The sequence below is a fragment of the Oikeobacillus pervagus genome (genome assembly GCF_030813365.1).
Taxonomy (GTDB): Bacteria; Bacillota; Bacilli; order Bacillales; family DSM-23947; genus Oikeobacillus; species Oikeobacillus pervagus.
Genome location: NZ_JAUSUC010000003.1, coordinates 1 through 57,671, shown reverse-complemented (window position 1 = coordinate 57,671; position 57,671 = coordinate 1). Strand labels below are relative to the sequence as shown.

63 protein-coding genes, 1 other RNA gene, 2 pseudogenes and 1 riboswitch (1 of these 67 running past the window's edge) are annotated in these 57,671 nt (G+C 36.2%); of the genes and pseudogenes, 22 read left to right on the top strand and 44 right to left on the bottom strand.

Features of this window, described 5'->3' with window-relative positions:
• Positions 1-841, top strand: the 3' portion of a protein-coding gene (locus J2S13_RS02030) for a TIGR03943 family putative permease subunit (RefSeq protein ID WP_307256019.1). 65 nt of this gene lie to the left of the window's left edge; only the last 841 of its 906 coding nucleotides appear in the window; its start codon lies off the left edge, out of view; its stop codon occupies positions 839-841.
• 250 nt (positions 842-1,091) lie between these two features.
• Here the strand turns inward: J2S13_RS02030 and J2S13_RS02025 are convergent, their stop codons facing one another.
• Positions 1,092-1,847, bottom strand: coding sequence for a class I SAM-dependent methyltransferase (locus J2S13_RS02025; RefSeq protein ID WP_307256018.1), 756 nt, complete (start codon positions 1,845-1,847; stop codon positions 1,092-1,094).
• A gap of 341 nt (positions 1,848-2,188) precedes the next feature.
• Between J2S13_RS02025 and J2S13_RS02020 the strand changes: the two genes are divergently transcribed.
• Positions 2,189-3,025: an MBL fold metallo-hydrolase gene (locus J2S13_RS02020; protein ID WP_307256017.1), complete on the top strand. Its 837-nt coding sequence runs from the start codon at positions 2,189-2,191 to the stop codon at positions 3,023-3,025.
• 165 nt (positions 3,026-3,190) lie between these two features.
• On the opposite strand, the gene J2S13_RS02015 is transcribed toward J2S13_RS02020, so the two are convergent.
• The 4 genes from J2S13_RS02015 to J2S13_RS02000 form a co-directional block, all read right to left on the bottom strand.
• The gene (locus tag J2S13_RS02015) at positions 3,191-4,171 is read right to left on the bottom strand and encodes an SPFH domain-containing protein (RefSeq protein WP_307256016.1); all 981 of its coding nucleotides are present in this window, start codon (positions 4,169-4,171) and stop codon (positions 3,191-3,193) included.
• A 33-nt stretch (positions 4,172-4,204) separates the two neighbouring features.
• Positions 4,205-4,960 carry a TPM domain-containing protein gene (locus tag J2S13_RS02010; RefSeq protein WP_370873933.1) on the bottom strand — a complete coding sequence of 252 codons (756 nt, stop codon included), beginning with the start codon at positions 4,958-4,960 and terminating at the stop codon, positions 4,205-4,207.
• Between the two features lie 26 nt (positions 4,961-4,986).
• On the bottom strand, positions 4,987-6,015 hold the full coding sequence (locus J2S13_RS02005; protein WP_307256014.1) for a TFIIB-type zinc ribbon-containing protein: 1,029 nt from the start codon (positions 6,013-6,015) through the stop codon (positions 4,987-4,989).
• 70 nt (positions 6,016-6,085) lie between these two features.
• Entirely contained in the window at positions 6,086-6,763 is a 678-nt protein-coding gene (locus tag J2S13_RS02000; RefSeq protein ID WP_307256013.1) for a PspA/IM30 family protein, read from the bottom strand.
• 682 nt (positions 6,764-7,445) lie between these two features.
• On the opposite strand from J2S13_RS02000, the gene crcB (J2S13_RS01995) reads away from it, so the two are divergent.
• Complete coding sequence (gene crcB / locus J2S13_RS01995; protein ID WP_307256012.1) at positions 7,446-7,811, top strand: fluoride efflux transporter CrcB; 366 nt, start codon at positions 7,446-7,448, stop codon at positions 7,809-7,811.
• Positions 7,812-7,816: 5 nt separating this feature from the next.
• A complete protein-coding gene (gene crcB, locus J2S13_RS01990) occupies positions 7,817-8,188 on the top strand; it encodes a fluoride efflux transporter CrcB (RefSeq protein ID WP_307256011.1) in 372 nt (123 codons plus the stop codon).
• A 74-nt stretch (positions 8,189-8,262) separates the two neighbouring features.
• Here the strand turns inward: crcB (J2S13_RS01990) and J2S13_RS01985 are convergent, their stop codons facing one another.
• From J2S13_RS01985 to J2S13_RS01975, 3 genes are all read right to left on the bottom strand, one after another.
• Entirely contained in the window at positions 8,263-8,904 is a 642-nt protein-coding gene (locus tag J2S13_RS01985) for a class I SAM-dependent methyltransferase (protein WP_307256010.1), read from the bottom strand.
• Between the two features lie 185 nt (positions 8,905-9,089).
• Positions 9,090-9,518 (bottom strand): DoxX family protein, encoded by a 429-nt coding sequence (locus J2S13_RS01980; RefSeq protein ID WP_307256008.1) that lies wholly within the window; start codon positions 9,516-9,518, stop codon positions 9,090-9,092.
• A gap of 50 nt (positions 9,519-9,568) precedes the next feature.
• Positions 9,569-10,354, bottom strand: a complete 786-nt coding sequence (locus tag J2S13_RS01975; RefSeq protein ID WP_307256007.1) for a dioxygenase family protein — start codon at positions 10,352-10,354, stop codon at positions 9,569-9,571.
• Between the two features lie 204 nt (positions 10,355-10,558).
• Between J2S13_RS01975 and J2S13_RS01970 the strand changes: the two genes are divergently transcribed.
• The 3 genes and pseudogenes from J2S13_RS01970 (at position 10,559) to J2S13_RS01960 (ending at position 12,702) form a co-directional block, all read left to right on the top strand.
• On the top strand, positions 10,559-11,101 hold the full coding sequence (locus tag J2S13_RS01970) for a helix-turn-helix domain-containing protein (protein WP_307256081.1): 543 nt from the start codon (positions 10,559-10,561) through the stop codon (positions 11,099-11,101).
• A 720-nt stretch (positions 11,102-11,821) separates the two neighbouring features.
• A pseudogene (locus J2S13_RS01965) lies at positions 11,822-11,964 on the top strand (IS4 family transposase); the annotation flags it as partial.
• A gap of 204 nt (positions 11,965-12,168) precedes the next feature.
• Positions 12,169-12,702, top strand: a complete 534-nt coding sequence (locus J2S13_RS01960) for a GNAT family N-acetyltransferase (RefSeq protein WP_307256006.1) — start codon at positions 12,169-12,171, stop codon at positions 12,700-12,702.
• Between the two features lie 218 nt (positions 12,703-12,920).
• Here the strand turns inward: J2S13_RS01960 and J2S13_RS01955 are convergent, their stop codons facing one another.
• Positions 12,921-13,433 (bottom strand): DUF3231 family protein, encoded by a 513-nt coding sequence (locus J2S13_RS01955; protein ID WP_307256005.1) that lies wholly within the window; start codon positions 13,431-13,433, stop codon positions 12,921-12,923.
• A gap of 551 nt (positions 13,434-13,984) precedes the next feature.
• Between J2S13_RS01955 and J2S13_RS01950 the strand changes: the two genes are divergently transcribed.
• Positions 13,985-15,103 carry a tyrosine-type recombinase/integrase gene (locus tag J2S13_RS01950; protein WP_307256004.1) on the top strand — a complete coding sequence of 373 codons (1,119 nt, stop codon included), beginning with the start codon at positions 13,985-13,987 and terminating at the stop codon, positions 15,101-15,103.
• Positions 15,104-15,228: 125 nt separating this feature from the next.
• Here J2S13_RS01950 and J2S13_RS01945 read toward each other — a convergent pair whose 3' ends face one another.
• Positions 15,229-15,507, bottom strand: coding sequence for a hypothetical protein (locus J2S13_RS01945; protein WP_307256003.1), 279 nt, complete (start codon positions 15,505-15,507; stop codon positions 15,229-15,231).
• 67 nt (positions 15,508-15,574) lie between these two features.
• On the opposite strand from J2S13_RS01945, the gene yxiS reads away from it, so the two are divergent.
• Entirely contained in the window at positions 15,575-15,871 is a 297-nt protein-coding gene (gene yxiS / locus J2S13_RS01940) for a protein YxiS (RefSeq protein WP_307256002.1), read from the top strand.
• Positions 15,872-16,118: 247 nt separating this feature from the next.
• Here the strand turns inward: yxiS and mnmH are convergent, their stop codons facing one another.
• The 4 genes from mnmH to J2S13_RS01920 form a co-directional block, all read right to left on the bottom strand.
• Positions 16,119-17,159, bottom strand: a complete 1,041-nt coding sequence (gene mnmH, locus J2S13_RS01935; RefSeq protein ID WP_307256001.1) for a tRNA 2-selenouridine(34) synthase MnmH — start codon at positions 17,157-17,159, stop codon at positions 16,119-16,121.
• 185 nt (positions 17,160-17,344) lie between these two features.
• Positions 17,345-17,644, bottom strand: coding sequence for a hypothetical protein (locus J2S13_RS01930; protein WP_307256000.1), 300 nt, complete (start codon positions 17,642-17,644; stop codon positions 17,345-17,347).
• A gap of 127 nt (positions 17,645-17,771) precedes the next feature.
• The gene (locus J2S13_RS01925; RefSeq protein WP_307255999.1) at positions 17,772-18,008 is read right to left on the bottom strand and encodes a hypothetical protein; all 237 of its coding nucleotides are present in this window, start codon (positions 18,006-18,008) and stop codon (positions 17,772-17,774) included.
• Between the two features lie 72 nt (positions 18,009-18,080).
• Positions 18,081-18,455, bottom strand: a complete 375-nt coding sequence (locus tag J2S13_RS01920) for a hypothetical protein (protein WP_307255998.1) — start codon at positions 18,453-18,455, stop codon at positions 18,081-18,083.
• Positions 18,456-18,605: 150 nt separating this feature from the next.
• Between J2S13_RS01920 and J2S13_RS01915 the strand changes: the two genes are divergently transcribed.
• Positions 18,606-19,331, top strand: coding sequence for a DUF421 domain-containing protein (locus J2S13_RS01915; protein ID WP_307255997.1), 726 nt, complete (start codon positions 18,606-18,608; stop codon positions 19,329-19,331).
• Positions 19,332-19,416: 85 nt separating this feature from the next.
• Here the strand turns inward: J2S13_RS01915 and J2S13_RS01910 are convergent, their stop codons facing one another.
• From J2S13_RS01910 to htpG, 6 genes are all read right to left on the bottom strand, one after another.
• Entirely contained in the window at positions 19,417-20,226 is an 810-nt protein-coding gene (locus J2S13_RS01910; RefSeq protein ID WP_307255996.1) for a CsxC family protein, read from the bottom strand.
• Positions 20,227-20,505: 279 nt separating this feature from the next.
• Positions 20,506-21,252, bottom strand: a complete 747-nt coding sequence (locus J2S13_RS01905) for a CsxC family protein (RefSeq protein WP_307255995.1) — start codon at positions 21,250-21,252, stop codon at positions 20,506-20,508.
• Positions 21,253-21,358: 106 nt separating this feature from the next.
• Positions 21,359-23,341, bottom strand: a complete 1,983-nt coding sequence (locus J2S13_RS01900) for a BC_2427 family protein (protein ID WP_307255994.1) — start codon at positions 23,339-23,341, stop codon at positions 21,359-21,361.
• Between the two features lie 138 nt (positions 23,342-23,479).
• Positions 23,480-24,703, bottom strand: a complete 1,224-nt coding sequence (locus J2S13_RS01895; RefSeq protein WP_307255993.1) for an MFS transporter — start codon at positions 24,701-24,703, stop codon at positions 23,480-23,482.
• A 391-nt stretch (positions 24,704-25,094) separates the two neighbouring features.
• Positions 25,095-25,973, bottom strand: a complete 879-nt coding sequence (locus J2S13_RS01890) for a cytochrome c oxidase assembly protein (RefSeq protein WP_307255992.1) — start codon at positions 25,971-25,973, stop codon at positions 25,095-25,097.
• Positions 25,974-26,112: 139 nt separating this feature from the next.
• Positions 26,113-27,990 (bottom strand): molecular chaperone HtpG, encoded by a 1,878-nt coding sequence (gene htpG, locus J2S13_RS01885; RefSeq protein ID WP_307255991.1) that lies wholly within the window; start codon positions 27,988-27,990, stop codon positions 26,113-26,115.
• Positions 27,991-28,163: 173 nt separating this feature from the next.
• On the opposite strand from htpG, the gene ssrS reads away from it, so the two are divergent.
• Positions 28,164-28,359: non-coding RNA, 6S RNA (gene ssrS / locus J2S13_RS01880), on the top strand.
• Between the two features lie 101 nt (positions 28,360-28,460).
• On the opposite strand, the gene J2S13_RS01875 is transcribed toward ssrS, so the two are convergent.
• The 4 genes from J2S13_RS01875 to phaQ all read right to left on the bottom strand — a co-directional run bounded on the left by J2S13_RS01875 (position 28,461) and on the right by phaQ (position 31,632).
• Positions 28,461-29,825: an alanine/glycine:cation symporter family protein gene (locus J2S13_RS01875; protein ID WP_307255990.1), complete on the bottom strand. Its 1,365-nt coding sequence runs from the start codon at positions 29,823-29,825 to the stop codon at positions 28,461-28,463.
• Between the two features lie 266 nt (positions 29,826-30,091).
• Positions 30,092-30,508: a MaoC family dehydratase gene (locus J2S13_RS01870; protein WP_307255989.1), complete on the bottom strand. Its 417-nt coding sequence runs from the start codon at positions 30,506-30,508 to the stop codon at positions 30,092-30,094.
• A gap of 33 nt (positions 30,509-30,541) precedes the next feature.
• A complete protein-coding gene (gene phaP, locus J2S13_RS01865) occupies positions 30,542-31,069 on the bottom strand; it encodes a polyhydroxyalkanoic acid inclusion protein PhaP (RefSeq protein WP_307255987.1) in 528 nt (175 codons plus the stop codon).
• A gap of 143 nt (positions 31,070-31,212) precedes the next feature.
• Positions 31,213-31,632: a poly-beta-hydroxybutyrate-responsive repressor gene (gene phaQ, locus J2S13_RS01860; RefSeq protein ID WP_307255986.1), complete on the bottom strand. Its 420-nt coding sequence runs from the start codon at positions 31,630-31,632 to the stop codon at positions 31,213-31,215.
• 267 nt (positions 31,633-31,899) lie between these two features.
• On the opposite strand from phaQ, the gene J2S13_RS01855 reads away from it, so the two are divergent.
• The 3 genes from J2S13_RS01855 (at position 31,900) to phaC (ending at position 34,389) form a co-directional block, all read left to right on the top strand.
• A complete protein-coding gene (locus J2S13_RS01855; protein WP_307255984.1) occupies positions 31,900-32,379 on the top strand; it encodes a poly(R)-hydroxyalkanoic acid synthase subunit PhaE in 480 nt (159 codons plus the stop codon).
• A 53-nt stretch (positions 32,380-32,432) separates the two neighbouring features.
• A complete protein-coding gene (gene fabG, locus J2S13_RS01850; RefSeq protein ID WP_307255983.1) occupies positions 32,433-33,215 on the top strand; it encodes a 3-oxoacyl-[acyl-carrier-protein] reductase in 783 nt (260 codons plus the stop codon).
• 127 nt (positions 33,216-33,342) lie between these two features.
• Positions 33,343-34,389, top strand: a complete 1,047-nt coding sequence (gene phaC, locus J2S13_RS01845) for a class III poly(R)-hydroxyalkanoic acid synthase subunit PhaC (RefSeq protein WP_370873932.1) — start codon at positions 33,343-33,345, stop codon at positions 34,387-34,389.
• A 65-nt stretch (positions 34,390-34,454) separates the two neighbouring features.
• On the opposite strand, the gene J2S13_RS01840 is transcribed toward phaC, so the two are convergent.
• From J2S13_RS01840 to J2S13_RS01825, 4 genes are all read right to left on the bottom strand, one after another.
• Positions 34,455-35,426 carry an ABC transporter substrate-binding protein gene (locus tag J2S13_RS01840; protein WP_307255981.1) on the bottom strand — a complete coding sequence of 324 codons (972 nt, stop codon included), beginning with the start codon at positions 35,424-35,426 and terminating at the stop codon, positions 34,455-34,457.
• Positions 35,427-35,491: 65 nt separating this feature from the next.
• Entirely contained in the window at positions 35,492-36,265 is a 774-nt protein-coding gene (locus tag J2S13_RS01835) for a heme ABC transporter ATP-binding protein (protein WP_307255980.1), read from the bottom strand.
• Positions 36,266-36,279: 14 nt separating this feature from the next.
• Entirely contained in the window at positions 36,280-37,284 is a 1,005-nt protein-coding gene (locus tag J2S13_RS01830) for a FecCD family ABC transporter permease (RefSeq protein WP_307255979.1), read from the bottom strand.
• 169 nt (positions 37,285-37,453) lie between these two features.
• Positions 37,454-37,639: riboswitch (cobalamin riboswitch) on the bottom strand.
• 79 nt (positions 37,640-37,718) lie between these two features.
• A complete protein-coding gene (locus J2S13_RS01825; protein WP_307255978.1) occupies positions 37,719-39,071 on the bottom strand; it encodes a vWA domain-containing protein in 1,353 nt (450 codons plus the stop codon).
• A gap of 462 nt (positions 39,072-39,533) precedes the next feature.
• On the opposite strand from J2S13_RS01825, the gene J2S13_RS01820 reads away from it, so the two are divergent.
• Positions 39,534-39,731 (top strand): hypothetical protein, encoded by a 198-nt coding sequence (locus tag J2S13_RS01820; protein WP_307255977.1) that lies wholly within the window; start codon positions 39,534-39,536, stop codon positions 39,729-39,731.
• Positions 39,732-39,899: 168 nt separating this feature from the next.
• Here the strand turns inward: J2S13_RS01820 and J2S13_RS01815 are convergent, their stop codons facing one another.
• The 3 genes from J2S13_RS01815 to J2S13_RS01805 form a co-directional block, all read right to left on the bottom strand.
• A complete protein-coding gene (locus J2S13_RS01815; protein ID WP_307255976.1) occupies positions 39,900-40,193 on the bottom strand; it encodes a homocysteine S-methyltransferase family protein in 294 nt (97 codons plus the stop codon).
• A 75-nt stretch (positions 40,194-40,268) separates the two neighbouring features.
• Positions 40,269-40,562, bottom strand: a complete 294-nt coding sequence (locus J2S13_RS01810) for a DUF2325 domain-containing protein (protein ID WP_307256080.1) — start codon at positions 40,560-40,562, stop codon at positions 40,269-40,271.
• Between the two features lie 148 nt (positions 40,563-40,710).
• The gene (locus tag J2S13_RS01805) at positions 40,711-41,466 is read right to left on the bottom strand and encodes an exodeoxyribonuclease III (protein ID WP_307255975.1); all 756 of its coding nucleotides are present in this window, start codon (positions 41,464-41,466) and stop codon (positions 40,711-40,713) included.
• 161 nt (positions 41,467-41,627) lie between these two features.
• Here J2S13_RS01805 and J2S13_RS01800 point away from each other — a divergent pair, with 161 nt between their 5' ends.
• Positions 41,628-42,572 (top strand): endonuclease I family protein, encoded by a 945-nt coding sequence (locus J2S13_RS01800; RefSeq protein ID WP_307255974.1) that lies wholly within the window; start codon positions 41,628-41,630, stop codon positions 42,570-42,572.
• A gap of 173 nt (positions 42,573-42,745) precedes the next feature.
• A complete protein-coding gene (locus J2S13_RS01795; RefSeq protein WP_307255973.1) occupies positions 42,746-43,012 on the top strand; it encodes a YpbS family protein in 267 nt (88 codons plus the stop codon).
• Positions 43,013-43,534: 522 nt separating this feature from the next.
• Here J2S13_RS01795 and J2S13_RS01790 read toward each other — a convergent pair.
• From J2S13_RS01790 to J2S13_RS01780, 3 genes and pseudogenes are all read right to left on the bottom strand, one after another.
• Positions 43,535-43,729 (bottom strand): annotated as a pseudogene (locus tag J2S13_RS01790) (collagen-like protein); the annotation flags it as partial.
• 110 nt (positions 43,730-43,839) lie between these two features.
• Positions 43,840-45,660 carry an acyltransferase family protein gene (locus J2S13_RS01785; protein WP_307255972.1) on the bottom strand — a complete coding sequence of 607 codons (1,821 nt, stop codon included), beginning with the start codon at positions 45,658-45,660 and terminating at the stop codon, positions 43,840-43,842.
• A 386-nt stretch (positions 45,661-46,046) separates the two neighbouring features.
• A complete protein-coding gene (locus J2S13_RS01780) occupies positions 46,047-47,120 on the bottom strand; it encodes a branched-chain amino acid aminotransferase (protein ID WP_307255971.1) in 1,074 nt (357 codons plus the stop codon).
• Positions 47,121-47,421: 301 nt separating this feature from the next.
• On the opposite strand from J2S13_RS01780, the gene J2S13_RS01775 reads away from it, so the two are divergent.
• The gene (locus J2S13_RS01775; RefSeq protein WP_307255970.1) at positions 47,422-47,751 is read left to right on the top strand and encodes a hypothetical protein; all 330 of its coding nucleotides are present in this window, start codon (positions 47,422-47,424) and stop codon (positions 47,749-47,751) included.
• Positions 47,752-48,052: 301 nt separating this feature from the next.
• On the opposite strand, the gene J2S13_RS01770 is transcribed toward J2S13_RS01775, so the two are convergent.
• The 5 genes from J2S13_RS01770 to J2S13_RS01750 form a co-directional block, all read right to left on the bottom strand.
• Positions 48,053-48,382 (bottom strand): DUF4176 domain-containing protein, encoded by a 330-nt coding sequence (locus J2S13_RS01770; protein WP_307255969.1) that lies wholly within the window; start codon positions 48,380-48,382, stop codon positions 48,053-48,055.
• 299 nt (positions 48,383-48,681) lie between these two features.
• Positions 48,682-49,818: a hypothetical protein gene (locus tag J2S13_RS01765; protein ID WP_307255968.1), complete on the bottom strand. Its 1,137-nt coding sequence runs from the start codon at positions 49,816-49,818 to the stop codon at positions 48,682-48,684.
• A gap of 21 nt (positions 49,819-49,839) precedes the next feature.
• The gene (locus tag J2S13_RS01760; RefSeq protein WP_307255967.1) at positions 49,840-50,121 is read right to left on the bottom strand and encodes a hypothetical protein; all 282 of its coding nucleotides are present in this window, start codon (positions 50,119-50,121) and stop codon (positions 49,840-49,842) included.
• Between the two features lie 254 nt (positions 50,122-50,375).
• Positions 50,376-51,644, bottom strand: a complete 1,269-nt coding sequence (locus J2S13_RS01755) for a LysM peptidoglycan-binding domain-containing protein (protein ID WP_307255966.1) — start codon at positions 51,642-51,644, stop codon at positions 50,376-50,378.
• Positions 51,645-51,792: 148 nt separating this feature from the next.
• The gene (locus J2S13_RS01750) at positions 51,793-52,068 is read right to left on the bottom strand and encodes a GNAT family N-acetyltransferase (RefSeq protein WP_307255965.1); all 276 of its coding nucleotides are present in this window, start codon (positions 52,066-52,068) and stop codon (positions 51,793-51,795) included.
• Between the two features lie 192 nt (positions 52,069-52,260).
• Here J2S13_RS01750 and J2S13_RS01745 point away from each other — a divergent pair, with 192 nt between their 5' ends.
• Positions 52,261-52,818, top strand: coding sequence for a YhcN/YlaJ family sporulation lipoprotein (locus tag J2S13_RS01745; protein WP_307255964.1), 558 nt, complete (start codon positions 52,261-52,263; stop codon positions 52,816-52,818).
• A gap of 155 nt (positions 52,819-52,973) precedes the next feature.
• Here the strand turns inward: J2S13_RS01745 and J2S13_RS01740 are convergent, their stop codons facing one another.
• Together J2S13_RS01740 and dsdA are read right to left on the bottom strand one after the other, a co-directional pair.
• Entirely contained in the window at positions 52,974-53,588 is a 615-nt protein-coding gene (locus J2S13_RS01740) for an NUDIX hydrolase (RefSeq protein WP_307255963.1), read from the bottom strand.
• Positions 53,589-53,614: 26 nt separating this feature from the next.
• Positions 53,615-54,952: a D-serine ammonia-lyase gene (gene dsdA / locus J2S13_RS01735; protein WP_307256079.1), complete on the bottom strand. Its 1,338-nt coding sequence runs from the start codon at positions 54,950-54,952 to the stop codon at positions 53,615-53,617.
• Positions 54,953-55,311: 359 nt separating this feature from the next.
• Between dsdA and J2S13_RS01730 the strand changes: the two genes are divergently transcribed.
• Positions 55,312-56,115, top strand: coding sequence for a metallophosphoesterase (locus tag J2S13_RS01730; RefSeq protein WP_307255961.1), 804 nt, complete (start codon positions 55,312-55,314; stop codon positions 56,113-56,115).
• Between the two features lie 157 nt (positions 56,116-56,272).
• Here J2S13_RS01730 and J2S13_RS01725 read toward each other — a convergent pair whose 3' ends face one another.
• The 3 genes from J2S13_RS01725 to J2S13_RS01715 all read right to left on the bottom strand — a co-directional run bounded on the left by J2S13_RS01725 (position 56,273) and on the right by J2S13_RS01715 (position 56,979).
• Entirely contained in the window at positions 56,273-56,464 is a 192-nt protein-coding gene (locus tag J2S13_RS01725; RefSeq protein WP_307255959.1) for a YbxH family protein, read from the bottom strand.
• 133 nt (positions 56,465-56,597) lie between these two features.
• Positions 56,598-56,732: a hypothetical protein gene (locus J2S13_RS01720; protein ID WP_307255958.1), complete on the bottom strand. Its 135-nt coding sequence runs from the start codon at positions 56,730-56,732 to the stop codon at positions 56,598-56,600.
• Between the two features lie 97 nt (positions 56,733-56,829).
• Positions 56,830-56,979 (bottom strand): hypothetical protein, encoded by a 150-nt coding sequence (locus J2S13_RS01715; protein ID WP_307255957.1) that lies wholly within the window; start codon positions 56,977-56,979, stop codon positions 56,830-56,832.
• Between the two features lie 121 nt (positions 56,980-57,100).
• Here J2S13_RS01715 and J2S13_RS01710 point away from each other — a divergent pair, with 121 nt between their 5' ends.
• Both J2S13_RS01710 and J2S13_RS01705 read left to right on the top strand, forming a co-directional pair.
• Entirely contained in the window at positions 57,101-57,292 is a 192-nt protein-coding gene (locus J2S13_RS01710) for a hypothetical protein (RefSeq protein WP_307255956.1), read from the top strand.
• A 9-nt stretch (positions 57,293-57,301) separates the two neighbouring features.
• A complete protein-coding gene (locus tag J2S13_RS01705) occupies positions 57,302-57,556 on the top strand; it encodes a sigma-G-dependent sporulation-specific acid-soluble spore protein CsgA (RefSeq protein WP_307255954.1) in 255 nt (84 codons plus the stop codon).
• The last annotated feature ends 115 nt before the right edge of the window (positions 57,557-57,671 follow it).

The window sequence follows — 57,671 nt, the reverse complement described above, 5'->3', positions numbered from 1 at the left end:
TAAATTGTATTTCACTGGTGACATGACGAAATTTATCAATCCTAAATATGTATGGTTAAGTCAGTCCGCGGCTGTATTATTTTTAATCTTGTTTATCATACAAGTCACACGAACATGGACGATTGAGAGTCGCCATGAACACCATTGTCAGCACCATGACCACGACCATAGCTGTTGCCATGATCATGGCAGTTCTCCTTTTAATCATAAAAAATTAATGGCTTATACGGTCATTATTTTCCCGCTACTCACCGGGTTTCTACTCCCTCCAAAGGTACTTGATGCCTCTATTGTTGATAAAAAAGGAGGGATGGCAGTTTTAACAAAACAAAAGCAAATAAAGAAAGAAAACGAGGAAATGAATCGGAATCAAGAGGAACCTATCATAGAGCATTCCAAAGTCATAGAGCCGAAGGAAATTACAGAAAAAGAATATGAACAAATAAAGCAAAACTTAAAAGAAACGGCCGCTATTAAAATGGATGATCATGTATACTCTTACTACTATGAAGAAATAAATTTGGATCCTAATAAGTTTAAAGGCAGAGAGATCGAATTAAAGGGGTTTGTTTATAAAGAAGATGAATTTAAACCGAATCAGTTGGTAATCTCTAGATTTTTGATTACCCATTGTGTAGCGGATGCCAGTATCATTGGATTTTTATCAGAGCTTCCAGAGGCCTCTAAACTTGAGGAAAATACTTGGATGGAAGTTAAAGGCGTTTTAGATATTAGCACTTTCAATGGGGAAGAGATCCCAATGATTAAAATCAATAAATGGACAGTCATTAAAGAACCAGGAGATCCTTATCTATATCCGATTACTGTGAGAATTTTATAATTGAATGATGACTACGGGGATGAATCGGGCTAGCATAGGCATAAACTCCCATAGAAAGACGACCAAGAAAGGACACCCTCTTGTAAAAGAGTATAACTCAATATGTACAAGAAGAGGTGTCCTTTGTAAAACAGAATACGATGCTCGATTTGAACTTACAGGTGATGAAGATCCCGCTAGAAAGATACTTATGATAGACTCGTTCTAAGGACTGAATGATCTTTCAAAAAAGTCACTCACTATAACGTAACTATTTTTTTACAGCTTCATATGTGATTATTTGATTTTTATTCGTTGGAAATGTATTAAATTGATAATTCGAAGATACCACGACATCTCTAAACCCTATGTTCTTTAAAATAGATCGAAACTCTTCAACCCCATACCATCTCAATGGGAAGTATTCCAGTTCCGTATCGACTAATTTAGAATGGCGCCATTTTTGATATTTGTTATGAGTCACCGTAAATTGATTTATTTGATCTACATCGACCAATATCTCTTCTAAAGTAATGGAATCCCCCTCTTGATTTTTTATCATTCTAGTAGAAACATATCCTGTCTGAAAAGACTCGGGAAGGAAGAGATCTAAAATTAAACGTCCCCCCATCTCCAAGTGTTCATAAAAACACCTTAATGCATTGAGAGAATCTTCTCTTTGATGTAATAAAAGGAATGATCCCGTGGGAACGATAATCGCTTCATACCTTTGCTCCAATGAAAAATCACTCATATTTAATTGGGACAAACGGGGAGATAAACCTCGCTCTGCACAATGTTTTTTACATAAATTAAGCATGTCCAGAGAGAGATCAAACCCTTCAATATTCAGACCTTTTTCCAGTAAAGGGATTAAGATACGTCCATTACCAACTGCCGGTTCTAAGATTCTCCCTTTAATATCTTTTAATCTTTCCGAATAATACTCTACATCACCAAATGATTTTCCAATAAATTTATCGAGATCATATACTTCTGCAGACAGTTTACCGTAAAAACTAACCAATTATTTCAGCACCACCTATATAACCGTTTCTATTGGTTATCTCAGATTTTCACAATAAAATCAAGTAAATATTCAGGATTATTGAGGTGAACGAATGAAGACCTTTTACTTGTTTTCACCTTAATTCAATGGTAAAACAATGATGGCGGAACGTTTGTTCTTCTATAGCACTTTTGATCAATTGAAAACCATGAATCATTCTGTATCTTTTTTATTTACAACTGTTGGACTACACACTTTTGCACTACCTATAAAATTGGTATTCTCTTTAGTTAATGAATGAATAAAGATTCATTTTATGCTAAAATTTAGCAAAAGGAAGATCCTGGAGGAGGTTTTTTATGTTATTAAAGAAGAAATTTAAACAAGAGTCGATCCATGGGGTGCAAATAGGAAACGGTACCATTAGATTTCAAGGAGTAAAATTAAATGTTCATTGTTTTGTTGTAGATGGTGTATTAATTGATACAGGAGCAAAATCATTAGAAAAAGAATTTAAACGATTTTTTTCACAACAGGATATCGATCAAGTGGTGATTACGCATTTTCATGAGGATCATACCGGCAATGCAGCTTTTTTACAAAAAGAACTTCAGCTACCCGTTTATATGAATGATAAAATGCTTGATTATTGTAAAAATGAGCCGGACTATCCACTGTATCGGAAATTGTTTTGGGGGAAGCGCCCCCCCTTTCATGCTAAGACAATTGGGAAAAATTTTTCTTCCCAAAACGCTACATGGGATGTAATTGAAACACCTGGTCATGCTATTGATCACTTGGCATTTTTAAATCGTGAAACAGGGCAACTTTTTACTGGGGATTTATATTGCCAAGAAAGGACAAAGGTCGTTTTACGTGAAGAAAGCATTCCAACCATTATTCAATCCTTAAAGAAAGTACTAACTTATGATTTTGGGGATGTGTTTTGCTGCCATGCAGGCTATTTAGAAGATGGTCGTGCTTCCTTACAAAAAAAGCTAGATTATTTGTTAGAGCTTCAAGGGGAAATTATTAAGCTTTATGAAGATGGAGTATCACCCAGTCAAATGAAAAAATCCCTCTTTCCTAAAAAATATCCCATCATCTTTTTTTCATCCGGAGAATGGGATTCTTTACACATTATAAACTCGATTATACAAGAACATATCAACCATAAAAAACAAATCATCATGTAATAGAAAAATCTAAAAACCTCATGTCAGTTGAATCTCCCTATATAAGTATAAATGAATAAAATAGATGTTAGGGAAGATGAAGATTTACTTGAATTCATAGCTTCTTCCATTAAAATGTGAAGCCCCCATGTGAACATTGTATGGATGAGGGCTTTTCTTTCCTATTTATCCTAAGCGTTGACCACAATTGGAACAAAAGTTGCCTCCGCTCGTTTTTGTTCCACAATTAGGGCAGAAATTTGGCCTTTTCTTCCCTTCCATTGAGGGTTCATTGGAAGAGCTAGGAGGTGTTTGTGATTGAGTTTCATTCATATTCTTCATCATTTCCTTGGCCATTCCCATGCCCATCATAATGCCGGCCATATCAGAAGCCGCTCCTCCCCCTTTTATCTTTCCGGAAGAGATGCCATCTGTCATGGAAACTTGTTGATAGCGACTCATATCTCCAATCATCCCGTGGGAGGCCGTTTTCGTAATCATCTCCCGAATTTCTTTTGGATAATTGAAACTCATAATATTGAATCCTGTGATAGTCAATCCACTATCCATAATCTCCATATCTAAGTCTTCCCCTATCCCTTTGGCAATGTCGAAAGCATTGGCCTGAAGGTTGAACATATCTTTACCCTCTTTTGTAATCCACTTCATTAATAGCTGGTCAAGGATGGCTGTGATTCGGATTTTTACATCTTCAACTAGATAACTATTTTTCACACCAGCTATCTTATCCATTAACGTAATATAGTCATTGACTTTAAATTGAAAAGTACCGTTCGCGCGGATCGGCAAGCCACCAGGTAATTGGGGTGTTGGAATATGAATCGCGTTTTTCGTTCCCCATTTTACCGTGAACTCCTTCGTGTTCACGAACATGATTTCTACCCGCATACCACTATTAAATCCGAACTTAAAGCCCTTTAATGTGGATAAGAAGGGAATGATCTCTGACTCAATATTGTAATCTCCTTCATCTGTAAAGATTCCTTCAATTTTCCCGTTATGAAAAAATACTGCATCCTGACCAGGTCGAATGATAAGTCTGCTCCCTTTTTTTATTTCAGTATTATTCCATTTCCAAAATATCATATCATCACGAAACTCATTCCATTCAATTACATTGGATAATTGATTTCTAAAGAAACCCATTGATCTCCTTCCTTTCTAATTCATCGTATTCTATCAAAAACTTCCTCGACTTCCACTATGCGAGTGACCACCACCTGTAATACCACCTGATCCCCCTTTACTATTATTCTTAGGTTTTTTCCATTTCGTTGTGGACGTCCGGATGTATTGGTCTCTTCTTTCGAGAACTTTGGAGGTTTTAGGGTCCTCATATGTTTTTTCATGAATGGTCACTTTTCCCCCTGAATTATAGGTCATCAACCAAACGACCCCACCTCCCATTCCAATGGAGACGGCCAGTTGAAACCAAAGCTTGAATAAAATATTTTCTGGATCTACTCCAGGTTTTATCCCCATATAACGATCAGCTGTTGTGATAAACGTTTGAAAGGCGTCAAAATAATTTTTTGCTGATAAATCCGATGTAATTTTATCGCGAATTAAATCAAGACGGTGACGATCTAAATAGGTCTTGGCTTTGTAAAAACCAGCTAAATAGATTTCCCTATGAGACATATCAACCGTTAAAATAGCTGTGTTACCATGTTTTTGATCATAGCCTAACCCCTGTTCATCATAGAAATCTTGCATATATTTCTCGACATCTTTTTTCTCCTGATTCTTTGTCGTTAAAATGATAAAATCCGTTTCCCTTTTGACACTATATTTTTCAGCCATCTCCTCTAATTGAGTCCTCTCTTTTTGATTCAATAGATTGGCCTCATCATAGACTCTTTGTTTTGTCGTAGTGGCAGCTGTTGCGTTATTTGTGAAAAATGGAAGCAATAAGAACAGTGTGAAAACGGCCATTATTCGCTTCCTTCCATTCTTGCTTTTCACCAAAGACCGCCTCCCATCAGAAATGCTAGGATCTTCAGAGTGATGAAAGTAGTAGCGGCAATTCCGGTGAACCAACCCGCTACTTTTGCATAACTTATGGGGGGTTTTCCAACAATCTTTCCGGTCTGACCATTCATCGCAAAAGTATGTTCCGATTGATCATAATCATAATAAAACATCCAAACTGGAAATAGGACATATTCGCTGTGTTGATTCTTTGTTTGAATCTTATTGGATTGATATTCAATGGTGGTATATCCCTTCATCGTGGAGCGAACATAAGAATCAATGAAATTTTTCACTCTTGATTTGACTCGTGGGAACAGCTGTTGATCATTATAATTATATTTTTCAGCAATATAACCTGCTAAATAAGGGGTTTTAAAATCCTTTAAATCTTCATAATGAAACGGCTCTAATTTATCCATGATGTCATCATTCATTTTTTCGGAAGCGTCTACAGGAACTTTTTTATAATCTAGATTAATTTTACGATATACATCGTAATACTTTATTTCTTTATAAATATAGTCCCCTCTTGTATACTCCCTTTTTTTAGTGCAGGTCGCTTTGACCTCCACTTGACTGTTTAGATCATATAGCCAAAATGGTACGTACATTCCAGTAATTCCTTTAATTCGATTGGCTTCCATGAATTTATTAGGGGTCAATTTCCCATTTTTACACCAATTTCGAAAGGCTTTCTTCGCCTTTTCTTTGCTAATCGTAAAGGGAATGACTTTGGCAGGGGCTAATGTTCCAGATATACGATCTGAAAGAACAACTCCTGCACCACAAAAGTTGCAATGAGTCGCCACTGTATCAACATCAGCTAGAATGACGGCACCACAATTATTGCAATGATATTGTTTAGCCTCATCCTCCGAAAACGTAGTTGTAATATGTTGATCAGGGAAAGAATCGATATGATCTTGTCTCCCACAGCTTTGACAAGAAAGTGTCCCTGTTTCACTATCAAACCCCATGTCGTCCCCACAATTAGGGCATTTATAATGAATGACCATAATGATTCACCTCTTCGTCCTTTACACTTCATTAGGAAAGCTGTAGCCAAAAGCTACAGCTTTCCAACTACTATTCGTCTGTTTTTATCTGCATTTTAAGAGCTGCTAATTCATCATCAATGCTATGATGGCTTTCATATTTAGTCATTAAGTCTTCAAGATCATCTTTGGGATTAGAATTTAATTCAGCCATGGCATTCGCTTCATCTAAGGCTTTATTCACTTTTTCCTCCATTTGGGCAAATGCAGACATGGAATCATTTGTCCCAGTTATGGAAGATGAAATTTTATTCAGTCTTTCTTGTGTTTTGGCCACTCTCATCTTTCCTTTAATCATGGATCTTCGTGCTTCCAATTCCCTAATATCTGAAACAAGTTTATTGTGCATCTCTTTCATACGTTCTGCATTGGCATCAGCTAAACTATAGGCCTCCTGTAATTCCATTTGTTTTGCTGTTAAGGAAGCCTTTCGTTCTAAGAACTTTTTAGCATCCTCATCATTTCCAGCCTCCACGGCTTTAATGGCATAAATCTGCAACTTTTCAATATCCGCTTTGCATTCATTTAACGCTCTCTTCGCCCTTTGTCTTTCCGCCATGACAGAAGCGGTTTCGGCTTTCACTTTTCCTAAGTCACTATTTAGATTGCGCATGTATTGATCAATCATTTTTTCAGGATTTTCAGCCTTATCTAGCAAAGCGTTAATATTGCTGGCCATAATATCTTTAAATCTTTTTAAAATACTCATTGAGGACCCTCCTATATTACTGTAATAATATATATACCGATTTAATCGAAAAAAGGATTCATTTTTCAAAAAGAAAATTGTGAATTATCTGCAAATAGTCACTGCATGTCTTGTTGCAACGGAAATTGCCCATTCAGATTGATGTACTTTTATTTTCAATCGCTATTTATTTGAAAACAAAAAATCCCGCTTGGAAATTTCAAAGCGATATCCTAATTCGTTCTAAACATACATTTTCGGGGATATAAAATTTTTTACCGATCAAACGAACGACAGGAACAAGCTACACTGAATGTTCAAAAATCTAGTTACTAGTACTTGTACTTTTTGATATGATAAGACAGTAATAATCTCATGACAACAGGATATTCAGAAAGACTTTACATTTAGACCAAACGCCAAAATAAATCGAACATAATTTTCAGTTTTCATAGCAAGGGGCTCAATGATTTTCTCCTCCCAATCTCCAATTATGTGCCAATCAAATATCTCATTTATGAGTGCAAATTGGGGATCGATGGGAAAGCAGATAGAAACTACTCAATGTATTTTGATTATGAATACCCACGTGGTAAGGACTATTCAGTTTGGAAAGATGATCAAGGACGTTTAGGTTTTTATCCAAAAAAGAAGGACTTTTGATTGGGGTACCCGTTGTGATTTGGCGAAAGGAAGTGAAATCATGACTTATATATTAGTAGGGGTTGCTGGTGCGATCGGAGCTATCTCTCGGTATATGATTGGACTATGGTTAGTTTCAAATAATCCATTCCCACTTGCGACATTGATCACGAATCTATTTGGTTGTTTTTTATTAGCTTTTCTATCCGCTTATTTTTTAAAAAAAGTATCTTTGCCAACTTCTTTTATAACGGCCATCCAAACAGGGCTTATTGGTTCTTTTACGACATTTTCAACTTTCAGTGTGGAAACAATCCAATTATTCCAAAATGGGGAATTTCTATTAAGCACTCTTTATGTTTTGACTAGCCTTTTCGGGGGATTATTTATGACTAAATTAGGATTATATGTAGGGAAGGAGGCATAATGTGTATGACATTTCTACAAATTTTATTGGTAGGGATAGGTGGATTTTTGGGCGCGGTTGCTCGTTATTCTATCAGTTTACAACTAAGCAGTCGCTCCTCCTTCAAAATTCCAATGGGGACTTTAACCGTCAATTTAGTCGGAGCTTTCCTATTAGGGATCATCACTGGTGTTCATGTGAATAGGATAACGTTTCTTATATTTGGTATAGGATTTCTAGGCGCATTTACGACCTTTTCCACTTTAAAATTAGAAATGACAAGATTACATAAGAACGAAAAGAAAAAGACATTTTTTCTTTATACCATGATCACCTATGGATGTGGTCTACTTCTCGCTTATATTGGATACTGGGTTGGGCATCTTCTTTCCTATTGAATGGATCATTTGACACCATACGAACAATTGTGCTTAGGTGAAAGGTCGTTTAGGGAGGATAGGCTCATTTCTATCTATCGTTTTATTGAATCCATTATCCAAACAAATTTATTCCAACGCTTGAAAGTAACAGAAAACCCGTTTTTTTCAAGGATCATCTGTAAAAATGGAATCGTGGAATAATATTCAGATTGTAGATCCTTTGCAAGTGCAAGGCAACCGCTAGACTTTGCCTCTTTTATCGCCTGTTCATATGCCTCTTTTGATGGATACATGGTATCACCAAATACTACTTTTCCACCTGGCTTTAATAATTTGGCGTATTTGGCAATAGCTATTTCTTTCTCCTGATCGGTTAAATGGTGAAATGCATAGGTGCTGACAATTGTATGAATGGAATCAACAGCAGGAAAATGTAAAAAATCTCCATCTAAAATAGGAACTTTCCCTGCTAATTTTTTACGAGCAATTTCTCTCATAGCTTCGGATGGTTCAATGGCCGTAATGTTATGTCCTTTTTTCATCAGGATTTCAGTTAAGTTTCCAGTGCCTGATCCGAATTCTAGAACATGACCATTTGACAGCTCAGCTACTCGGTTTAATATTGAGCGGTACCCTTTAAACACTTCACTATATTCATTTTCTGAATCCTCCGCCACTGTATCATCATAAGAGTCTGCCCATTCTTCAAATATCTCCAGAAATTCTCTTCCCATAGTAATCCCTCGCTTTAATTATATTAATTCATATACGTATAGTATGAAATAGACGAACAAAAGTACCATGATATTGAAAAATTCCTCTGCTCGTAAATATCAGACAATATGTCCGAATGGGTTTTCTCTATTTACACAAAAAAACATTCCTTTAAATGGAATGTTTTTTTGTGAATTTTTCCTATTTAAGCGGTTTTCTCTTTTGAAACTTCTGAGGACTTTGATTTAAATAATATTTGATCTAATGCGAATAACCTACTATCACTAATCATAATGGAAATGGCCATAACTAAAAAAGCTAAATCTAGTTCATATCCAGACATTTGTCCATTCCCTAAAAATCCGGCTGCTAATTTTACTTTTAAGATAGCACCTATCATAACAAGTGCAAATAATGCGGAAACGAATCTGCTGCCTAAACCTAGAACTAAAGCGATTCCCCCAACAAGTTCTAATAAGGCTATTCCATAGGCTATGCCCCCAGGTAACCCAATACTTTCAAACCAACCTACAATATTTTCGATCCCCCCTTGGAATTTTACAAATCCATGGATAAAAAATGAGATCCCTAAAAAAACACGTAATATGAATGTTCCTATTTCATATTTTTTCATTTATTTTCCCTCCGTATTTGAACTACTTCATTTCTAAATGCATATGTCATTCAATCGAATTGCCAGACACTATGGCTAAGGTTCCCATAACGATAACTGCGGTGTAATAATTTCGCGGTTTTTTGTTGATCTGCTGCTCCCATCGCATAAAAAATAGGGATAAAGTGTTCGTTTCCATATGGTGGCACAGCTAAACTTGCATTCGGGGCCAAAGAAGCATACTTAAACAATGATTCAACATTCCAATTTTTTAATTGGAGTTCTAACCATTCGTCAAATTCAATGGCCCATGAATCAATAGAGTGATGGTCATCTTCCATCATTTTTATGGCTCTTAAATTATGAACCGTTCCCCCACTTCCGATAATTAAAACATCCTTTTCTCTTAACTTGAACAAAGCTTTCCCAATTTTATATTGCTCATCAGGCGGAATCATTGGATTCACGGACATTGAAATAACTGGTATATCTGCATCTGGATATAGTAATCGTAAGATAATCCAAGCTCCATGGTCTAAACCACGTGTGGTCTCCTCTTCAAACGGAATCTCTTCCTTCGTGAATAATTCTTTCATTTCTTGAGTGATTTTTTTATCACCTTTAGCGGGGTATTGAATGCGATACAAACTTTCTGGAAATCCCCCAAAATCATAGATCGTTTCATATTGATCAACATTACTCACTTTTTGGATAGGAGATATCCAATGAGCAGAAAATAGAACAATGGCTTTTGGTTTAGGTAATTTGCGACCTAGCGAATGTAGAAATTGTGTATACACATTGTTCTCAATCGCAATTAGAGGGGCACCATGTGAAATGAAAAAAGACGGTAACATTGTATTTCCTCCCTTCCCTTTCTCTTCAATAACATCTTGTGAAACCACTGCAATGAAGTTCCATAAATGAGACAAACCCATCAATTGTTTCGCTAAATGAATATTTGTTTTTTACAGAATAACAACAAAATAAGTCGGTTGTCAATAAGTAAATTTCTAATATATAATAAAGTTATCTATTAAGAAACATATGAGGTGGTCAGACTGGATATTGGTGGAAAAATTCGTGAGGTACGTAAAAAGAAAGGATTTACCATTGCTCAAATGTGTGAAGCGACAGGACTGTCAAAGGGATTCATTAGCAACGTTGAGAACAATAACACTTCTCCTTCCATTAGTACGTTGCAAACGATTAGTGGATTTTTAGGGGTTCCTTTGCCTTATTTATTGTTAGAAAAGAAGGAACATATGCATGTTGTGAGGAGGAATGCAAGAACCTACTCATCTTATAACAACTTAAAAGTAGAGATTCTTACGAATATAAGTGGATTAAGAATGATGATTGTCGAATTTCCACCTGGTGCCTCCATGGGGGAGCCCAATGTACATGAAGGAGTCGAATGTCATCTCGTTTTGGAAGGGAAAATTCTTGCTGAACAGGGAGAGGATTCAATCATTTTAGAAGAAGGCGATTCTTTTAGTTGGAATGCATGTGTCCCTCACTTTGTGAAAAATATCAGTGAAGAAAGTGCTCGTGTATTGATCGCGGTTTATTCAGATTCCGATCTTCAGGATGTTTTATCGTAGAGCCTAACGTAATCAGGTTAGAGAATTGAGTCAAAAAGATAGTTTGGGTGTTTTTACCCATCCCCCCGAAAAGGTGGAATAAGGAGAACTTCACTTAAAGATTAGGGAAATTCTCCTTAAACATTGCTTACTCTGTTTCTGATATTAGGTTTAATAGTGCTAATTCTTGAATGATTGCATCCATGTCAACAGACGCTTGTTGATAATTAAACTCGTATCTTCCATACAAGTTAATATGTTGCCATGTAACTGGGGATTAAATTGTTTTTTGTTCATAGATATAACGCTTCACACCATCGGATATGAAACCATTCGGCAAATCATCTGAGTGATATTGTCCTAACGCTTTAATCTTATTAAAAGCAGTGTTCATAAAATTCACTGCTTTAATTTATGGGTCATTTGGTGAAGGAGCTACGAAATCAACCTGCAAAAATATTGGTCTTAAATAACGTTTAAATCGTCGTGCCTTCTGATCGATCTGTTCCCATTGGAAGGCAGTTTCATCATATTTTATATTTGTAGTAATCTGTTTCGCTATGGATTACAGTTTCTAACTTCCAGAATAGTAAATGCACGGTCTTGAATATCCTAAAAGGGAGTATTGGCAGGAATATGATCATCAGTGAATATTTTAAGCAGTTCCCCTGCTTTTTCTATGTCTCGATTACTCTCTGTATAGCACTCGTAAACTCGTTCTTTTGCTGCTAATTTAGACCCCTTAAGCTATATCTGTGTCTTGTGTTTATGGAAAAAGAAACTTCCTACCCCGAAAAAGCAGTAATAACAACTGCTAAAGAACATGACCGTGGTTACCTAGATTACGAACGTTTTGCCGTATGACCGATGATGGCTACTTTTTTAAACGCTAGTATTCGGGAATTTTACAACTTGGAAGGTGTGGTACATTTCAGTGGCCGTAATCATCATCACCCTTTTCAGAATTGAATACCTCTTAAACTGTCCACTCCCCTTCTTTATTTCCTTTAAAAATGCATTTAATAATTCACATCTTTTATCACTTATCCTTATAATTTGTTATAATATTCCATACGAGGAGGATTTGTATGATAAAACTACAACCTTTTACTAGAGATGACTATAATGAATTAATCGCCAATATAGACTCAAAAAAAATGTTGCTTCAATGGGGAGGACGTGCCTTCAAACATCCATTAAATACCCAGCAGCTCGATAATTACTTGAGTAGCAATACTAGAATTATATTTAAAGCAGTAAATGATTTAAATTATTCTATTGGGCACATCGCACTGCAAGATATCGATTTTCAAAACAGGACTGCTCGAATTGGTAAAGTACTAGTATTTAATAATACCGAAAGAGGGAAAGGATACGGATTAAGGATGATCCAATGTGTTCTAGAGTTAGCTTTTAAAAAATATGATCTTAATCGAGTAAGCCTAGGGGTTTTTGACTTTAATGAGCCTGCTATTCGTTGTTATGAGAAGGCGGGGTTTGTAAAGGAAGGGTTATTAAGGGAAGTATGTAGATATGAAAATGAATTTTGGAACCTATACGAAATGGGTATCTTGAAAAGGGAATGGATAATTCTTAAAGAAAAGTGCAGTGAACAAAAATAGATTCACTCCAATGTCTTTATAATTAGTGATTTTTTACGGATATTCCAGCAGACACATAGAATTTCGGAAATATTAAGACTGGAAAATAAACATTATAAAAAAGCTGTAGACTCGTCTAACAACAAATTTAGTTTCGGATTTCTTTTTAAAACAAAGTGGGAGGCTGTCTCATAGTGGAAGAGACAGCCGTTGTTCATGTTTAAAATTTGTTCTCAGGTTTAACAATCCTTTGCTTTGCTATAATGCAGAGGTGGCGGTATTAACCAGCCTTTTTCTTTATTAAGTCGAAGTACTTTTGCACCAAGAGTTGCCTTTTGAACATGGAATTGTCCAAACATCATTGCAATATCTTCGCGGATAGATTGCCCCATAATTTGGCTACAGGCAACTAATCCCGCTGCAATATTCATGGAAAGGGACTCAGCTATTTCAGGATCTTGAAAACGAGCCCCAGTTGGAATATCTTCTAGACATGCTTCAGGTCGATCAGGAGGAGTTGGAGGTAAACCGACACCATTCTCCTTTAGAAGTGTCTCAATTTGTTTAATTTCTTGTTGTCCACCTTGGATGGCTTCTTCAAGTAATTTACGTAAATCTTCATCCCCCGTATGATTTAGGTGGGTTTGACAACCCGCAATTAAACCTTTTGCTGTCATCAAGAAAGACCAAGTACTAAATACTTCACCATAATGCATAGGTTCATCTTTCGGATTTCCACTTAAAATTCCCATTGCAATCCTCCTAATGATCTTCATCTGTAGTGCCACCCCATTTCGTGCACAATGTTAGGGTTGCCGAAATATCTCATTTCATAGTTCATTTATTTAGCTGAGTCCAAGTTCCTTTTTCTTCATATGTTTAATAAAGAAGGAACATATGTATGTTGTTAAAAAATGCAAGAACCTATTCATCCCAACACAAATTAAAAGCGGGAATTTGTGTTTTGATAAAACAAATAATGAACTAAAGACGATTAGGGAATATTGGAGAATATGAACAATAAAAATGCCTGACCATTCCTCATAATGGTTAGGAATGAGGAAAAGATGCCATTTTTTATTTGCTTCTGTGGCGAATTTAGATGTAGAACCCTATTAGAAGTTAAAACTAATTTCGTCTGAGAGCGAATCTCAGACAATAGAAAAATGGACATTATTTTTGCAAGAATCCTCTATATCGAGCAAATGTTCTATGATAAACTAGAAGTAAAGATAAGTAGGCCTTATCTTTACTATACATAATATTATTATGATTAACTAATATATCTATAGGAGACGATGGTATGAATGAATTGATTCCTTTTCATCAAATGACGAGTGAGCAATTTTTAACGAAACTGCAAACTCAATTAGAACATAGACATCTGCTCGATGAACATCGAAACCTTTCACTTTCTGATTGCTCTGAGCAAGAATTTTTGGAATTCTTTTTTATAGAAAAAATATTTTCACATGAAAAGAAACTTTCCCCTCACACCATTAAAGCCTATCGATCAGATGCAAAAACATTGCTAGTCTTTTTATCAGAACATAAGCTGTCATTCCGGGACATCGGTTATCCAGAAGTTAAAGCCTATAATAAATATATTCGAGAAAAATATGCCCCTAAATCGGCTATTAGAAAATTAGAGTTCTTTCGAAGATTATTAGACTTTGGATATGAAACACAATTTTATCAAGTTCACCTCTCTACTTGGATTTCCAAACCATCAGCAAAAAAAGGACATTATATAATAGAAGAAACTCGTTCAGAAGCGGCGCAAACTCGTATTCAAGTAAGGGAGCTGAATCAGAGAGATGCGGAATATTTGATCTCCTTCTTTCCGAAGATTGTGAAAGCCCATCAAAATCGTGAACAATTAGAAAAGCGGAATATTTTGATTGGTTATCTTCTCTACACGACAGGACTCCGTGCAAGTGAGCTACTAAGCTTAAACTGGGGAAGTTTTCGTTATAATTATCAAGGATATCTATATGCAGATGTAATTGGTAAAGGCAATAAGCCACGTACAATTCCGATTAGAGATGAAACAAAAGACCGCCTATTTGATTATCGAAAAAGTCTTGGAGAATCCACTGAAATTAATCCGGAAGATGTGAGTCCTCTTTTCTTCGCTTTATACAATAAGAAAAAGCCATATGAAGATAAAAAAAGATTAACCTATCCTAGTCTTTATAAAATAGTGAAACAAGCGGTTCATTTGGCCGGAAAGCAATCGAAAATTTCCCCACACTGGTTTCGGCATACGTTTGTTACGATGTTACTCGAACAGGATGTTCCCTTAGCCGTTGTTAAAGACTGGGCAGGGCATTCAGATATTTCCACTACTAATATTTATTTAGAACGGGTAAACCAGGATCATTCGCATCGTCATTTAAATAAGGTGAATTTGTTTAGATAAAATCCATTAGCCTAAAAGATTATTCTGGCGGATAAGGGGCTACCCTAATTAAAATCCCGATTGGTCTTCAATCATGTCGATCAATCGGGATGATTTTTCTTTTAAAATGGTTTGTTTTTTCATTATTACTTTAATACTCGAAATGCTTCGATAAAATCTTGCGGATTGGATTGAATTTGAAAAGGGAATACTCCTTGATTCGTATGTAAATATAAAATACCAGTTCCTGTTGAAAAAGGTTTATAAGATAAGTCGAATACGTCTTTTAAGAAAAAGGATTGAGAACTAGTAACAATTTTATCTTCGAATAAGTCTAGGGAATGCTGTACTTCAACGCTATATTGTTTATTCCACTCGATCCTTCTTTTTACTGTAAAATACGATTGTGAGGAAATTCTTTTCATAAGATCACTCCCATCCATAAAGAAAATTGTATAATAGTCGATATCAACAAACAGAGGAGGATTCGACATGAATTCAAAACAGTTAGAGGAAAAAATCATTGAAAATTATCAAAAGGACGAGAAAATGATGATTCTTGTCTTTGCACAATGGTGTATGAATCATCATTTAGACCCACTACAATTATACAAAAAAGCCTACCCAAACCAAATGGAAAACCCTGCTTTGAAAGAGGCTTTGGCTTTAACCGTTACGAAAGAAGAATCTGGACCCATTTCAAATGAAACAGTATTAGGTGTCCTATCTTTATTCGGAAACGATGAATTGGCCTTTATCATAACAGAAGAAATCGCCAAAATGGAATAAGGAATCGGGGATCATGCCTGATTCCTGTCAAAAGTTCCCCATTATATACGGATAAGAGGATAAATGATGGTTCTGCATTATTTAGTCCGAGAATGATTATTTATAAAACGTGAAATTTGCACATAGTGATTCCTTTTTTTTTTTTCTCTCTCTCTTTGCTATTTTCCCAGTTATATCTACTCAGTATTCCTATCCGATATCTATGTCTAGTAAATAAAAAAAGACCATCCACATTTGGGATGGTTATCTAGTGTGTTTTCATTTTGACCCATTTGCAAATTTGGTTCAGAGCGTCATCTGTATCGTTTGCTTTGATATAGATTTTTTGTGTTTCTGGGTACTGCTTTTCTGTATGCTTATATAAAGGATCATAATAATACTCAAGTAATTGAGCTACTGCATGTGAGTAATTTTCAGATTTTAAATCTTTTTCAATTTGATTGGCTACGGGTGTATGGATCCGTCTTTTAATTCTAGAAAAAGCTTCGATACACTCTTTTTGATAATTCCATGGTTTGTAATCATCTAAAATATGGACAACCCTTTCTTCCATTGGTATTTCAATAAATAGTTGAATTGCCTGATCTTTCTTTTTAATTATAAAATCTGGAAGTGTCACCCTGCCAATTCTTTTACTCTCCCCTTCAAATAACACGAACGGTGAGGTTTGGATTTTTTCAATTTCTTCAATGAGTAATGCATCGAACTTTTTCTGATTATGAGGTTCTAATCCAATTTGTCCAAAAATAGACCCCCGATGATTGGCCAATTTTTCTAAATCTAAAATCGAGTAGTCCTTTTCTTTTTTTAGACGGCGAAGAATGGTCGTTTTCCCAGTCCCTGTGCAGCCATTTAAAACATATGCTTCAGGTTTTAATTGTAATGTATCAAGCTTTTTGACGCCCCAATTTCGATAAGATCGATATCCCCCCTCCAAACGGAAAACGTTGATTCCCATTAAATCGAGGACAGTAGCGGTCGTCTTACTTCGCATTCCCCCACGCCAGCAAAAAACCGCCTTTTGACCACTTAATCCTGCAAATTGTTGAACAAACTGTGGTAATTTTGCTGAAGCAATTTCAAGACCTCGTTCTTTCGCAGCCTGAACACTCACTTGCTTATAGATCGTTCCAACTTCAGCCCTTTCAGCATCATTAAATAATGGGATATTCATACTGCCCGGAATCGTGGCGTTTTCGAATTCAGATTCTGAGCGCACATCAATTAATTTTATTTTCTGTTGCTGTTTTAAAATAAGTAAATTTTCAATGGAAATATCTTGGAACACAATGGTCTCACCTTTCTAAATATGTAAGAAGCTTCCTGTTTCAACTCAATATGAACCCAACATAGGTATCCCTCTATATTGTACATCAGTTTATATCCTTAACGAAAGTCTGTTATCCTTCCCAAACGGTTGTAAACGAAAAAAATGCCCAAAAGAATCGGGCATTTATTATGCGTTTCATTATTTTACTTATTTGTCGTTTGACCGGATAATATTTCTTGAGAAGCTTCCATTAACGTAGACATATTCGATGTTGGACTGCCATTTTGCTTTTTAAAATTATTCAGGATGTTTTGAATAGACTGAGACTGTGTTGTATTTGGATTCCGATTCTTCCCTAATCCAAATGCAGCAGCACTCATCCCAAGACCTAACAATGAAGTCCAAAAAATTCCTCGATTCTTTCTTTTTCTACCAAATATATTCAACATATTTTGTTTCCTAGCCATATTGAAAAATGTCTTTATCCAATTATTCACTGCCACACACTTCCTCTTTAAAAGTTTGAAAAGCATTTGCCTCTCATCTTCTAATATGTGCTGGATTGGGAAGAATGATAATGGCAATGTTTTCGTATAATCCTAAGTTTGGATGGCATACGAATGATTATGTCTAAAACATTTCATTTTTTTCCCATGATTCCACCATTTTATGGGCTGTATGTGGGTCATATCCTTTACCAAGTAAAAAAGAGATGGCGGCTACTTCGGTTAATGCGTGTGAAAATGAAGTATAGGTCGCTTCCTGTAATCCATAATTGACAAACGGATAGACAGCATTCAATGTTTCACTTTGTAAATTTCTACAAAGCATGTATTCCGGATTATAAAAATATGGTTGATTATACATTTGTTTCTCCCTCCTTACTCTCTCTCCTCGTAGGATCGCACTTATGCTATATAACTAAATGGGTAACCTTTTTTAGTAATACGGGTAAAATGGCGGATAAGGATAGTATGGGTATGGATAGTATGGATACGATAAAAAATATGGAAGTAAAGCTACGGCTGCAAGACTTGCAAGTGGGAATATTCTTCGTCTATAGCGTCTGAATCCCCTTCTACGGGGGAATCCATAAAATTGCCGATCATCCATTTCATCATGTTCTCTTTCCATGATATCCTCACCAACTAACACTTTCATATGATCCCGATCCACAGATTCGATAATCCCATCGAAAGAGCGTCCATCATGAGTAGTCATAATCACATGGTGATACCGATAATTCCTGCATTTTTCATGTAAATTTCTTAATAAATCCTCCCTATTTTCAATTTCATTATGGTTTTCAGTCATTTTTACCCCACGTCCCCTTTCAACATATATGATATTCGACTAGTAGTGGGATGTGACATTTCATTTGTTTACATATGATTTTTATAAAAAGGACATAATAGAACAAGAAGAAAAAAGATATCCGCCATTGACAATAAGGATGTGACCCTCATGGATTTCTTTTTAAGTCAAGATTCACTTACCGCTATTCAGTGGATTTTAAGAGCCATTGTAGGTTTTTTCTTTCTTATCATCATTACGAAAATCATGGGGCAACGTTCGATCTCCCAATTACGCTTTCTCGATTTTGTGATGGCTTTAATCATTGGCAATATTATTGCCCATCCTTTATCAGATGAGAAGTTGGGTTTAAAAGGTTCAATGATTACGACGACTGTTTTAGTGGTTTTGTATGTATTCGCCGTGTTGTTAAGCTTAAGATGGGTTGCTATAAGAAAGTTCTTTGATCCCTCTCCTATCACCCTAGTTGAAAATGGGAAAGTGAAGTATGAGAATCTAATGAAGGCTAGAATTACGATTGATCTTCTTTTATCGGAAATACGCAGGGAAAAAATCGAAGACCTCCAAAAGATTGCCCTTGCCATTTGGGAACCTGGGGGAAAGATTTCAATCTTTTTAGATCCGAAACATTTACCCCTTACCGCGACTGATCTTTCATTTGCCAAAAAGCCGTTTCATTTACCTAAAATCATAATTAAAGAACGAAAAATTATGTACGACGAATTACAAAAGCTAGGAAAAGATGAAAGCTGGGTTCTCAAGGAAATTGAACATACATACGCTACAAAATTAGAGGATGTACTAATAGCGACTATCGATCAAAACGAACAATTCCATATTGTTTTATATGACAACGACAAGTGTATTTATCGATAAAATAAACCATTGTTTCAGTAAAAAATCAGAACATTAAAAACCCAGCATCCTCTTGGATGCTAGGTTTTAATGTTAGAATCATTTATCAATCGTCGTCACACGGACTGCATGGTTTAGGTTGTTCCGGTTGTGGATCGCTAGAGGTTACCCCAAGAGTGCCTTCAGGAAATCTTGGAATGACGCGAAGTGATTGCACTTGATGTTGTTGCACTTGTAATACTTTTACATATAGATCCATTACAATCTTTTCACGTAATGTGTCAAATTCTTCTTCTGGCCCTACTCTTTCTGGTGAAAAATCAAGCTCATAGAAATTTGCCCCTAGTAATTCGCCATATGGTTGTTCATTGTATTTTACAAGATTTTGGAAGAAATATTTATCTAAGCGTGGAACTTGATCATTCTTATCACTTAAGAAATGGGCTTTACTACTATCAGAAATGCCCACGATCGGAGTCGTGATAAAATCTCCTTCAGTCAATTCTGCAAAACCAGAAAACTCTACATCAGCAATTCTGTCACGCAAAGTGCCTTGACAAGCAGCAGAAGAATACTCAATATTTTTACGAATAAATCCGGAGACAAATAATTTAGCTCTGATGACTTCAAAATAGTCTGTATTTGCAATTCTTCTAAATCTTACAGGGACAAGTTTTACTTGCTCTAAAAATACGTTTTTCGTCACTCGTTTAATTTCTGTTGCAGCAGGGGAAAGTGGAATTTCAGATTCTACAACAATTTGGAGTGTGCGCTCAGCTACTGTTACTGGGACTTTAATAATGGGTCTGGAAGGAGGAAATACAGAATCAACTGCCTCGTCAAATAGTGGAATTTGTTGGGTACTTTCAACTGGACAAGCTGGATCAAATGGTGGTTTTGGATTACAATTTCCCATAATAACCTCTCCTTTTATTTTTTTTGAGGAATGTTATTCACTCATTCCTATATTATGATTCAATAATTTTTTTGTTTGGGTTTGTATAAGGTGTTCGATATTTTAATAGATTTTAAATATTTATAGGGAAACAGGAATAATCTAAAAAGTTTTTTCACTCGGGTTGTATGATCATGAAAAGTGAAGGTTGATTGAAAACACCCAACATATCCATTTTCATATGTTGGGTGTATTAAGTTCATCTAAGATTTTTTTCATAAACTTATATGAACGATTGAATTAAAGACCGAGAGTGCCTTCAGGAAATCTTGGAATTACGCGAAGTGAATTCACTTGATGTTGTTGAACTTGTAATACTTTTACATATAGATCCATCACGATCTTTTCACGTAATGTGTCAAATTCTTCTTCTGGCCCTACTCTTTCTGGTGAGAAATCTAGCTCATAGAAATTCGCTCCTAGCAATTCTCCATATGGTTGTTCATTGTATTTTACGAGATTTTGGAAGAAATATTTATCCAAGCGTGGAACTTGATCGTTCTTATCACTTAAGAAATGAGCTTTACTACTATCAGAAATACCAACGATCGGAGTCGTGATAAAGTCATCTTCTCTCAATTCCGCAAATCCGGAAAAGTCTACATCAGCAATTCTGTCACGTAAAGTGCCTTGACAAGCAGCAGAAGAATACTCAATATTTTTACGAATAAACCCGGAGACAAATAATTTGGCTCTAATTACTTCAAAATAGTCTGTATTAGCAATTCTTCTAAATCTTACAGGGACAAGTTTTACTTGCTCTAAAAATACGTTTTTCGTCACTCGTTTAATTTCTGTTGCAGCAGGGGAAAGTGGAATTTCAGATTCTACAACAATTTGGAGTGTGCGCTCAGCTACTGTTACTGGGACTTTAATAATGGGTCTGGAAGGAGGAAATACAGAATCAACTGCCTCGTCAAATAGTGGAATTTGTTGGGTACTTTCAACTGGACAAGCTGGGTCCAAAGGAAGGTTTTCATTACTCATCAAAAAACAACTCCTTTTTGTTTTGAGTTTTTTCAACTCTACAGTAATACCTTATGTTGGAAGAATATTTTTGTCTAGGCAAGTAAGATAGTCAGATGATTTATTTTTAAGTGTTGTTTGATTCGCTTATTGCACATAAAGTGGTCCTGATCTTTTGGTTTTGCAAAAGGTGGACGATTAAATTAAGAGCAATTTGTTGATGGAGTCGACTGCTCTTCGGTTGTGGGGAGTCTTTATATTGTAAAGGGAGAGCAGAATAGGTGATTTGTTGTTGAATCTCCCCTTCAAGTTGTAATTTTCCCTTTGTAGCTGCACAAGTCCCATCGCTTAATGGCTTGGTATATTTAGTAGGGATAAACTGGCAACGATTCAAGCTTACATGTTTCAAAATTTCCTTTAAAGACAACACTTCCTGTTCAAAGCCCACTTGATCTGTCATTTCGAATTCAATTTCATATTCCCCTACAACTACTGGGATTCTTACCGCTATACAATTGTATTCGCAGTTTGCTAGCTTCCCTTCCTTTTTTTTTGAAGGGGTATGGATGGTATTTGCGATTGTTTTATAAATTCTGTTGTTTTTTAAAGGTTGTAGCTCATCATCCTTAGTAAAGCTAATCATTTCATCCATTGTGGATCGAACTAACTTGCATTCCAGTGGATCAGGATAATTGGTTTCTGTATGAAGAAATTCTGAATAAATGTCTGGCTGTTGGATTCGATCATGATCCATAAAGAATTTTGCAGATTGTTGTATAATGTCTCCAAATATCGGAGGATGAAGAAAATCGCCAATCTCCACAAAGGTTGAAAAAGGACGTATGATCGTTTTTGTAAAAACCTCTCCTCTGTCCTGAATTTCAATTCGTTCCTTGGTTGGTGGCGCGCCATTAACCTCTCTTGGCTCCTCGGTAGTTTCTATTGAAAGATTAGTAAATGTCGTTCCTTTTTCATTATGATCCTTTTTACGAACATTTAGATGGGATTCTTGTTTTTGGCCTGATGAAAGAAATGAGTCCTCCCCTATCTTATTTATTACAGACTTAACCGCACTGGCTCGTTGACTTTGTATTTTTCTTAAGGCTACAATCAATTCCCGAATTGATTGGGGGGAGATCTCCTTCATGACAGTGACTAACTGAAGCAATTTCTTTTCTTTGACTACTCGATCAACATCATGGATTTCTTTGATCTCCACATTCTTTTGAGATCCTAATTCATCAACATGGCTTATTGGTTCAGAAGGTAATAAGCGAAAAGCCTGCTGTTGTATAATTTCATTAAGATTTGTTTTCTGTTCTTGTTGAGATTGTTCAATTTCTGATGAATGGGAATCTATATTATCTTTAGTTTCAGTTGAAAATTCCTGAATCGCCATTGAATGATCGGATTTGTCATTTCTATTAACATCTTCATGTTCATCATTCCATTCAAGCGGAACCGTGCAGGCTTCGGGATGAAATAGTTCTTCTTCATCCTTATCCACAATCAGAGCTTCTTCTATTTGTTCTGATTGTGAAGGAAAAGGGGATTGGTGTAAATGCAAGGGTTCCATTAATCTTGTCGACTTATTCGTACCCACTCGCAAGCATTGTAAGTTTTCCAAGATTACATTTAGTTGACGTATAGATTCGGTGGATAACATATTCATAATGGATACTAGTTCAAACAAACTCTTATTATTGTCTGCTTGGGCTACAACATGGGCATCCTCTTGCTCACCTTTCTTTTGAGGTTCTAATTCCGATGCCTCAGGATGTGTTGATTTATGGATTCGTGCTTGCTGGATGATTTCTATTGGATTTATTTTCCGCTTCTGTTGTAGTTGTTCATTTTTGTCCTTCGTTACATCAGGCAACACTCGGGCCTCATTCCAATGCTCTACTTTGTCACTCGTATAAGCTACTTCATTTGTGTCATCCCATTCAGGGTGATCCGTACAAGCTTCGGGATGAACTAATTCATCATCATCTTCATTTTGATGATGTGGGGGATAGTACAATTTTGGAATAATGATATATTCATACGTGCTCTGTTGATTAGCTTGAATGTAGGCTAATTCCCCATAGTTAATCCATGGAGTTTTCATTTCATTCCACTCCCATAAAAATAAATTTCAATATATTTATTTATGCAATGCAGCTAACTTTGGTTCCATATCGAAAAAAACATCTCTTTCCCAAGTGGAAGATGCGTATATTTCCCACTGAAGAAGAGATGTTTTCATTTAGTTTGCCGTGTTCATTTTATGGGAAGCAAGCTGCAGCCGTTTCTTTGCGATCATACCTAATCGAACGGAAAGGACAATGGCTAGTACTCCAAAGAAAACAATCATACCAATGACACCGATCCATCCATGTTCACTATAGAAAGTACCCCCTGCCGTTCCACCAATACTTGCCCCAGCATAGTAGAAAAACAAATATAGAGACGAGGCTTGTGCCTTATCATGTGTTGAAAGTTTTCCTACCCAACCGCTCGCAATGGAGTGAGCGGCAAAAAAGCCAAAAGTGAAAATAGCTATGCCGGCAATTTTCAACCAAAGATTTGAATTTAGCGTGATAACTGCTCCAATTAACAGGATGATTAATGAAATCTGCAAAATTCTTTTTCTACCATGTTGATCGGCCAGCATTCCCATCCAAGTGGAACTGAATGTCCCAACAATATAGACAAGGAAAATAAATCCAACCAATGTTTGGCTTAGGGAATAAGGGGGTGCAACTAATTGAAATCCAACATAATTATACAAAGTCACAAATCCACCCATGACTAAAAACCCAATCGTAAATAAATGAATTAACCCAGGTTCTTTGAATTGACTCATAAGTGATTTAACTAGTTTTCCAATCTCGAATTTTCGTGGCTGGAAATGAGTTGAATTCGGTAAAGCAAACCAGAAAAATATACTCGCTAGTAGACTTACAATACCAATCCCAACAAGAGCAATATGCCAATTAAAAAAATCAGTTAATATCCCACTAATGACCCTGCCGCTCATTCCCCCAATTGAATTCCCACTAATATATAGTCCCATCGCCATCCCTAAACTTTTCGGCTCGATTTCTTCCCCGAGATAAGCCATAGCAATCGCTGGTAATCCCCCTAAAGTGATTCCTTGTAAAATTCGAAAAAACAATAAAAAATGAAAATTTGGACTCAAAGCCGTTAAGATGGCTAATATAGAAGAAAAAACTAATGAAATCGTCATGATCGATTTGCGACCATATACCTCCGACAATGTCCCGATCAAAAGCATACTAATGGCAAGTGAAATCGTTGTGGAGGATAAAGTTAAGCTTGAGACAGCAGGTGAGATATGAAATTCATTTGCAATCTCAGGTAATAAAGGCTGGGTACTCCAGAGAATTGCAAACGTGCTAAAGCCTCCAGCAAACAAAGCCCAATTGGCTTTTTTAAAATTGGTTGTTCCTCGTTCTAAATAACTCATGCTGATAAAACCCCTTTGTTTCACACCTTATGTAAAGCTGACATTTAAAAATCAATTACGGATCTTAGGATGTCTTATTTTGTTCTTGAACTCTTTTACATCATGATCAATCTTTCGCTTAGGTAATAGATCCCTTCCCTCAATCCAATTAATGCCAATTCAACATAAAATCCTCGTTTACTTTTTCTTTAATCATACTCCAAACATCCCATTACTTCCAATTGTTAATTTGCATCCTATCCATGCATATTGGTCATGAAAGAACACCTGTTTTTATTGAATAATTTAAAAAAGGTGACCATTGCTTTCATCCAATGGCACCTATATTATAGAAGAAACTCGGTACAAACGCATTTTTCTATTTGTATGACCAACATCATGAAATACAAGATTAAGGTCGCTTTACATGATTATTTTCTTTAAGATGAATGACGACCCCTTGAACGAGTCGGATATTCTCGTCTGGAACTTTGCCTTCCTCTGCTTCTTCACGGCGTGCCCAATTCCTCATAATAATGAACATCGCAATTCCATAACTTAAGAGTTGAATGGTCTTTAGAATGCCCCCAGCTAACTGATGATCATATCTGCCCGTGAATGCAGGAAGAAGACCGAATGAAGCAATTTCAGACATTTGATAGCTTAAATTTTCTCCGATAAGTAAATAAATCCCAATTGGCATTAATAAAAGCGATAGTAAGAAGATATAGCATATCCTTCCAAACTCAGATAGATTTTTCAATCCAGGAACTTGAACGATAATCGTCCACCACACAAATAAGGCAGCAGCAAATAATAATAATTGATATAGAAATGAGAAAAATGGACTCTCATGTATCACATTAAAGACTCTAGGTGTTAAGTAAAGGGTTAAGGCCACATTGAATGTGATCCCTGTAAACCAAGGGTGCAATAAAAAGTTCATCAGTTCTTTCTTTTGATGGTTCCAAAAATACTGCCGGATCCTCGTCATAGGTAAGCTCAAAATAAAAAACGGTGGGATGACAAATAACAGAATCGACAGACCAAGAACATGAGCGCTAAATAGATATTGATCTGCCATCACATTAAATGGACTTCCATTCATTATGTAAAAAAGAATGAGTGAAATATAAAAATAGTTCATCTGCTTTTTGGAGACAGCCTCTTCATGATCTGACCCGATCACGAAACGTTTATACAAATAAGCAAACAACAAAACTACAAGGAAATAAACGGGATTCCACCACTCATACCAAGTTTGTTGAGATATTAGTTTTTCACTAAACAAAGGACTCCTCCCTTTCACACAATCATGATTAAACGCATGAATATTCAATATTTTCATTATATCATAGGCGAGAAAATAGTCGATGGATACGTTTTTAATTAAATAATGGGGATGCCCAATAGACACCCCCACAAAGTAGTTAAACCATCACTTTACAAATGTCATTCGTAAATTCAACCGGATCACTGATTGGCAGTCCTTCAATCAGTAAAGCTTGATTGTACAATAGTTTTGTATACAACGTCAGCTTTTCTTGGTCGTGTTCAAATGCATTTTTCAATGATTGGAACACTTCATGTGACACGTTTAATTCTAATACTTTATCTGCTTTTATATTTTGGCTATCCGGCATGGAGTTAAGAATTTTCTCCATTTCAATTGTGACCTCCCCGTCAGTTGAAAAACAAACTGGATGGGATTTTAGTCGTTTAGATGCCCGTACATCTTTAACTTTTCCTGATAGTGTTGTTTTCATGTAATCAAACAATGCTTTGTTTTCTTTTTCTTCTGATTCTGAAGGTTGTTCGTTTTCTGTTTCAAACCCTAGGTCACTACTAGAGATCGATTTAAATTCTTTTTCCTTATAAGTCCTTAACATTCTAATAGCAAATTCATCAATCTCATCTGTGAAATAGAGAACTTCATAGCCTTTATCATGGACTAATTCTGTCTGAGGTAGTTTTTCGATTCGATCATATGATTCTCCCGAGCCATAGTAAATAAATGGTTGGTCTTCCGGCATTCTCTCTACATATTCCGCTAATGTAACCATTTTCTTCTCTTTTGAAGAGTAGAACATAATTAAATCCTGCAGAACTTCTTTATTCATTCCAAAATCACTGTAAACCCCATATTTTAATTGACGACCAAATGATTGATAAAATGTTTCATACTTTTCTCTTTCATTTTTTAAAAGGCTTAGCAATTCATTTTTGATCTTTTTATTTAAATTTTTAGCGATTAACTTCAATTGACGATCTTGTTGTAACATCTCTCTTGAAATATTAAGAGATAGATCTTCTGAGTCCACCATCCCTTTGACAAAGCTGAAATAGTCCGGTAGCAAATCCGAGCATTTGCTCATAATTAATACACCGTTGGAATATAGTTCTAAACCCTTTTCATATTCCTTAGAATAGTAGTCGAAAGGGGTTTTTTCTGGGATAAATAAAATCGCGTGGTACCTAATCGTTCCATCGACACTCGTATGAATCGTTTTGAGGGGTTTATCAAAACCATACCGTTTTTCTGTATAAAATTTCTCATAATCCTCTGTTGTCAGCTCGTTTTTATTTTTTCGCCAAATAGGAACCATACTATTAATGACTTTTTCTTCTGTATATTCATCAAATTCTTCGTTGCTTCCTTCTTTAGGCGTTCTTACGGTTACATCCATTTTAATAGGAAACGATATAAAGTCTGAATATTTTTTTATAATCTCTTTTAATCGGTGTTCATCCAAATATTCATCATACGTTTCATCTTCCGTATTTTCTTTTATGGTTAAAATAATTTCTGTTCCAATATCTTCTTTATTAGCTGGTGTAATGGTATAGCCATCCGCACCGGCAGATTCCCATCTATAAGCGTTGTCACTTCCTAAGGCTTTACTAATCACTGTCACAATATCGGCTACCATAAAGGCTGCATAAAAGCCTACTCCGAACTGGCCAATAATATCATGGCCATCTTTAAGTTCTGTTTCATTCTTAAATGCTAAAGAGCCACTTTTCGCAATCGTTCCAAGGTTATTCTCAAGTTCCCCTTTCGTCATTCCAATTCCGGTATCGATGATCGTAAGTGTTCGCTTTTCTTTATTCGGTATGATCTTTATGTAATAATCCTCTTTTTTAAAACTTAGTGAATCATCTGTTAGGGCTTTATAATAGATTTTGTCCATTGCATCACTCGCATTGGAAATGAGCTCCCGTAAAAAAACCTCTTTCTGAGAATAAATAGAGTTAATCATTAATTCTAATAATCTTTTGGATTCTGCTTTAAATTGGATTTTTTCCATAACTCTCTCCTCCTACATTTCCACTACTATAACGATAGTTAAATGAAGTGTCTAACCAATATTTTTAATACCACAAGTTCAATATTATGTCAATTTATTTACATTTTTAAAACCTATGAGCATATCCTCAATATTCCATTTGCTAAAACGCACAAATTCCTGTATGATTGGTTTGTAAGCTGCTATGTGCGTATGATTAATTAAGTTTTAACCTTTAAGCTGTAAAAGGGAGTTTTATATCGAAGCTGAATTGATAAGTCCCTGTCTAAAGGACTTGGGGAACGAGCATGAAGGTTTCTGCAAACACCCACTTTGAGGAGTGGTGGTTTAAAACTTTCTTATATAATGTACGGCATTTGCGGCTGCTAAACAATTCAAATCAACTAGCCCCGATGATGGAGCTAGTTTTTTTATTTGCTCATATAGAAAAAGTCCCCCAAACACGCGAGGGACTTTTTTACATTTCCTGCTTAAGCGCTTTGTTTTAGCTCTTCTTTTTCTTCTTTAATTTTGGCTAGAATGACTTTTGTTTCATGAACCACGACTCCTGAAAGGCCGAGTAAACCAACTAAGTTCGGGAACGCCATAAGTCCATTCATAATATCAGCAAATGCCCATACGACATTTAAGTTGACAATTGCACCAATAAAAACAGCGATGACGAATACAGCGCGATAATAAATAGCGACTTTTTTGCTAAATAAATAAGTAAAACATTTTTCACCGTAATAAGACCAGCCTATAATTGTAGAACTAGCGAAGAACAATAAACCTAGTGCTACGACCGTTGAGCCGATTGGTCCTAAGAAGTGCGAGAACGAGCTGGTCGTTAATTCTCCCGCTGGAATATCCCCGCCATACATACCAGCCATCACGATTGTAATCCCTGTAATCGAACAAATCACAAGTGTGTCAATAAATACTTGCGTCATGGATACTAAAGCTTGTCTTCCTGGCAAATCTGTTTTAGCAGCAGCAGCGGCGATTGGAGCGGACCCCATCCCAGCTTCATTTGAGAATACCCCGCGAGCAACCCCATAACGGATCACAGCACCGATCGCTCCTCCGGCAACAGCCTGCCCAGTAAAAGCATCTGTAAAAATAAGGCTCACAGCAGCAGGAACAAGATCGAAATTCATAATTAAAATAATTCCACCTGCAATAATATAAAATAGTGCCATAATTGGAACAAAGAAGGCTGTTACTTTTCCAATACTTTTGATTCCACCTATTAGGACTAAAGCGGAAAATACTGTTAACAAAACACCTGTGATCCAAGGACTTACATTGAATGTCGATTTGACTACAGTTGAAACTGCATTGGACTGAACAAGGTTTCCGATTCCAAAAGCGGCAATTGCTCCAAATACCGCGAACAGGACGCCGAGCCATTTCTGTTTGAGTCCCCGTTCTAAGTAGTACATTGGACCACCAGACATCTCTCCCGTTTCATCTTGTACACGATATTTAACAGCGAGCACTGCCTCAGCATATTTCGAAGCCATTCCGAAGAAAGCCGATACCCACATCCAAAAGACAGCTCCTGGGCCACCAAGGAAAATCGCCGTTGCTACCCCAACGATATTCCCAGTACCGACCGTCGCAGCAAGCGCAGTCATCAGCGCCTGAAAGTGAGAAATATCCCCCTCCGATCTTTTATCTTGTTTAAAACTAAAAGCAAGCTTTAATGAATATGGTAGAAGACGCAATTGTAAAAATCCTATTCGAAAAGTTAAATAAATTCCGGTTCCTACCAATAAAATAAGGAGCGGTAAACCCCAAACGATTCCACTTATCTTTTCTAATATTGCTAATATTTCTTTCTGCAATTTCATTCCCCCTATTATAAGCCTACCTAAATATTCTGAAAAAACCAATAATATGTCAAGGTTTATTTTTAAAAATGTTCATGAAATTGTCACAAAGTAGCGATATTATAAGGTGAAATATTCCAAATAATGATTCACCCAGTAGAAATCCCTCACATTTTTTCACAAGAATTAAATAGAAAATACCCCCATATTTCTCCTCCATTTACCCCAAATCAAAATTAAATGAGCGTCCTTTTCTACTAAATAGGACGCTCATTGCATAATATTCATTATTCCTTTTTCATCACCGTTGCGCCACCGTCAATGACCACTTCACCATGTTGATTTCTAACAATCGTTTCTAACAGAATAATCTTCTTTTTATCGATTTTCTCAAGAACGGTCACTTCAGCTTTGACTGTATCTCCAATCTTCACGGGAGCTTTAAAATTAAAGTTTTGTGATAAATAGATCGAATTTTTACCTGGTAATTTCATCCCAATTACGGTAGAAATAAACCCGCCTGTTAAAATACCATGTGCAATTCGTTCTTTAAAAACAGTATCCTTTGCAAATTCTTTATCAACATGTATAGGGTTAAAATCGCCTGTTATTCCTGCAAATTGATAAATATCTGCTTCAGAGACGGTCTTTGTAACACTAGCTTGATCTCCAACTTTTATGTCTTCGTAGGTTAGTTCCCCCATGTTTTCCTCCTAAATGACATCTGATAATGGATCTTATTTTGCGATTGGATTATAAGAATCAAATGATTTCAACAATCCAGTTTGCGTTTGTTTCAATTGTTCAACAAAACTTTCAATCGCTTTGATCACTTCTGCACGGTTTTGTTGTTGTTGATCGATCGCATTTTTGAATGTATTTTCTAAATGAGCATGGGATTTGGACAGCATTTCTAAAGATGCCTTCCCAGGACTAAATGCTAGTGTCTGAGCTTTATTCCCAAGCTCCTCTACTTTATCTGACCATTCTGAGAAGGTTTGACTAGCATACTCGTTTTGTGCCTTGTTTAAGGCATCTTGGAAACTGGACTTCCATTCAGAAGTTACTTTTTTCGAATCTTCCTCTAGTCTTGAAAGTTGGTCACTAGCTGATTGGATCCAGTCTTTTTGACCTTCAAACATTTGAATAGATTTTGATTCTGCAGCATCTTGGAATGAATAGAATGTCTTATAACTATTAAACCAACTATCCCAAAAAACATCCAATACATTTACCGACTTATTAGCATCTCTTTTAGTAGCCATGATTCATAACCCTCCATCATCTTAATAGTGATTATTAAGGCCTTAAAGCTGACCTTATTATAAAAACTTATACAGTCTGTTTAAAAAATAGACTGTATAAATTTCATAAAAAATCAGGTGCTTATTCTTAGATGCGTTTGTCTCTAGTTATTCTCGTCATCATTTGTTGTCATAAAGCTAGGTGGTGTGAAAAATTGGCTGTACATATTGAAAAATTGATCCAACATTTTTTGATAATGACCAAGTGAATCAGCCCATAGTTGTAAATATTGCTCCCCTGCTGAAGTCAGTGAATAAATTCGTTTTGCTGGACCACCTGCTGATGTATCCCATTCAGATGTAACGAGTTCATCCTTTTCCAATTGGCGAAGAATTCGGTAGAAGTTCCCTTGATCTATGGAATGAAACCCAAATTGAATGAGTTTTTGCATTAATTCATAACCATGTGCATTCCAATCTCTTAATAATAGTAAGAGTACTGGAATCATAAAGTTCTTTGGTGTGCCCCCTACTCTCTTCTTCGCACTTTTCTCCTCTTTTGGATTCTTATGATTTGAAACCATTTCCCAATCACCTACTAACAATTTGTGTTACTCATATATGTAATTTACACCTATATGAAAATAAAGTCAACATTTACTTTTTCGACAAAAGCCCACACAATTGCCCTTAATTGGTGAATCCTTACAAGGCAAGCTGTCGAATTATACAGCATTTGAGTGTAATTTCACGTTTTTTTTATAGTTCGTTCTGGCACAAAATATATTATCCTAGGTTATGTAAGAAATTTAAAAAATTTCAAAAAGACTAGTCAAGGGAGTTGAGAGTTCGTGACACAACAAACGATGGATCCATTTGCAGTCTGGAAAAGTCTTTATGAGAAAACAGAAGCAAACTGGAATGAAGTCATTCATGAAACGATGCAAAAGGAAGCTTTTTCAGAATGGATGGGGCAAGTGCAAAACGCCTATTTGCAATACCAAGGTGTGATCCAAAAAACAACAGAGCAATATTTAAAGCAAGTGAATATGCCCACTCGTGAGGAAATCTCCAATGTAGCCTCTCTCATTATTAATTTAGAGGAGAAAGTGGACCAGCTAGATCAAAAAGTAGAAGAAGAATTATCGGCGAATGAAACCTCTACTGAGATTTCTAGACTGAAAGCTAGCATCACGAGATTGGATAAAAAAATAGATCGTATGGTGAAGTTAATGGAAGAACAGGTGGAAAAAACTCAGGTTCCTTCTCAAAAAACACCACAAAAACCTGCCGCAGCACAACAGACAGAGGCCAATAAAAAAGAATCTTAATAAGTATTGATAAATCTTCTATAAAAAATAGCTACGTAAGGAGTGTTTTGTAAATGACTATTATCGAAAAGAAACGTGTTCAAACTAGTGAAGAGGCTAACAAATTAAACGGGAAAGTTGTCATTGTAACAGGAGGTTCCCGTGGGATTGGTGCTACCATTGCGAAAGAACTAGCAAAAAAAGGGGCAAATGTTGTCATTAATTACAATACAAGCTTTGAGTCAGCTGAGTCCGTTGTAGATGATATACAACAATTCGGCGGAAGTGCACTGGCCTGCAAAGCAGACGTAGCCAATTTAGAAGAGGCTCAATACTTAATCGAGAAAACCAAAAGCCAATTTGGGAAAGTAGACATTCTAGTTAATAATGCCGGAATTACACGTGATCGTACATTCCGGAAATTAAGTGAAGAAGAATGGAATGAAGTCATTAATGTAAACCTTAATAGTATCTATCATACTACTTCCGCAGTTATTAATACGATGTTAGATCAAAAATATGGACGAATCATTAACATCAGTTCAATTATTGGCCAAGCGGGCGGATTCGGACAAACGAACTATTCCGCGTCCAAAGCGGGAATGATCGGTTTCACAAAATCACTTGCTTTAGAAACAGCGAAAAGCGGAATAACCGTCAATGCCGTTTGCCCTGGCTATATTGAAACTGAAATGTCTGCTGCGATTCCAGACAATATTTTAGAATCAATTGTTTCAAGAATTCCGATGAAACGCTTAGGATCTACCTCTGAAGTGGCTGAAGCCGTGATCTTTTTAGCGAATAGTGATTATATTACAGGTCAATGCTTAAATGTAAACGGCGGAGTATATATGTAACTCAAATCTTGAAAAATAAACCCACTTTCATGAAGATGCTTTAGTTGTCCCTTGTACTATTTGTTGCAAATGAAGGAGGAAATCAATGGTGTATTCTACGACAAAAGAATTGGAATCTTGGGTCAATATGATGCCTGAGGTTGTACAAAAAAATTATGATCGGTTTAAACGAGTTTCTGAAGTTTTAGTAAAAGATCCTGAACCGCAAGTTGGACAAACCCCTAAGGAAGTCATTTGGACGAAAAATAAAAGCAAGTTATACCGCTATCAACCAACAAAGGAGAAAACAAATAAGGTCCCTATATTAATGATTTATGCCCTTATTAATAAACCTTATATTTTAGATTTAACTCCTGGCAGTAGCTTAATTGAATATTTGACAAATCAAGGACATGATGTGTACCTTTTAGACTGGGGTACACCAGGATATGAAGATCGAAACATGAAGCTAGATGATTTCATTTTAGATTATATCCCTCGTGCAGTTCAAAAAGTGCTGCGGACGTCCAATGCGAATGAAGTGAGCTTACTCGGTTATTGTATGGGGGGGACGATGACATCCATTTTTGCCGCCCTTCATCCTGAGTTACCAATTCGTAATTTAATCTTCTTAACTAGCCCATTTGATTTCTCTGATACAGGACTATTTTCAAATTGGCTTGACGAGCGCTATTTTAATTTAGATAAAATGGTCGATACATTTGGTGTAATCCCTCCAGAAGTAATTGATCTTGGAAATAAATTGTTAAAACCACTTGTGAATTATATTGGACCTTATGTTACCCTTGCCGATCGGGCTGAAAATGAAGATTTCGTGAAAAGCTGGAGTCTTATGCAAAAATGGGTACATGATGGAATTCCGTTTCCAGGGGAAGCTTACCGACAATGGATCGGTGATTTTTATCAAAAAAATAAATTAATCAATGATGAATTATATATTCGCGGGCAACAAGTAAAGTTAAGCAATATTAAAGCAAATATTTTGAATATTGCTGCTCAGCGTGATCATATTGCTGCCCCTGAACAAGTTGAGCCGTTATTAGATAAAGTCGCAAGTAAAGATAAAACATATCATATTATGCCTACAGGCCATGTATCTGTCGTTGTTGGTGGCAGTGCTGTTAAGAGAACTTATCCAACGATCGACCAATGGTTAACAGAGCATTCTAAATGATGTACATAGAAAAAACCTTCGTATCCGAAGGTTTTTTCTTGATTGAATGGAAAAATTATTGGACATTATTCTAAAAACTTCTCAGGATAAAATCCTTCTGCTAATGTTTTCAACGCAATTGTACTGCGAACTCCCTCGGAACCTGCGGACAATGGAAGGACGACGAAACGTTTTTCTTTTACTGCTTTTACTGCCTGTAAAATTGGGTGATTTTCTAAAAATTTCTTCTTCTGTTCAACGGTCTCTTCCCCATAATCCATGATGACAATCACTTCTGGGTTTCGTTTTACAACTTCTTCCCAACTTGCGCTTGTCCATCCTTTTTCAATATTTCCAAAGATATTCTCCCCACCGGCCCGTGTAATTAAATCATTCATAAAGTTTTGGGCTGCAGTAAAAGGTTCCTTTTCTCCACTATCATAAATAAACACTGGGATAGGGTCTTTCACCTCACCAATTTTCGCTTCAATTTCATTCATTTCTTTTTCAATTTTATTTGTCAGTTTCTCCGCTCGGTCCTCTACCCCAAATATCTTTCCAATATTATAAATATCTTGAAAGACATCCTCCATTGTGGGAGCAACTTTATTAGAAGATTCATGCAAGTAAGCGTTGATTCCATCTTTCTTCAATTGTTCAATCGTCCCCACCCCTTTTTCAGTGAAGGCGCTTTTCCAACCCCCATAAACAAAATCAGGTTCTGAAGCAATTAACACTTCATAGGATGGGTATTTCTTTGAAAGTACTGGAATATTCTTATATGCTTCTTCATATTCTGGCAAAATTTGATCATCTAAATAAGCAGTACCAACCATTGAGTCCTCTAATCCAAGAGCAAGCATAATTTCTGTTACATGTTGATTAAGGCTCACTGCTCTTTTTGGAGGTTCTGTGATCTTCAGTTCATGATCAAGATTTTGAATCGTCACAATTTCTTTATTATTCGCTTCTTTGGTTTTCCCTTCTTCTTTCAAACTCCCGCATGAGGCGAGTAGTAAGATAAGAGCAATCAGAATAAAAAATACGTTTTTTTTCATATTCATTCGATCCTTTCTTAACGATCATTCCATTAGATATTTGAAACTTGTTGAAAATTCCGACTTTAGGCATCCTCTTCTGCATGATAGAAAAGATGGATTTTCTTTGTCACGGGATGAGTTCCGATTTCAACATGTACATTGAACACTTCTTTTAACAGCTCCTTTGTTAGGACTTGTTTTGGGGTTCCAGAGGCTACAATCTCACCTTGGTTGAGTACATATAATCGGTCACAATAACATGCCGCAAGATTTAAGTCATGTAAAGCTGCCACACAGGTGACTTGTAATTCTCTAATTAATTCCAATACCTGTAACTGATGGTGAATATCTAAATGGTTGGTTGGCTCGTCCAAAATCATAACCTTCGCTCCTTGAGCAATTGCCCTAGCAATCATCACGCGCTGCTTTTCGCCCCCTGATAATTGGGTAAACCGTTTATCGATATATTCGCTCATATTCACCTGGCTCAAAGCATTCCGAACGATGTGCTCATCCTCGACCGTATCGGGTTGAAGAAATTTCTTATGTGGAGTACGCCCCATCAGAATGATTTCAAAAACATTAAAATCAAAGGCAACACTGGACTCCTGACTCACAACGGAAAGCTGTTTGGCGATTTCTTTCGTGTTTATATCCGTAATGGACCGTCCGTCAAGTTGTATCACCCCTCCATCAGGTTTTAATACACGATACATATTTTTTAAAAGCGTCGATTTTCCACTTCCATTTGGGCCAATGATTCCCACCAATTCCCCATGATGAATAGTTAAAGACACTTGATTGATTATTTTTTTATCAAAAATAGTATAACTTACGTCTTCTACCGAAATTTCCATCCATTATGACCTCCTTAAAAAGAATATGAATTTCTACGTAAAAGCCATATAAAGAAAGGTCCTCCACATACTGCTGTAATAATTCCAATCGGCATCTCTTCAGGAGCAATGATAATTCTTGCACAAATATCTGCCAGTAATAAAAAGCTGGCACCTGCTAAAGCACTGAGTGGCAATACTCTTCGATGATCAGATCCGACTAATAAACGAACAATATGAGGGATGACTAATCCGATAAATCCAATCGCACCACTTACGGCAACGAGTACCCCTGTTAATAGTGAGGTGATGACAATCAGTTTTTTCCGAAAAGAGGTTAAATTTACTCCTAATGTAACCGCTGTCTCATCCCCCATAAGAAGAAGATTCAAAGAGCGGAATTGACTCCAAAGATATAAAAAAGCAATCGTCACAATCAAAGCTGGGATGAATAAATATTCCCAACGGGCTCCTGCGAGACTTCCCATCATCCAAAACATCACATCACGAATTCCTTCTGCTCGAGGTGACGAGATGACAATAAAATTCGTAATAGCTGACAGTATCATCGAAATCGCAACACCGGCGAGCAATAGTCGGACGGTCGATATTCTTCCATTAATTTGTGAAAAAAAGAAAACAAATATGGTAGATAAAAGTGCCCCTAAAAAGGCCGCAAACGATATCGCATATTGACCTAAAAATGAAAATACACCTAAGACAATCACCAATGTTGCTCCTACAGAAGCACCTGATGATACCCCTAATATGTATGGATCAGCCAATGAATTTCTAACAACTGCCTGCACCGCAGTACCGATGATTCCAAGTCCTGCCCCGACAATCACACCTAGAATCACTCTCGGAAAGCGTATGTCCCAAATTATCGTTGCCTCTGTCGATTGGATACTTTCATGGAAGAATGGGAGTTTAGAAAAAACTACTTTCCAAACAGTAAAAGGATGGATGGAAACCGGACCTACCATCACACCGATCGTCATCAATAATAATAATAGAACGATAGATAGGATGATAAACATATAGAAATGTCTAGGTTGTTTTTGAATCTCCAGAAAAATCTCTCCTTTTTAAACTATTTTTCTAAACAAAAAAACACCCATCAGTAAGTAGATGAGTGTAGAACGAGAACTTCATTATGAGAATTTGAACGTTTCCACGTCCTATCTTTTCACCTCCCGAAAAAGATAGTACTATATTGTCTTCAAGGCAAGTCTCCTGACTCATGCATCATCCTAGTTTAAGCCCTTCCCATATCATTTGAGATATAGTGGATATGCTTATTTCGTCTGCATTAACAGTTGCGGGAACAGTTCTGGATTTCCACCAGATTCCTTATCAAGTCCAAAAAAGGACACCTTGAATCCCCTATCATATTAAGTTAACATATTGAGTATATCGATAGTTTTATCATATTGCAATGATGAATAAAGAAAATACCTTATAGATCTACCTTTTACTTGTTTCTACGAATTTCCTCACGTTCTTTATATCCTTTGTCACGTACTTCTTCACGTAATTCGTACCCACGATTTCTAAGTTCTTCGCGGTATTTATATCCTGAATCTCGTGCATACTCACGTACGGTATATCCCCTTTTACGAATGAACTCACGAATTTCATAATGAACAGTACTATCTAAGTCTAAATTTTGTTTCAAATCGTTTGTGAATGCAAGTAATTCATTTTGTTCTTCTGTAGCAAGATTGACCATTTCATTTTGCTTTGTATATAACTCATTCACTCTTGTATTTTGTGAATCATAATATTTATTCACATTTTCAGTTTGCCATGAATGCCATTCATTCAACAGTTCACTCTTTTTTTTATTAAAATAATCTGCAAAAGCCTGTTTTGAATTTACATCCACATACTCGCCTTTTCCAGCATCTGCTACGAGTTTTAATGCTTTTTGCCCGGCATGATCAACGTCAAACCCGATGATGTTAATCACGGCTTTAATATCTGATTGGTTGAGTTCCTTTGCAGCTTGGACTGGGTCACCACCACATGTTTCAATCCCATCACTCACAATATAAATAATATTTTCGACATTTTCCCCTATTTGATTATGTAAATCTTCTTTTGCAGCCGAAATAGATGCTGCTAGTGGAGTCCATCCAGCAGGTTTAAATGTATCAAGTGCTTTAGAAAAAGTTTCCTGATCATATGTCGATAAGGGGTAAACCACTTCTGTACTAGAGCAAGAAGCGGCTTTATCCTCCTCTTTTCCAGTACCTTTATGTCCATAAACACGAAGAGAGACATGAACATTTTCCGGAAGATCAGTAACAAATTGCAGCACCGCATCTTTAGCAAGCTTCATTTTTTGTTCACCTGAAATCTCAGCAGCCATACTTCCACTAGCATCAAATAAAATTTGTACATTGATTTTTTTAGCTTTAGGATCTGTTTGGAGGTCTACTTTTTCGTCTGGAGTCTCACTAATCTCTTCAAAAGAAGTGTCAAAATTATTGAAAAATTGGGCATAATCACGATAGTCTTCAGCTGCTAAAGCCAAAAGCCTCCCATAATATTCTTCAGCTTTTTTTCCTTTAGGAAATGTTGTAATGGCTTTTTTTATTTTTTCCTCCTTCTTTGAAGCCCCCCTATACTTACCTGGCTCTGTTTTCAGCATATCTTCAATATTTAGGCTAGTATATTTTTCATAATCCAATTCTTGCTTTTCAACTTCCTGTTTGTCTGTCACCTTATTTTCTTTTGCTGGCTGCTTTGTTGTTTCATTAGAACAACCTACGATGATCAACATTACTAAAATTAAGGAAAATGCTTTTCTTATTATCCCCATCGATTCTCCCCATCCTTTCACAGTCAACTAATTATCAAATTAACGATAAATGATTCAGTTGTCTATAGGGTGAAAGCTTTGTTTCTTGGTTTTAAATGGCGAATAACTAGTAAAATATTACTATATACGAAGTCGATAGTGATTGATTATAACCAGATAAAGATTATTTATATTGGTGAATAATGTTGTAGCACAACTCCTGAATTTATTCGTAAACCTAGCGTCAAACATAAGAAATGGGTGAATATCGCGTCTCTGCTGACTTTTTTCTATTTTGTAAGGGAAAATCTATTAATAACCTTAAATTCATTTGATATATTGACAGAATGTTAAGATCGTTTAAATATCTTAGAGCCTACGTTAAGGGTTTGTAAAAAATGGAAAAGACTCCTTGTATGGACGCAAAAATATAGTATGATAACTATGTACTTTTTTTACGCAACATATAAGGAGGCGTTGGAGATGAAAAGTTTAAAGCAAAAGTTATTGGTAATGTGTACAGCTTTCATGCTAGTAGGGGTCGCCGCTGGTTGTAACAAAGAGGATACGGAAAAAGAAGAAGACCAACAAGTAGAGGATCAAACAGAAAATGAAAACACAGAAAACGAAGATACAGAAAATGAAGATACAGAATCTGAAGGCACAGAAGAGGAACAATAAAATATATTCTAGGGAAACATGGGGATGATCCTTGTGTTTCCTTTATTTTTTCTTTAAGAAACTAGTTTAATGTTATCAACAATGGGATTTTGCAAGCATGTCTCTGAAACAAATAAAGGGCAAATATGCGCCCAAACGAACACTTGTTTTCTTGTTTTTATAATGGGGCTACGGCATATTTTGCAATTTGCACTCCTTTTCATTCTGTTCACTGATTTCAGATTCTTTTCCATAGTAAGTTTGTAAAAGTAGATTAGCAGTAAATGTATTCGTTGTGATGACATCGGCCCCCGCATGCAAATAGCGGGTATGAATTTCTTCTACGATTTCAGGGTTTGATATATTCAATGATGGGGCTGAAAAAGGCTTTTTATAAGGGAGATCTAAACTCTTCCATAATTCAGTCCCCATCGCCCCATCTATGATGACGATTTCTTTCGAAAGTGTATTGGTAAAAATCATGGGATCCACACCTCTTTCGCTGTCATATTGGTTCTATTGAAGCAAACGTTAGGATCCGTTTGTGAAAAATATCCCTCATGAGCAAGCTGTCATCTTATTCTTTTCATTGGCTTTTTCAATCGTTAATTTAATCGAACTCCAGGATCTTTTCGAAAATAAAGCGGGGATTTCTTTATCACGGGCTTGCTCTTTTATTGCCTTTGCTAAATTATGGTTGATAAAATCCGTTAAGATTAACACCGCATCGGTATGTTTTCCAATCGTTTTTTCTGTCATTTTTGTCTTTCTACCACTAATATGAGAAACATTATGTATGCCGATCTCTCTTAACCTTGTTGTAATTGTTTCTACACGGTCTCCGCCAACTATTAATAAAGATGTATCATATGCTCCTCCTAATTTTTAATTGAAATTCATTCTCATTTATATAATAATACAAATGAGAATGAATTTCAATATCAAATTTTCAAAAATAAAAACCGAGGAAATTCCTCGGCTCTTCCATCGATATAATTGGTTATTCTTCTATTTCCAAGACGACTGGACAATGATCACTTCCTAATACTTCCGAATGAATAGCTGCTGCCTTCAAACGGTCTTTCATTCGTTTTGAAACAAGAAAATAATCAATCCGCCACCCAATATTTCGTTCTCTTACTTTATTCATATAGGACCACCAGGAGTAGGCCCCTTCTCTTTCTGGGTAAAAATAGCGAAATGTATCAATAAATCCCGCATCTAATAGGTTTGACATTTTTCCCCTTTCTTCGTCTGTAAAACCTGAGTTCCCCCGATTCGTTCGAGAATTCTTTAAGTCGATTTCTTGATGAGCAACGTTTAGATCTCCACAATAAATTACTGGTTTCTTTGCATCCAATTCGACTAAATACCGATGGACTCTCTCCTCCCATGTGAGTCGATAAGGGAGTCTTGCCAAATCTCTCTGAGAATTCGGAGTATATACATTTACTAGAAAAAAGGTATCAAACTCTAAGGTAATGCCCCTTCCTTCTGGTTCTGATTCTCCTGAAGCAAACCCGTATGAAATCGCTAATGGTCGTTTCTTCGTAAATACGGCTGTACCGGAGTACCCTTTTTTCTCGGCATAATTCCAGTATTGCACATATCCCTCCAATGATAAATCAATTTGCCCCGCTTGTAATTTTGTCTCCTGTACACAAAAAATATCAGCATCCACCTCGTGGAAATAATCTAAAAAACCTTTTCGAACACACGCCCTTAGCCCGTTCACATTCCAGGATACTAGTTTCATCTATTATTCATTTCCTTTCACTTACTTTCAAAAAGATCTCACCCTATATTATAAGGGATAAACAATGAATGGTGGCAGGTCCTGTTTCTATTTCATGATAACTAGATGAATATAATCATGGTATGATAGACAAAAGCCAACATAGTGAAGAGGGAAGTACGATGAAAAAGAAGAAACAAAATCAGCAAATTCTACTAGAAAGCTTTGATGAATTGGGAGAATGGTTTGGAAGAGACATAAAAAAACCGTTCGTACTCCTAAAAGGAAATCAAAAAAAGATCACTGAAAATGATAAAATTTATTATGATCATGAAAAAGATGAGGTAGATAGGAAAAGGTATTACCGTTCAGTAAAAGAACAAGGTGAAAATGGTGCACATTTATTTTCCATTTACCATAACTTGATTAAAAAAACTCATAAATGGCACCTACCCTATTTTATTAGCAAAGATCATTATTTATATACTTGGGTCGATTTACAGCCAGATGGGAGTGTAAAAAGTATTTATTCTGGAGAACGGAAAAATCCAAAAGTGTTAATTGCTGAAGATATTGAAACGATTCAGAAAAGATATGCTGAATTTCAAAGAATGTTAGATCATATGAAACATTCATCCTTTAACTTAAATAAAAAAATGAAACATATTGACGTTCAATATAAATACAATACAGAACATGTCGTTCCTCAATCTTGGTTTAGTGCTAGGGAACCAATGAAAGGAGACTTGCATCATTTATTTATGTGTCAACCGGAATGTAATGCAGCTAGATCCAATTTCCCTTATGCCGATTTTAATTATTATCAACCAGAATCCCCGAAAGAAAAAATCCAAAATCGCTGTGGCGTCGCTTCAGAAGGTCGGTTTGAACCAGAGTACGGAAAAGGAACAGTCGCAAGAGCGATGCTATATTTCTTTCTTCGCTATCCACGGGCAATAAAAAAGACATTCCGACGACAAGTGGATCTAGAACTACTAATTCGGTGGCATATGGAGTTCGACATTACGATCTATGAAAAACACCGGAACCGTGCGATTTATCGGATCCAAGGAAATCGCAACCCTTTTATTGATGACCCTGAATTAGCGACAAAAATAAAATTTTAAATATCACGGGGCGACTTTTTCATCATGGCAATTAACTTCGATCATGATGTTAGCACGATCGATTTCAAACTTGCTCCCCCACTAACAAGTATCAAATCCCATTGTCAAAGTGCAAATCCTTGGTGCATAATATAAGGGAAACTTTTTTAATATTCGAAAAGGAAGGGAATTACATGAGCGTACATAAAGCCATTACAGAACATTCTAACAAACAACATAAAATCGTAAGAAGATTCGTTGAACTTGACGGACTTCGTGAAACATATATCGAAGAAGCGGTTTTATTATGTAAAAACGGAAATCCGTTCGAAACTGAAAAAATCAATGAAGTCACAAACGAAATCAATCAATTAGCAAGAAAAGGAATTGTTCCTACTAGAAAAAATGTGACAGTGGAAATGGTTCAAGAATATGTAACTAGACTGACAGCAACTAAATAAAATGAAACTTTATCCCCCACTGAATGCTAATTAAACTTATCGGACCTTTAGGGAGCAGTGATCCCCCACCTATCTTCTTTTTTCCAAATCATTTTGAGGTGGAGGTTTTACGGATAAATTCAACAAAAAATCTATCCATGTTTGGATAGATTTTTTATTGTTAATAGCATTGAAAGGATTCGATTCTTCTTAAATCAACCCCAAAATACACCCATGTGAACTACCCGTCAATGAATTGACTGAGCTTCTCGCTTCATCGGGCGGTCTATCGACCTGCCCTCCACGAAGGTTCATTCCGAACCTTGCAATGGTTTCAAATGAGTGGGTCTTTCCCACATGACAGGCATTATTTTACGTGGTGACTGTTCTTTCTTCACCACAACCCCATATAATGCAGTTTTCAAAGAACACTCGTTCTTGTAAGTAGTATATCATGTTTTGTCTTGCCATCCCACAAGGGGATTTCGACAAAAGCGTACTCTCATCTCTACTCTAAAGAGGTAGAGGATTCCCGTCCGCAATCCTAAATAAACATCCTCTTATTGAACCTGGATCAACTGCAAACACTTGTGCAGATGATTGCTGAGGGGTAAAAGATGGTGGTGGACTTGTCGGAGCCCCCGCCTGACCACCTGGACCCATTTGATTTCCTTGACCTTGGGAAGGAACATTAGGAAAAAAAGGGAATGGAAATTGACGGTCATCATACATATACATGATTAATCCCCCACTTTCTTTATTCCCTATACGATATGTTCCAAGAAATAATTTGAAACTTGTTCCTATATTTTTTTTAGTAGCTTCACCTTAAATGGAATATTTTTATATCATTCAATCGTTTCTTTTAACATTGAGGCATAGACTTCTACCCCTAGTTTCGTTAGATGCACTCCATCTTGTACAAAATATTCTGGGTGTCCCCGGCAGATCTGATCCCATTCGATTAAAGTGATATTTTTATATTCTAAAGCGGCTTTTTCCAAACTTGCATTGACAATCGATTCCCATGGCTTAGGAACTTTCACTTTTGTAAAATAGATGCTCCGTTTCGATCCAATCAGTTCGATTAAATATTTTAATTGTTGCTCCCTAAAAGCACCATTTGTCCCAAGCTCAATGACAACTGTTTGTCCTAATGATTGATTATTTTTCCATTGTTGAATTAAATCAACCGCTTCTGACATTTGTCTTCCTACTTTTGCATCAATCATCGCCTGTGGAAACTGTTCTTTTATTTTTGGAGCGACATCAATTAAAACGGAATCTCCAATAAACGTGATTGTATCATCCTTCTCTATTTTTGAATGTTCATCTTCTTTGGAGCTTTCTGCCTCTCTTTCACCTTTTTCTTCTGATTTTCCAGTTGTTGATTCTTCAATGACAATTTGCTTTTGTTTATTTTCCTGAGAGAAAACAGGGTGATCCTTCTCATCGATAAGCATGGAAAAACAAGTTAATCCGAATGTCGAAATTCCAACGATGATTAAGCAAAAAGCAATCATCACCTGGTTGCTTCTTGTTACTTGATTGAATTGTAATTGCCCTGACTTTATACGATGAATCAACCGTTTAAGAGCACCATGTCGAATGGGTTCTTCCACCCATTTCCATGATAATGCGGCGAACATCAGGATTAAAACGACTTGAATGATCAACTTTAACACTGGAATATTATCTAAAATGGAAATTTGATTCGTTAAAACAATGACAGGATAATGCCATAAATAGATCCCATATGAACGAACTCCTACCCATAATAACGGCTTAAAGCTCATCATTTTATTTAGATAACTGACAGGATGGGCAAGGACTGCCACTAAAACCGCCACAACCATTGAAAATAAAAACATTCCCCCACGATAAAGAAAGGACTCATATTGATTCGTATTAGCCATCATGAATAATATGATAAATAAAGCGCCCACGCCTATCCAATCCATTATTCGTCCTACTTTTTTCGGTATCGTTTTCGATAGACTCCGACTAGGCCAAATAACAGCCAAGGCCGCTCCAATTAAGATTGAAAAAGCACGCGTATCAGTTCCGTAGTATACACGACTTGGATCCGTACCAGGTTGATAAAGAATCCCCATAAGGAAGGCAGAAAGGATCGCAACTGCAAGAATGCTCATCCCTCCCCATTTTCGTGATACCTTCATACGTAAAGCTATGTATATTATGATTGGCCAAATAATATAAAATTGTTCTTCTACAGCTAATGACCAAAAATGCGTTAATAATGAGGGAATTCCAAAACTCTCAAAATAGGAAACATCCTTTATAATAAACCACCAATTACTAATATATAAATAGGCTGCCAAAGACTCTTCTCTTAATTTTGGCAGTAAAACTGGCATAAACATAGTTACAAACGCACTCACGACAAACAACATTGTAATCATCGCAGGGAGTAGTCGCCGGGCCCGTTTAAACCAAAATTGTTTAAAATTAATCCTCCCATGTCTTTCCCATTCAAAAATGAGTAGATCCGTGATCAGATAGCCGGATAACACGAAGAAAATCGTTACACCTAGCATTCCCCCCGGAGCCCAACTCATATTGAGATGGTAAGCGATCACAGCTAAAACAGATATCCCTCGAAGTCCATCCAATCCAGCAATATATCTTTTGTCTTTCTTCCCCAACATCCGACTTCCCCCTAATGAACAAATGCATAAACCGATAGGCGCTAAACCAAGAAGTGGACACATTTTTATTGGGTGATTTACCGCTCTTAAGTTTATCGTTTCTAAACCCCCAAAACGTTTCCTATAACAAATGGAAATCCTTCCATTGAACTGGTTTCTTACATATGACGCCTATAAACGACAAAAAGCTTCTTTTTTTAACGGAGTTACTATTTTAAATCTTAATGTTAATTTAAGATAAAGACAATAACTATCCCCATAAAAACCATAAATTTCTCGTGATTTCGTATCCCTTCATTATTCAGACGCATAGGCGAAAAAAAGCAAAGAATGCCCCATTGGGTTAACTTTTAACCCTTGAGACATTCTTTGCATGGAAACGATGATTATTTTATCTCTGTCACCCAACCGAATGGATCTTCCAAATCTCCTTTTTGAATCCCAGTTAGAGTATCATAAAGCTTTTTGGAAAGTTCTCCTGTTTTTCCACCGTTCACAATCATTTTTTCATTATTCCATAGTAGTTCGCCAATTGGAGAAATCACTGCTGCTGTTCCAGTTCCAAATGCTTCTTGTAACTGCCCATCTCGATACGCATCCATCACTTCATCAATGGAAATTCTTCTTTCAGAAACTGGAATATTCCAATATTTTAATAATGCAATGATCGAATCTCTTGTTACTCCAGGGAGGATACTACCATTTAAGGCAGGTGTGATAATTTCATCATTTATTTTGAAGAAAATATTCATACTGCCTACTTCCTCAATATATTTCTTTTCCACTCCATCTAACCAAAGAACTTGTGAATATTCCTTTTGATCAGCGGTTTCTTGAGCTTTTAAACTAGCCGCATAGTTTCCAGCCGTTTTCGCTTCACCTGTTCCCCCTGATACTGCACGAACATATTCATTTTCCACTAATATTTTCACAGGATGAATTCCTTCCTTATAGTAAGAACCTACAGGGGATAAGATGATCATAAAACGATAACTTGCTGAAGCGGATACTCCTAAATAAGGTTCCGTTGCAATAATAAATGGCCGGATATAAAGCGAAGTTCCTTCTACTGTTGGAACCCATTCTTTGTCAACTGCAATTAATTGCTTTAGTGCATCAAGAGCCAAATCTTCATCAATTGGCGGGATGCATAAGCGGTCATTTGAGCGATTGAGTCTCTGCATATTCTTTTCAGGACGAAATAATAGAATTCTACCGTCCTTTGCCAAATACGCTTTTAAACCCTCAAATACTGTTTGACCATAATGGAAAATCATTGCTGCAGGATCTAAAGTAATAGGCTGATAAGGGACAATTCGTGCATCATGCCACCCTTTTCCTTCTTTATAATCCATAATAAACATATGATCTGTAAAAACCTTTCCAAATTCAAGTTCGCCCCAATTTGGCTTTTCTTTTTTAATTGGGGACAGATGAGTATCAATCGAAAAGTTCGTCATAATTATGAGCTCCTTGCTGAATAAATTTTATATTGGAAGTTCTTCGTAAGAAGCCTCCATTCATTTGAAATTATTTCTATATAAAACTATTTTACATCTTAATTGAATGTCTCAACAACTATTATTAATAGAAAAATTAAAAAATATCGATTAATCAAAGAAATATGACAAATTTTTTTAAAAATTCCCGAGTAATCTATGGATTTCCTCTATTTTCATTCAATTTACTAGAGTCAAACATATTTCTAGCAATCTGAAAATATACTGTAGTAAAAACGAAAGAGAAATAAGGAGATCTAATATGAAAAATCATCAACTAAAAGGCGTTATCTTAATTATTTTATCTTTAATCTTAATCATTATGATGTTTTTTATGCCGAGAAGTAGCTTTACAGCAGTAAAGATCGTAGAAAAATATTTTTCAGAAGAGGGAAAAAGTTCATTACAGGGAGTTTCCACAAATAAAAAAGTGGAAATAACCAATCCCTCTGATAAACAAATATGTGCGATGGAATTTAGTAATGGAAAAATATTAGAAGTAGATTGCGATCTTTACTTAAATTATTCCATCGGTGAAAAAGTGAAAATTAAGTATAAACGGAAAAAGATTATTTCCATAAGCAAAAAATAACCCGTTGAGAAACAAAAGTGCAAGCTGATAGGAGCTGGAGACATGCCGTCAACAAAAAAGGGGTGTTCCATCATAATCTGGTGATGATGAAACACCCCCTCTTTATTCATTACTTTTGCACATCTAAATATAAATGAAATAAAAAAAAGCTTGTAATGATCCATTGGACAGTTGCCATCACAATTTTTTGAGTCCAGCTTGGAAAAATGAGAAATGAGGTACTTACTTGTCCCAAAAGAAAAATAAAATAAAAAATCAACGTAATTTTTATATAAAGAATGAAAACATCATCTGCACGCCTTTACTGTTCAAAAAGTTTCGACTGTTTTCTTGTGGACTGTATATCGAATTCTACTTTTTCACGCATTTCTTTCTCCTCAGCTGTTTCGTATCCTAAGTGTAGCACTTCCTCGATCATGTTTCGGTTAAAGAACATATTAAAATCATCCGTAATATTTCCCTCTGGGTACGGTACAGCAATGTAATCATATATATGTCTTGAAGAGGTTTGCATCTGATGCCTGCCATAAATCATCACAGGCTTTTCAACTTTTTTTAATTTGACAACTGTCCCAATAGGAAGGAGTTCAATATCATCCGAAAATTGTATAGATTCATCTTCTTTTTGCATGCATTTCTCTCCTTCTGAACGAGCAATGTCAAAAATTTTTCTTTCCTAATTCTAGGTGTTTTTTAATCCAATAAAATCTTCTGATGAGCTCTAGCATGATCGCAGGTAAAAAAATACTCCTGCGATCATGGAAACAATAAAGCGTATATTTTCTGGAGTTAACTGCTCTTTTCCCAAAGTAAAAACAATGATAAATGATATAATTCCACATAAAAAAAGTAAGGTCATCCCAATTATGAATGTGTAGTGAATACTTTTGACTAGGACATCTTTGCTGCGAATCATACATAACCACCAACTTAATCTTTTTCAGCTCCAAATTTAATTCCTAATCCAATCCCATAAGCTGCATAAATCTCGTTTTCCATTCCGACTTGTGCCTTTACTCCTGCACTTCCAATCGATGCCTCAATTACAATATAAGGATCCCATTCGACCCCAAACCATTCATCTAACGGTTCATAACCAAACCAATTTAATAGTTCTACATTCACCCCAACTTTTGCCGGGTTTGCTTTAATTTCAGCTCCAACTGAATGATTTTCTATTCCCGCTTTTGCTTCGGCATTTCCAAGTTTGAAATTCAAACTCACAGGTGATTTTTCATCAGCTAATTTAGAATCGGACATATTCCCTTCTATTTTCTCACTGATTAAAGCTCCCGCTAAAAACATTTCATCCAATTGGCTCGGTGCTGGAATCATGACATCTCCATCAAGACTTAACACCTTTTGAGGAAATTTCCCATTTTCTATCCCCTTATTTGAATCCACTAAACTTGCCTTAATACCGACTGACAATTTTTGATCTTCTATTCCCGACTGACAATTTGCATTTCCAATTCCCGGTGATCCTAGCAAGCCATCCTTTTCGACTTCAAATGTGTTGGATGAAGGCTCTACTTGAATCTTCCCAGAAATTTGAGATCCATTCGCCAACATCCCTATCCCAGATATACTCATATCTGTCAAATTATAAGGTACATTAGATAAGGAAGTGCTTGAATGAGCATACATAAGATTCAGAACCAATGGGTGATGTTGATCTGCGTTCGTAATAAAATAGTTTTGGTAAGGACCAACTGACCCCAGACTGAACATAGGAAATAAGAAGGAGGATTTTAGTGAATCAAACTGGCTTGGTGTGGTGAACGTAGCAAAATATTGATCAGCTAGCTCGAAGTCTTGGATGATTTTTCGCCATTCTTGTTCTAATTTTATCTTGGCATCTCCAATTGCCGAAAGTTGTTGAATGATTGAATCTAACATCATGGTGGCACGTTCTCCGCTAGGAATAGCAGAAAGTCTATCCATCGAAAATCGAAAATTTTTCAAATCATTTACAACTTGAAGAAGACCTTTTTCTTCAAACTCTAATCGAGCAATCACTTTTTTTAATTGCTCTGTTTCCAAGCACAATGGCTTTGCTCCGACCATCTAGACACCTACTCCAAATATTCACTTTTGTCTTCTTTCTTCTTGCAAAGCTAATTGCTCAGCTAATTCAGAAAGATGCTTTAAAAAATCGGATAATTCAACTAAATTAATAATATTTTCTCTTGTTTTACTCTGAAGTTGAAGAAATGCTCCGTTCACTCTATTTTTCGCCGATATCTCCCAGTAATGGTTGGCTTCTTCTAACAGCCCTTGACTACGCAGCTGGTAAACTGAGAGTGCATTTACTTCATTTTGTAATTTTCCAGATACTTGCCTAGCCAATGAAGCTAATTCACGATACATCATTCATCACCTATATGGAATATTCTTACTCACCTATTATAGAGCATTCCTTTTGGTAATAATATAGTCTAATTTCTTCACTTTCCACTTCCCTAGGTCATCATACTTTCAACCCTAAATGTTGATTTCTGTTGGAAACTATTGTTTTCAATTAGATAAAAATGCCCAAAATAACTATTTTGAAATAATGAATTCACGAAAAATTCATTGACTTTTTTCATTCTTTCGGTCACAAGCACTAATTTGTCAGGCGATTATGTCTTTTGGATAATCATATTCTGTTTCAAATATTCCCAATTTTGTGGAAACGGGAGGCTTATTTGCCAATATGTGGCTCCTAGTAGATTGTATAGATCGATTACTTTATATTTTTCAATGTAGCTCCTAATATCTTCAAACCAAACAATATGTTTGTCCTTTCCGACCCAATATTCATAATAGGGAGAAGCAGCCTTAATATCATACTGAATCACAAATTTGGAAGTAATCGCAAAGTTCTGGGCAAATAAAACAGAAAATCCTCTTGTTAGATTCGTCGGTAATGTCCAATCATAGCCGTATAAAGGCATAGCGATTTGCAGCTTCTGCGGATCAATTTCTGAGATGGAATAGCGAATCACTTCTTCTACCCACCAAAGAGGTGAAATGGGATTTGGCGGGCCAGTAGGATATCCATAATCAATAGTCATTACAGCGACAATGTCGGCAATTTTCCCAATTTCCTTATAATCATAGGCACCGATAATGGGATTCGTGGGGATATCTTCGGTTTTAGAATGAACATTTACATGAAGGGTAAGTGAACCTAATACGTTTTTAAGTTCTCTAAGAAAAATATTAAAATCCTTTCTTCGCGGTGGAGGGATAAATTCAAAGTCAATGCTCACTCCACCATATCCTTTTTGACGGATCTTACTGACAATTGCTTGGACTAATCGGGTGCGGGCCACCGGGTTTTTTAAAACATTCCCGACAAGTTCCCGGTCGAAATCCCCCTTTGTGAAATTTCTGATCATTAATAATGGAATGACGTTGATTTGTTTACTGCGGACAAGAATAGCGGTATCATCCAATTCAGCAAATACATTGCCTTCTTCTGTAAAGGAATAAGCAACAATTGCTACATAAGTCAATTGTTGGGCGATCATAGAAAAGTCTCTAAGAAACTGGGGAGAGGTGGTTGGGACAATAAAACCCAATGTTTTGATTCGATTTTTCAGTGGAGATGGTATGACGATCTTTTGACCAACCTGTAAATTGTATGGATTCATACCGGGATTTGCTTGTAAAATAGTGGAAATGTCTGTTTGGAACTGTATCGCTAACCGCCATAATGTATCACCCGCTACAATCGAATAATAACGATCTGTTATGTGATTGCGTGGAAGGTAAAGAGCTAAACCTGGTATAAGTTCATCTGCATCTCTTAACCCATTCACCCTCAAAAGATCAGGCATAGGAACTTGATGCTTATTTGAAATAGCCCAAAGTGTATCCCCATGTTGAACTGTATGAACGGACATTTTGATCACACCCCTTCGCTCTTGTAGTCCAGTATATGTGCAGGACGTTGTTTTTATGTTGAGGGAGCGGGAAGAACAAGGAGGGAAATTTCTGCAATGGATGAAAGTAAAAAATGCCCGAAAAACACACCGGACATTTTCATTTCCCTTATTTCGCTAATACATCATGGTAATCTTTTTTTCTTTCCATTTTAACGGCCGCATAAGAACAAGTTGGAACAATCATTTTCTTTTCTTCCCGAGCATATTGAACGACTCGATCTAATAATTGCCCGGCAATTCCTTGACCACGCAGCTTATCCGAAACAAAGGTGTGATTCACATCAATCTGCTCATTCTTTAGTGGTAGAAAGGTAATTTCAGCCAGCATTTCACCATTGTCTTCAATAAAAAAACGATTCTTTCCTTGTTGAATATTGTACATAAACATCCCTCCTCTTTTCTTTCATATTACATCACTTTCGAAATATTTTGAAACCATTTGACTTTGAATAAATATGGCCACATCTGCCTTGGGGAAAGTGAAAGCCATTCAATAAAAATGGTTACACTTTCCATGTGTCTCCTTGTTCATAATGAGCAATATAAGGATGAAACTAAAAAGGAGGCAACCAAGATGAGAACATTAAAATTATTATCTGTTCTTCTTCTTTCTATTCCATTATTTTATGGGTGTGCGAATAATCAGGAATTGGGAAATGATGATAACGATAACCGTAATCTCCTAGGGCGAAATGTTCGTTATGATACGAACGGAGATGATCGTGAAAGAAATAATGTATTTGATGACAATGAACCATTAAATGTCCGTGATGATAATTTCCGTGACAATAATAGCGACCGTTTGGATGTGGCAGACGAAGCAGCAAACCGAATTACGAAAATAAAAGAAGTCGATCGCGCTAATGTGATCGTGACGAATCGGAATGCTTATGTTGCGGTTGTTCTAAAAGGAGATACAGAAGGAAAATTAACAAGAGATGTCGAAAACCAAATTGCCAAAACAGTTCGTGCAACGGATGATGACATTCGAAATGTTTTTGTTTCGTCCAATCCAGATTTCGTTGACCGGATGACCGATTACGGGGACAAAATTGAACGCGGAGAACCTATAGAAGGATTAGTGGAAGAATTTAATGAAACAGTAAGAAGAGTATTTCCAAACGCTCGATAAATATTTATGTTAGACACCGAAAGTTCATACAGATTCGGTGTCTTTTTTTGCTATAGACCAACATCAGCTCGAATGGCCCTCGCTGTGTTTCCTTTATCTCAGTCGAAACTTAAGAAATCCGTACGCCGATGAGCAAGGCGCTTCCGCTTTTGTTTTTAGCTGATGATTTCGATAAAATGTTTTAATATCCGGGCGGTCATTCCCCAGATGACTTTATCTTCATAAAGATAAAATAACTCTTCCATTTTTCGTGTTTGCCAATTATAGTTCTTTCCTCCTGGTATTAAATGAACTGGGAATTGCCGGTCTAGTTGTAGTTTAAAATCCACTAAATAACGGTCTGGCTGGTTTTCCATTAAAAATGAAAGGGGTACTGTAAATACATCGGCAACTTCTGCAGGATTGGGGTTCAGTTTTTCTGTGTTATGTAAAAAACCAACAAATGGATAAATAATCGTTCCAAAAGGAGAGACCATATAATTTAATGGAGAGAGATTTGTAATATCCTCCCCTGCAACTCCTAATTCCTCACTTGTTTCCCTTACTGCTGTATAAGAAGCATTTAGATCATATTCATCCATCCTCCCACCCGGAAAACAGATTTCTCCTGGTTGTCTCCTTAAATGTTTTGACCTTATCTCAAACAAAACATGAATTTCATGATCCTTTTCAATCAATGGTAATAAAACAGCGAATTGACTAAAGGACTCGCTCCCCAAGATTGTAGGAGAATGGTTTTTCACCTTCTTAAATACTGATTCAATATTCATCCTTCACATCAACCTCACAACTAATATTATCCTCTTTTACTGTTAAGAAGCTTTCCCTTCTCTACATATTCCCGCATAATCTCCTCTGGAACTAATTGACCACCTGTTGCCCATACAAGATGATGACTATTATTGAGCTGCGTTTGTGAAAAATGTGAATCAAACCAACCATATTTTTGCAGTTGAATCGGACCATACATACCCGCCAACGCGGAAGGTTCTAGATCGATCCCTTCTGTTTCATGTAGTAAGTAAAGAAGCTTGTATAGTTGTTCATCATTGACTGTATAAATCCCACTTAACAACGATCCGACCGTTTTTCCAACAAAACTAGAAGGTCTTCCAACTGCTAAGCCATCTGCATCTGTCTTATTATCCAGTCCGAAATCTTGTACACATATTTGATCATGTAAACCTGTCATTACTCCTAAAAGCATACATGGTGAATGGGTTGGCTCGGCAAAAAAGCAATGAACATGATTCCCATATAAAAGTTTCAAAGCATAAGCAATTCCACCTGGTCCTCCGCCAACGCCACAAGGCAAATAAACAAAAAGCGGATGATTTTCATCAACGATAATGTGTTGATTTCGAAGTTGTCGTTCTAATCGTAAAGCAGCAACAGCATAGCCCAAAAATAGGTCGATGGAATGTTCATCATCGATAAAATGACAATACGGATCTTTCTTGCATGCCCTCCGTCCCATTTCTACAGCTAAGCTATAATCGGAAAGATGTTCAATCACTTGAACCCCTTTCCTTTTTAGTACATCCTTTTTCCATTTCTTTGCATCACTTGACATATGGACCGTCACTTTAAACCCTAATGCTTCACTCATGATCCCGATACTCAACCCTAAGTTCCCAGTTGAGCCTACACTAATCGAATATTTAGAAAAGAAGGAACGAAACTGTGGCGTGAGTAAAGTACGATAATCCTTTTCCAGGTTAAATCCGGCTTCCTTCACTGCCAATTGTTCTGCGATCTTTAATACTTCATAAATTCCGCCCCTAGCTTTGATAGACCCTGCAATAGGTAAAGCATGGTCCCCTTTTAATAACCATTTTCCCTCTATCTTTTTCTGATCATCATCAAGCATTTTGGAGGCCATCTTTTGAATAGGTAAAAGCGGTGACTCAATGATTCCCTTCGTTTTCTTTGTTTCTGGAAAGGCCTTTTCAATTAACGGTGCAAAACGTTTTAATCTTTCTTCTGCTTGGTGAATATCTTGTATCGTTATAGAGGAAAATGAGGAGGAATGATCCTTTTGGATCCAAACAACTTCCTCTTTTTGAATCAATTTCTGTAATAACGGATATTTTTTCAACCATGTATTCAATGACTTCCCTAATAGATCCAAAATGTATCCCCCTTCAAGATTGATTTCTTTGTTATATCTTCTATTTTTTCTTTATAAACCCTTTTTACATAACAAAAAACATTTCGTACCATATCCTTGAGTCAATCAATTGAACATGAATTACTTTGTTTCAAATTTTAAAACTTGTGTAAAGAAAAAAGCAAATTTTTGAATGTATTTTTAAAAAATTAGGGTATTCTTCTAAAAATGAATATTTAATTGGAGGAAATCCAAATATCACAACGAATTCATTATTAAAAAAAGGAACAAAAATAATGCTGTAATTCAAAAAACAGATCCAAATATGCCATGTAGCAATGCCCCGGCAAAACGAGAAGGGTGATTAAAATTGAGGTGATAAAATGAGAATTGCTATATTGTCGGATATTCATGAAGGAATAAATCGAAAGAATACGAAAGCTGATATTATTGAGCTATTAAAAGAATGGATCACTGACCAATCACCGGATGTGTTTGTCATTAGTGGTGACATGACGGCTGGACCTGAGAAAAGCCTTCCCCTATTAAATCAACTGCAAAATCATTGTCCACATACAAAGGTATTATATGTGCACGGGAACCATGATATCTACCATGAAGATTCAACCATTGCATATGAAACATTACTTCAGTTCCCTGGAAACCTTGGAAACGGTCCAGTTAAATTAGATGATAATTGGGTGATAATTGGCGATGGTGGATGGTATGATTATACATTTGGAATCGCTGGATTTAATGAAGAGCAATTTAGACTTGGAACATTCAATCAGTTCACTTGGCCTGATAAAACGTACGCTAACTGGCCAAATTGTGATCAGGATGAAACTGAACGTTATCTTACGAAAATAGAACACTGGCTGAAAAAATTTCAAGGAAAAAACATCATCATGGTCACTCATGTTGTGCCCTTTTCCCAGTTTTTGTTATGTAAGGGAGATCCAAGTTGGGATTTTTTTAATGCGATGATGGGAAGCTCTCAGTTTGGAGAATTAGCGATAAAATATGGTGTAAAAAAATACATTTTTGGGCATATTCATACCCGATATCATGAGCAATATAAAGGAATTGAAATCATCTGCAATCCATTAGGCTATTATCCACATGAATGGAGTTTTAAAACAGCGAAGGAAGAAATCTTTTCTACCATTCGAGTCATTGAAATTTAACTCTTTTTCTAAGTTTACATGCTAAAAATCCTGGATCATTAAAAATTGATTTCAGGTTTTTTGTTTAGATTTTTGGTGGATAAAATTGAACATTCATCATCTTGTGTCTACCAATTTTTAATTTTTTATGATTAGGGATAGCCGAAAAATCATAATATTATATATCCCTATCTTTACAATAGTGATTGACAAGCTCCTCAATTAAATCATGTTCTGGATATTCTCCTGAAAATTGAAAAGGAATTTCTTCTATAAAATCTCCCTGTTTATATACATGAATGGCTCCATTTTGTTGAATGACACTGAATTCCGGTACAAAACGATATCGATTACGTTCAATCGCTCCCATGATTCTACTCCTTTTTGTCTTATTATGGAACGAAAATTTCATTTTTTATTGTAAAAAAGTCGCCTAAATCATAAGTTTATTCGGCGACTTTTATGTTAAATTGTTCAGTTGCATACTGTTTATACCACTCCTATTATTGATCATCCATCATTAATTCCATTTGTTGCTCTGTTAAATGATGAATAAAATGATAAAACTGGATTGATTCAATTCCATATTTTTTACATTTTTCTTTATACCGCTCATATGCCTTTTTATACATTTCCATATTCATCCCTCCATCTGTTATATAACAATTTATTTTGATTAAAATTAATATATAACAGATGATCTACTATGTCAATTCAATTTTCTGAAAAGCATATTTATTTTTCCTTCATCTCTTTATTTGGTGTTACCACCTCTTCGTTTCCTATTCCTTCTAAGTTTTTACGGTTATGTGGACTTGGATCTTTACCAGCTCCTGGTGCAATGTTCGCCATTGGTAACTGTTTTAATTCTTTTCCTCTTGGCATTTTCCTTTTCCCCCTTTTCTAAATCGCATCATTCTTCCATTTTTTATCCTTTACGATTTCCATTCTTTCATACATAAAGATGAAAAATATTTATAACCTAAGTTTCAAGGAGGTGGATCTATTGACAGCCAAAAAGCCCGGAAATCCACTTTTACCGGATTTTAAACAATTAGACGACCGAATGATTGCCCAACACACAACAGAGCCGACGATTGTCATTAAAACCAATCTTGACCCAAAAGACGTGACGGAAGAAAACCCTTATTTTCAACAAAAGGCAACGGACGAGTTTCATGACTATTTTGAGGAATAGGTGAAGACAGTGGATCAAACTTTAAAGTATTTACGGGAAACGTTATCAAACTATACAGATAATCATTCATTAGGGAAGGAATTATACGAAAAAGTTGTACAGCAACCTTTCCTCTCAGAAGGGGATTTTGTTAGAGAACTATCGGAAGTAGAGATCCATTTTTTAAATGAAATATTACCTGATGAAATTGAATATGCGATGGAGAATCAAGATATGAAAAGAGTTCATGAGTTAAATGAAGTGTATGAATTATTAATCGAGTAGAGTGAACGAATCGGAATTTTGATTCGTTCGACCCTCTCACACCACCGTACGTACGGTTCCGTATACGGCGGTTCAATAATTTGAGTGTATAGACTGGTACTTTTCGGATATATTC

Coding starts and splice junctions, on each gene's coding strand:
- J2S13_RS02020 (WP_307256017.1), top strand. CDS start 2,189: ATGTTATTAAAGAAGAAATTTAAACAAGAGTCGATCCATGGGGTGCAA.
- J2S13_RS02015 (WP_307256016.1), bottom strand. CDS start 4,171: ATGGGTTTCTTTAGAAATCAATTATCCAATGTAATTGAATGGAATGAG.
- J2S13_RS02010 (WP_370873933.1), bottom strand. CDS start 4,960: ATGGCCGTTTTCACACTGTTCTTATTGCTTCCATTTTTCACAAATAAC.
- J2S13_RS02005 (WP_307256014.1), bottom strand. CDS start 6,015: ATGGTCATTCATTATAAATGCCCTAATTGTGGGGACGACATGGGGTTT.
- J2S13_RS02000 (WP_307256013.1), bottom strand. CDS start 6,763: ATGAGTATTTTAAAAAGATTTAAAGATATTATGGCCAGCAATATTAAC.
- crcB (WP_307256012.1), top strand. CDS start 7,446: ATGACTTATATATTAGTAGGGGTTGCTGGTGCGATCGGAGCTATCTCT.
- crcB (WP_307256011.1), top strand. CDS start 7,817: ATGACATTTCTACAAATTTTATTGGTAGGGATAGGTGGATTTTTGGGC.
- J2S13_RS01985 (WP_307256010.1), bottom strand. CDS start 8,904: ATGGGAAGAGAATTTCTGGAGATATTTGAAGAATGGGCAGACTCTTAT.
- J2S13_RS01980 (WP_307256008.1), bottom strand. CDS start 9,518: ATGAAAAAATATGAAATAGGAACATTCATATTACGTGTTTTTTTAGGG.
- J2S13_RS01975 (WP_307256007.1), bottom strand. CDS start 10,354: ATGTTACCGTCTTTTTTCATTTCACATGGTGCCCCTCTAATTGCGATT.
- J2S13_RS01960 (WP_307256006.1), top strand. CDS start 12,169: ATGATAAAACTACAACCTTTTACTAGAGATGACTATAATGAATTAATC.
- J2S13_RS01955 (WP_307256005.1), bottom strand. CDS start 13,433: ATGGGAATTTTAAGTGGAAATCCGAAAGATGAACCTATGCATTATGGT.
- J2S13_RS01950 (WP_307256004.1), top strand. CDS start 13,985: ATGAATGAATTGATTCCTTTTCATCAAATGACGAGTGAGCAATTTTTA.
- J2S13_RS01945 (WP_307256003.1), bottom strand. CDS start 15,507: ATGAAAAGAATTTCCTCACAATCGTATTTTACAGTAAAAAGAAGGATC.
- yxiS (WP_307256002.1), top strand. CDS start 15,575: ATGAATTCAAAACAGTTAGAGGAAAAAATCATTGAAAATTATCAAAAG.
- J2S13_RS01925 (WP_307255999.1), bottom strand. CDS start 18,008: ATGTATAATCAACCATATTTTTATAATCCGGAATACATGCTTTGTAGA.
- J2S13_RS01920 (WP_307255998.1), bottom strand. CDS start 18,455: ATGACTGAAAACCATAATGAAATTGAAAATAGGGAGGATTTATTAAGA.
- J2S13_RS01915 (WP_307255997.1), top strand. CDS start 18,606: ATGGATTTCTTTTTAAGTCAAGATTCACTTACCGCTATTCAGTGGATT.
- J2S13_RS01910 (WP_307255996.1), bottom strand. CDS start 20,226: ATGGGAAATTGTAATCCAAAACCACCATTTGATCCAGCTTGTCCAGTT.
- J2S13_RS01905 (WP_307255995.1), bottom strand. CDS start 21,252: ATGAGTAATGAAAACCTTCCTTTGGACCCAGCTTGTCCAGTTGAAAGT.
- J2S13_RS01900 (WP_307255994.1), bottom strand. CDS start 23,341: ATGAAAACTCCATGGATTAACTATGGGGAATTAGCCTACATTCAAGCT.
- J2S13_RS01895 (WP_307255993.1), bottom strand. CDS start 24,703: ATGAGTTATTTAGAACGAGGAACAACCAATTTTAAAAAAGCCAATTGG.
- htpG (WP_307255991.1), bottom strand. CDS start 27,990: ATGGAAAAAATCCAATTTAAAGCAGAATCCAAAAGATTATTAGAATTA.
- J2S13_RS01875 (WP_307255990.1), bottom strand. CDS start 29,825: ATGAAATTGCAGAAAGAAATATTAGCAATATTAGAAAAGATAAGTGGA.
- J2S13_RS01870 (WP_307255989.1), bottom strand. CDS start 30,508: ATGGGGGAACTAACCTACGAAGACATAAAAGTTGGAGATCAAGCTAGT.
- phaP (WP_307255987.1), bottom strand. CDS start 31,069: ATGGCTACTAAAAGAGATGCTAATAAGTCGGTAAATGTATTGGATGTT.
- phaQ (WP_307255986.1), bottom strand. CDS start 31,632: ATGGTTTCAAATCATAAGAATCCAAAAGAGGAGAAAAGTGCGAAGAAG.
- fabG (WP_307255983.1), top strand. CDS start 32,433: ATGACTATTATCGAAAAGAAACGTGTTCAAACTAGTGAAGAGGCTAAC.
- phaC (WP_370873932.1), top strand. CDS start 33,343: ATGATGCCTGAGGTTGTACAAAAAAATTATGATCGGTTTAAACGAGTT.
- J2S13_RS01840 (WP_307255981.1), bottom strand. CDS start 35,426: ATGAAAAAAAACGTATTTTTTATTCTGATTGCTCTTATCTTACTACTC.
- J2S13_RS01835 (WP_307255980.1), bottom strand. CDS start 36,265: ATGGAAATTTCGGTAGAAGACGTAAGTTATACTATTTTTGATAAAAAA.
- J2S13_RS01830 (WP_307255979.1), bottom strand. CDS start 37,284: ATGTTTATCATCCTATCTATCGTTCTATTATTATTATTGATGACGATC.
- J2S13_RS01825 (WP_307255978.1), bottom strand. CDS start 39,071: ATGGGGATAATAAGAAAAGCATTTTCCTTAATTTTAGTAATGTTGATC.
- J2S13_RS01820 (WP_307255977.1), top strand. CDS start 39,534: ATGAAAAGTTTAAAGCAAAAGTTATTGGTAATGTGTACAGCTTTCATG.
- J2S13_RS01815 (WP_307255976.1), bottom strand. CDS start 40,193: ATGATTTTTACCAATACACTTTCGAAAGAAATCGTCATCATAGATGGG.
- J2S13_RS01805 (WP_307255975.1), bottom strand. CDS start 41,466: ATGAAACTAGTATCCTGGAATGTGAACGGGCTAAGGGCGTGTGTTCGA.
- J2S13_RS01800 (WP_307255974.1), top strand. CDS start 41,628: ATGAAAAAGAAGAAACAAAATCAGCAAATTCTACTAGAAAGCTTTGAT.
- J2S13_RS01795 (WP_307255973.1), top strand. CDS start 42,746: ATGAGCGTACATAAAGCCATTACAGAACATTCTAACAAACAACATAAA.
- J2S13_RS01785 (WP_307255972.1), bottom strand. CDS start 45,660: ATGTTGGGGAAGAAAGACAAAAGATATATTGCTGGATTGGATGGACTT.
- J2S13_RS01780 (WP_307255971.1), bottom strand. CDS start 47,120: ATGACGAACTTTTCGATTGATACTCATCTGTCCCCAATTAAAAAAGAA.
- J2S13_RS01775 (WP_307255970.1), top strand. CDS start 47,422: ATGAAAAATCATCAACTAAAAGGCGTTATCTTAATTATTTTATCTTTA.
- J2S13_RS01770 (WP_307255969.1), bottom strand. CDS start 48,382: ATGCAAAAAGAAGATGAATCTATACAATTTTCGGATGATATTGAACTC.
- J2S13_RS01765 (WP_307255968.1), bottom strand. CDS start 49,818: ATGGTCGGAGCAAAGCCATTGTGCTTGGAAACAGAGCAATTAAAAAAA.
- J2S13_RS01760 (WP_307255967.1), bottom strand. CDS start 50,121: ATGTATCGTGAATTAGCTTCATTGGCTAGGCAAGTATCTGGAAAATTA.
- J2S13_RS01755 (WP_307255966.1), bottom strand. CDS start 51,644: ATGTCCGTTCATACAGTTCAACATGGGGATACACTTTGGGCTATTTCA.
- J2S13_RS01750 (WP_307255965.1), bottom strand. CDS start 52,068: ATGTACAATATTCAACAAGGAAAGAATCGTTTTTTTATTGAAGACAAT.
- J2S13_RS01745 (WP_307255964.1), top strand. CDS start 52,261: ATGAGAACATTAAAATTATTATCTGTTCTTCTTCTTTCTATTCCATTA.
- J2S13_RS01740 (WP_307255963.1), bottom strand. CDS start 53,588: ATGAATATTGAATCAGTATTTAAGAAGGTGAAAAACCATTCTCCTACA.
- J2S13_RS01730 (WP_307255961.1), top strand. CDS start 55,312: ATGAGAATTGCTATATTGTCGGATATTCATGAAGGAATAAATCGAAAG.
- J2S13_RS01725 (WP_307255959.1), bottom strand. CDS start 56,464: ATGGGAGCGATTGAACGTAATCGATATCGTTTTGTACCGGAATTCAGT.
- J2S13_RS01720 (WP_307255958.1), bottom strand. CDS start 56,732: ATGGAAATGTATAAAAAGGCATATGAGCGGTATAAAGAAAAATGTAAA.
- J2S13_RS01715 (WP_307255957.1), bottom strand. CDS start 56,979: ATGCCAAGAGGAAAAGAATTAAAACAGTTACCAATGGCGAACATTGCA.